The organism is Promicromonospora iranensis, assembly GCF_028994775.1.
In the GTDB taxonomy this organism is placed as follows: Bacteria; Actinomycetota; Actinomycetes; order Actinomycetales; family Cellulomonadaceae; genus Promicromonospora; species Promicromonospora iranensis_A.
Genome location: NZ_JAJQMN010000013.1, coordinates 1 through 56,914 on the forward strand (window position 1 = coordinate 1; position 56,914 = coordinate 56,914).

Below are 56,914 nucleotides of genomic sequence, written 5' to 3' on the forward strand. Positions count from 1 at the left end.
CCCCCGTCCCACCCCCGCTGCCCGGCCGGTACTCGGCCAGAGCGTGCGGGACCGCAGCGTGCGCACCGCACTGCGCCATCTCTCCACCGAGCTGAGCTCCGCCCAGGTCGGCATCACCTTGACCACGATCCTGCTGGGCTACACCGCCCAGCCGGCGCTGAACTCCCTCCTGTCGGCCGGGTTCGGCCAGGCGTCCGTGCCGACCGCCGTCTCCGCGGGCCTCGCGGGGGTCCTCGCCATCGTGCTGGTGAACGTGTTCTCCATGGTGTGCGGCGAGCTGATCCCCAAGAACTTCGCGCTCTCGACGCCCCTGGCCACCGCGCGTCTCGTCGTGCCGGTGCAGCGGGTGTTCACCATCACCTTCAAGCCGCTCATCACGGTGCTGAACGGCTCCGCCAACGCCCTGCTGCGCCGCATGGGCGTGGAGCCGCGCGAGGAGCTGTCCGGGGCCCGGTCCGCGTCCGAGCTGGCCTCGCTGGTGCGCCGCTCGGCCGAGGAGGGCACGCTCGAGGAGTCCGTCGCGACGCTCCTGACCAACTCGATCGAGCTGGACACGCTCAGCGCGCGTGACGTCATGACCGACCGTCTGCGCATGTCGGTGCTGGACCGGGACGCGACGGCGGCCGACGTCGTGTCGCTCGCCCGCCGCACCGGGCACTCGCGGTTCCCGGTGATCGGGGAGGACCGGGACGACGTCGTCGGCCTGGTGCACCTGCGGCGCGCTGTGGGTGTGCCGCACGATCGCCGGGGCGAGGTGCCGGCGGCCGCCCTCATGGTGGACGCACCGCGCGTCCCCGAGACGGTGCGCCTGGGCCCGCTGCTCGTGGAGCTGCGCGGGTTCGGCCTGCAGATGGCGGTGGTCGTCGACGAGTACGGCGGCACCTCCGGCGTGGTCACCCTGGAGGACGTCGTCGAGGAGCTGGTGGGCGACGTCGCGGACGAGCACGACCCCCGGCGGGCGGGCGCGGCCCGGGCTGCCGACGGCTCGTGGATAGTGCCGGGCGTGCTGCGCCCGGACGAGCTCGACGAGTACACGGGTATCGAGGTTCCGGAGGGAGCCGCGTACGAGACGCTCGGTGGCCTCCTGATGGCCGAGCTCGGCCGCATGCCCGCCGTCGGCGACGAGGTCACCGTGGGCAACGCGCTGGCCCGCGTGACCCTCCGGGTGGAGGCCATGGACGGCCGCCGCGTCGAGCGGGTCCGGGTCCGCCCGCTGCCACACGACGACCCGCCCGGCGACGACAGGCTCCGTACCGACCGGCTCCGGAGCGACCGTGTCCGGGCCGACCGTCCGCGCAGCGAGAACCGTCCGCGCAGCGAGAAGGGAGCGAGCCGATGAGCACCACCACCGCACTCGTCATCGGCCTGGTGCTGCTGGCGGGCAACGCGTTCTTCGTCGGCGCCGAGTTCGCCGTCATCTCCGCGCGGCGCAGCGCCATCGAGCCGCTCGCCGCGGCGGGGGACCGGCGGGCCGTCACGGTCCTGTGGGCGATGGAGCACGTGTCGCTCATGCTGGCCTGCGCCCAGCTGGGCGTGACCGTCTGCTCCACCGGCCTCGGCATCGTGGCGGAACCCGCGCTCGCGCACCTCCTCGAGGGGCCGCTGCACAGCATCGGCGTGAGCGACGAGCTCACCCATCCGATAGCGCTGGTCATCGCACTGTCCCTGGTCGTGTACCTGCACGTGGTGCTCGGCGAGATGGTGCCGAAGAACCTCGCGGTATCCGGCCCGGACAAGGCGGTCCTGTGGTTCGGGCCGCCGCTGGTGGTCCTCGGCCGGGTGCTCCGTCCGCTCATCGGTGCCCTGAACTGGATCGCGAACCACGCCGTGCGCCTCGCGGGTGTCGAGCCCAAGGACGAGGTCGCCTCGGCGTTCACCGCCGAGGAGGTGCAGTCCATCGTGGAGCACTCACAGGCCGAGGGGGTGCTGCGCGACGAGCAGGGCCTCCTGACGGGGGCCATCGAGTTCTCCAACCGCACCGCGCGAGAGGTCATGGTGCCGGTCGACGGCCTGGTGGCCGTCGACGAGACCAGCACGCCCGACGACGTCGAGCGGCTGGTGTCCAAGCACGGCTTCAGCCGGTTCCCCATGGTGACCCGCGGTGAGGACGGCGACGAGCTGGTCGGGTACCTGCACCTCAAGGACGTGCTGTACGCGACCGGCCCGGACCGGTTCGAGCCCGTGGCCGTCTGGCGGGTCCGGGCGCTGGCCGCCGTCGCGCCGGAGGACGAGGTCGAGGACGCGCTGCGGGTCATGCAGCGTTCCGGATCGCACCTCGCGCGGGTCGAGGGAGCGGAGGGTCAGGTCCTCGGCGTCGTGTTCCTCGAGGACATCCTGGAGGAGCTCGTCGGCGAGGTGCGCGACGCCATGCAGCGCCGTTGAGGCCATCGAGGCTGTTCAGGAGGCATGAACAGGTAGTGATCACGCCATGCGGAGGTCGTGCGATTCACCAGTGGGGGTTGGCAGGCGGGCCGGGCCCGGTTAATGTCACGTGCGACATGCACACCGCGAGGGGCCGCGGACACTCGACGACGGAGGACCAGTGGAGTCCACGGCTGTGACGAGCCTGCAGCCTGCGCCCATGACGCGCCGTGCCCGGCGCGAGGCGGAGCAGCAGGCCCAGGCCCTTCGTACGCACGGAACGCGGGCTCAGGCAGCACGGGCCCAGGGAACGCGGCCGCAGGGCGTGCGAACCCGGCCGGCGCCGGCCCAGGCGACCCGTCCCGTGGCGACGCGGAGCTCCACCTCGTTCGACCAGGTGGTCACCGGCGCCATCGCCCGGCCCGCGAGGGCGACGTCCTCCGTCCCGGCCGGGCAGCGCTTCATCTCCAGGGCGACGGTGATCGGCACGCTCGCCGCCGCGACCATCGCGGCGCCGTTCGTGCAGGGCACCGCGCAGTCCGGTGAGTCCCCGTTCGACGTCGAGGCGCCGCACACCGGCCCGAACGTGCTGGACCTCGTGACGCAGCCCGTAGAACGTCCGGAGACCTCCCACTCCGTGGTGCGCGCCGAGGCGATCACCCGTCCGGTGTCGGCCGCCAGCCGCTCGCTCGACCGGAGCCCGCTGCCGAGCTGCGACGTCAACGCGCCCGTGGAGGGCACCAACGGTGCGCTCGCCGACCACTCGCTGTGCGAGCTGTGGCAGGCCGGGGAGTACCTGCGGCCCGACGCCGCGATGTCGCTCAGCGCGCTCAACGAGGCGTTCCGCGCGTCGTTCGGGCGGGAGATGTGCCTCGTGGCGAGCTACCGCGACCTGGCCACGCAGTACGAGCTCAAGGCCTCCCGCGGGTACTTCGCCGCGTCGCCCGGCACGTCGATGCACGGGTGGGGCCTCGCGATCGACCTCTGCTCGAAGGAGACGGGCGACAGCGAGGTCTTCTCGTGGCTCTGGGCCAACGCGCCGTCCTACGGCTGGCAGAACCCCTCGTGGGCGCAGCTCGGCGGCAGCAAGTACGAGCCGTGGCACTGGGAGTTCGTGTCCGGCGTCGTCGAGAAGGGTGAGTGGCACGGCTAGCACCCTGCTGGGGCCCCGGGGCGGGCCCCCAGCGCGGGTCCGCGTGCGTCAGAAGCGCAGGTGCGTGTTCGGGCCGAAGTCCTGGCGGAACACCGGCCCGTCGCTCGCGAGCTCGGCGGCGAACGACGGCGCCCACGCGCTGTAGGGCTCCATGGCGAGCGACTCGTTCGAGAACCGGCGGTCGTCGGTGATCTCGGTGACGCAGAAGTCCGGGATCTGCAGGCCCGTGACCGGCCCGGAGCGTTCGCACTCGGCCACCACGAGCGGGTGGTTGGCGCCCCCGAAGACGTCGATCGACCAGCCGTCCGCCCCGAGCCACACGGCGTAGCGGACCTTGACGATCGGTGCGCCACCGCGCCGGACCAGCTCGACGCCGACGCTCGGGTCCAGCTCCCGCTCCGCCTCGTACCGGGTGCCGCCGACCGCCGGCCCCTTCACGGTGACCGCGGCGAAGTCGATGTCCGCGGTGTGCGCCCGGAGGACCTCCGCCGGGTCGGTGTCGGCGGTCAGATAGACGTCGACGTCACCGGCCTGGACGCGGACCCGGAGGGCGTATCCGTCGTCGGCCAGGAAGTACGACTGGACGATGAGGGCCGGCGCGTCCCGGAGCTCGGCCGGGAGGTCGCGCACGAAGAACCGGCGCTCGAACTCGAAGTCGGCGTAGCCGCGGTCGGAGTCGGCCGGGGCAGGCTGGTCGAAGCGATCGTCGCTCATGTGAGGTCCCTCGCGATGCTCGGCAGCTGATGCTCGGTAGGTGCTTCTCGTACGTGCCGTTCCGCAGACGCTTGTCCGCGGATGATTCAAGAAGTCTACGCAACCGGCTCGGCGTGAGGGGCGCGGCCGGCGACGAACTCGCTCAGGGCCGCCGTGATCTCCTCGGGGCGGCCGGCGATGCCTGCCGGCTTCAGCACGACGGGTGTGCCGACCAGTGCGATGTTGGCCGAGGCGGCGATGCGCCGGACGAACGTCCGCTGGCGCGTGACCACCGCCCGCGGGTCGGTGACGTCCACGGCGAGCACCTGCCGGAAGACCAGGCGCGCCTTGCGGACGCCGGTGACCTCCGACCAGAGCACCTGCTCGACGCCGAGGTTGGGCAGCCAGTCGGTGAGGCCGTCGCCGTCGAGCGTGAGCACCGGCCAGGTGGGCAGCAGCAGGCGGCGCACCACGAGGAGCCCCAGGCCGGTGAAGACCAGCACGCCGATGGCGCTCGTCGACACGACGACGAGAGCGGCCGGTGAGCCGCTGGTCTGCGCGACGTCGAAGCCGAGGCGTGCGCCGACCGCGCACATGACCACGAGTGCGAGCGCCGTCAGGATGAGCGTGAGGACGTGCGCACGGGACGGGTAGAAGTCCACGGACTCATCAGGCATACCGGGACACTATCGGCACGAGATAACGAATCGGTAGCCGATGCTGACGGCGTCGGCGGGCTCGACGCCGGGCTCTACCGTTTCGATTCGCTACACCCACGTATCGTTTCGGGGTGAGGACCGAACAGCGCCGGCCGCCGGGAAGACCGCGCAACGTGGAAGCGGACAACGCCGTGCTGACGGCCGCACTCGACCTGATCGCCGAGTCGGGCGTCGAGGGCGTGAGCATCGAGCAGGCGGCGAAGCGCGCGGGGGTGGCGCGCACCACCGTCTACCGCCGGTACGCGACCCGTGACGAGCTCGCGGTCGCCGCACTCGTGGCGAACGAAGCAGCGGTGCTCGTCTCCTTCCAGGTCCCCGACCGGCCGAGCCCCGCCGACCTGGTTGCCACGTGGTCGGCCGGTCTGAGCGAGCCCCGGGCGCGCACCCTGCTGCGCCGCATGATGTCGGTGCCGCGCGAGCACCCGAAGCTGTGGGCGGCCTTCCGTGAGGCGAGCGACGGCTCGCGCGACCAGAGCGTCCACGATCTGGTGGTCCGGGCTCGGGAAAACGGTCAGCTGCCTGCGGACGCCGACGTCGAGATGGTCCAGGCCCTGCTCACGGGTGCGGTGGCGGTCCACCTCACGAACTACCCCGACGACGTGACGTTCGAGGAGGTCTCCGAGTACTTCTGGCGGGTGCTTCGCACACTGGGGTTCCGGGTCGGCGGCAGCTGACTCCCGGCCACGGCCACCAGCAGTGCGACGGCGGCGATTCCCGCCGTCACCCAGAAGAGGAACTGGGGACCGGTCCTGTCGTAGACCTGGCCACCGGTGAACGCGCCGAGGGCGATGCTCGCGTTGAAGGCGCTGACCCACAGGGCGGAGGCTGCCTCCCGCTGAGCGGGCACGGCGTGCGCGAACCAGGTCTGGGTGCTGACGGACACGCCCCCGTACAACAGCCCCCAGACGGCCATGAGGACTGCGGCGGCAGCCGCTGTGGTCGCCACGGAGGGCATCAGGGCGAGCGCCGCCGCTATCCCCAGCGACAGGATGCCGACCACGACTGTCGGGGCGTGCGTCGCCGTCAAGCCGGCGACGAAGTTGCCGACGATGCCGAGGACGCCGTAGAGCAGGAGGATCGCCGCGATCCGCGAGGCGTTCAGCCCGGCGAAGGACTCGAGGGCGGGCCTGACATAGGTGTAGGCGGCGAAGTGCGCGGTCACCAGGAACGCGGTGATCGCCAGCCCGCCCAGGACCCTCGGGTGACCGACGGCGCTCGCGAGGACGCGCAGCGGGAGGGGCGCGGCGGGCGGCATGCTGGGGAGGACGGCGGTCATCGCCAGGGCCACTCCGGTCGCGGCCACGGCGAGCGACCAGAAGGCGGCGGGCCACCCCGCGATCGCGCCGACGTAGGTGCCGACCGGCACGCCGATCACCGAGGCGACAGCGATTCCACTGAAGACGATGGCCGTTGCCGTCGGGACGGATCTGGCGGTCACCAGGCGTGGCGCCAGGCTCGCGGCGAGTGCCCAGACGCCACCCATGCTGACGCCGAGCAGCACGCGGCCCGCTGACATGACGGCAAAGCTCGTCGCGACGGCCGTGAGGACGTTGGACGCCCCCACCAAGAACATCAGGACGACGAGAGCCGTGCGCCTGTCGATCCTTCCGGTGAGGACCGGGACGAACGGGGCGGTGACCGCGGCCACCAATCCGGTGATGGTCAGTGAGAGGCCGATGGTCCCCTCGCTCTCGGCCAGGGAGGTACCGATCGGTGTGAGGAGACCGACGGGCATCATTTCGGCGGCGACGACGATGAAGACGGCCAGTGCGATCAGGGTGACGGCGCCCCAGCGGTTCGTGTCCGGCGAGCCCGGCGGTGGTGCGGGGTGTGGGCGGGCAGGGGTCACAGGTGCGACGGAGGGCATGTGCCCAGCGAAGTGTCCGGTGGGCGTGCGATCAACGGTGAACTCGGCATCGCACCATTAGCCAGATTTATCGATGGGCTACGCTCGGCCTGCTGGTTCATGCTCACGGTGCGGAGGTAGGCATGTCAGACCTTCCGGCGCGGGAGATCGAGTGTTTCCTCGTGCTGGCGGAGGAGCTGCACTTCGGTCGGACCGGGGAACGGCTGTTCATCTCGCAGAGCCGGGTCAGCCAGCTGCTCAAGGCGCTGGAGCGGCGTATCGGAGCGAGCCTCGTCGCACGCACGAGCCGCCGGGTGCGCCTTACGGAGTTCGGTGCCGAGTTCCTCGCGTCGCTGGCGCCGGCCCACCGAGCACTCGTCGACGTCATCGAGGAGGCGCAGGCGCGGGCCGGCACGATGCCGACGCCGATCCGGGTGGGGTTCCAGGGCGCCGTCTACGACTCGATAGCGAGAGCGATCGCTCAGTTCCAGCTTGAGCATCCGAGCGTGTCCGTGCAGCTCAAGGAACTGCCTCTCGGCGACCCGTTCAGCGACGTGCTGGCTCGGCGGATCGACGCCGCGGTGGTCCTGCTGCCCGTCGAGGAGCCCGAGCTGACGACGGGGCTGGTGTTCTCCAGGCAGCCTCAGACACTGGCGGTCTCGGCGGACCATTCGTTCGCGTCCCTCGACACGATCTCCGCGGAGCGACTGGCAGAGGTCACGCTCGTGCCTGTGCTTGGGCCGGCGCCCAGGTACTGGCGTCGCGTGCACTCGCTGCGGGCGACACCCGGCGGGGCCGAGATTCGGACGAGAGGCGGGGCGAGCACCGTCCAGGAAGGGCTCTCGCAGGTCGCTTCCAGCCAGGCGGGAATGATCGTCTGTGCCGCGATGGCCGTGTACAACCAGCGGTCCGACATCCGGTTCGTCCCGGTTGACGGCCTGCCCGACTCGGCGCTGGGGCTCGTCTGGCGAGCCGACCGCGAGAGCTCGCGGATCCGCCAGTTCGCGGACGCGGTCGAGGCCGCAGTGGTCACGACGGTGTGAGCGCGCGCTCGAGTTAGCCGGCCGTGACCGGGGGCACCCGGACAACAGAAAGCCCACAACCGGGCTGTGCCTGGTTGTGGGCTATCGGTGCGCCTGAAGGGATTCGAACCCCCGACCTTCTGCTCCGGAGGCAGATGCTCTATCCACTGAGCTACAGGCGCATGGCCGACGTCGAGGAACTGATGCCCACCGTATCGGCCGAAACGAGACTACCAGGTACCGGGCCAGGGGCGTGCATCGATATCCGTGACGAGCATCGCCTGCGCTCACCAGGCAACCTTCCTTCGGTCGCGTGCGTCTGTGTGCCGTGAATCGACGAAGAGTCCGACCCGTCCGGCGTGCGGACGTGTCCGCAGGTGACGAGGAACAGGGGTGGGCACGTGAGTGACGACGCGACAGTCCTGGACGAACCGCGTGCGGTCGTGGTGACCACGGGGAGCCCGGCCGACCGGTTCACGAGCTTCGCCAAGGAGCGGTCACCCGAGCTGTCCCGCATCGCCTACCTGTTGTGCGGCGACGTGCATCGGGCCGCCGACCTGGTGCAGCTCGCGCTGGAGCGGACGTACCGGGCCTGGAACCGGGTGGGCGACGGCGACCCGTTCGCCTACGCCCGGCGGGTGATCGCCACGGCGCGAATCGACTCCTGGCGCCGGACCAGGAGAGACGTCCTGGTAGACCCGGCCGATCTTCGCCCTGGTGCCGCGCCGGACGGCACACAGCACCTCGTCGACCGCGACGAGCTGGTGGCGGCGCTGCGGCAGCTCCCGGCAGGGCAGCGGCGTGTCGTCGTCCTGCGCTACCTGCTGGACCGCACCGAGAAGCAGACGGCCGAGGACCTCGGGATCTCCGTGGGCGCCGTGAAGTCGGGTGCGTCACGGGGCCTCGACCGGCTGCGGCGGGTTCTCGGCACGGGACACCCACGAGCGGTGCCGGCGACGAGCGAGGCCATCTCGCGGGACGCCTCGGGCAACACATCGCGGAAGGAGGCGAAGTGATGACGGAGCAGAACGACACCCTGGTGAAGCTGATCCACGACGCCGCGGGCCGGGTCGGGCCCGTGGACGGGATCGATGGTGAGGTGATGGCACGGCGTGCGATCCGCCGCGAGCGCACGCGTCGAGGCGTGATCGGGGGCGCTGTGGGCGTTGCGGTGGTGGCCCTGGGCGCGGTGGGGACGATCTGGTTCGTCGAGCGGCCGGCGCTTCCGGCATTCCTGCCGTGGGTGCACTCGCCGGACGGGGCCGAGGTCCGCTCGGACGGCCTGGTCTTCGAGGTGCCGGACGGCTACGAGGAGTTCACCACCACGGGAGACCCGATGTGGGGGATCGACCCGGTGATCCCGGACGACGAGGACACGAGCCAGAACGCGTACGCGCCGTCGTGGGTCGCCGTGGCGCCTGCCGAGGACGCGCCGCTCGCCGGTGAGCAGATCGGGAACCCGGTGTCCGAGGTCGACGTACCCGGAGCCGTGACCGCTCGCTGGTCCTGGTACCTGGCGGGGGACGTCGCCGTACCGGGGTTCTGGGAGCGGGGGACGGGAGACGGCGACTTCGTGGGTGAGCTTGACGTCGAGCGCGGCGACGGAACGGTGGTTCGCCTGACCATGAGCCTGACGGAGGACGCCACGCCGCAGGACACCTTCGAACGGCTCGTTCGCACGGTGAGCGTGGACGAGGAGTTCGCCGAGCCGGACAACCCGTCGCAGACCGTCCAGGAGAACCTGCCGCCCATCGAGTCGGCCGACGTGCCGCAGAGCTGGGAGCAGGCCGAGTTCCACGGCCTGACGTACGCGGCACCCGAGGACTGGACGGCGGTCGGTGGGCAGGACGCGGAGCATCCGGCGGACACGCTGCTCCTGCAACGGCCGGACGGCAGCGCGGAGGTACAGCTCTCCGTGACCGACAGGCTGGAGAACCACGAGTCGGGCGGTGATCTCGAGCTCCCCGACTTCTATCGCTTCGAGCTGGCGGACGCCGACGTGTCGACCGTCCTGATCGAGCGCTTCGACGGCGAGTACCGGGCCTACATCGAGGTGCGCCGCGCGGGTGGCCGGAGCTACATGGTGAACCTGTTCGGTTACCCCGGTGCGGGCGACCTCGACGACCACCTTGCAGCGACCCTCGGCAGCCTCGGCTTCACCACGGCGTCGAAGGCGGGTGCCACTGCCTACGACGACCTGGACCCTGTGGGCCCGCTGCTGCCGGACCCGCCGCCGGGCTGGGAGCCGGTCACGTTCGAGGGCCTGCACCTGAGGCTGCCGGAGGAGCTGAAGAGCGAGGACGGGACGTGGGGGATCTGGAACAGCAGCTCCGCGGACTCCTGGGAGGAGCTGTCGATCTCCCTCTGGGACCTGGAGGCGCACGACCAGCCCGTCGACCTCGATGAGAACGGGTACCGGTACGAGCCGCCCGGTACGGCACGGGGGACCGTGGCCGTGGAGACCAGCACCGAGACCGGTGAACCGACCGTCCTGGGGCGCGCCACCTTCCACCTGACGGCCGACGGGCGCAAGGCGTTCGAGGTCCGGTACGAGGGCCCGGGGGCGACCGAGGAAAGGTGGTGGCAGATCGTCGCGTCGCTGGACGCGGCCGGTCTGACCTCGCCCTGACCTCGTCCTGATCCTGCCCGACGCCGGCCCGTGCACCCCAGGTGCACCGGTCGGCGTCGGACCGCCCGTTCCCGGCCTGTGGAAAGCGCGGGCCCGGTGCCTCCGCTCGCCCGTAGAATCGATGCGTGACACCTACCCAGCTCTCCGAAGCACTCAGTGCTGCCCTTGCCGCGGCCGTTGCCGACGGCACACTCGCCCTGCCCGCCGACGCCGTCCCGGCGTCGGTCCACGTGGAGCGACCCCGGCAGCGAGAGCACGGAGACTGGGCCACCAACGTGGCTCTGCAGCTCGCGAAGAAGGCGGGCACGACGCCGCGGGCGCTCGCCGAGGACCTGGCCGCTCGCCTGGGGGCGACACCGGGCATCAAGTCCGTGGGCGTCGCAGGCCCCGGGTTCCTCAACATCACGCTCGACGCCGCGACGGCCGGTGAGCTGGCGCGCACCATCGTCGAGGCCGGCGAGGCGTACGGCCGCGGCGAGGCCCTGGCCGGCCAGGTGATCAACCTGGAGTACATCAGCGCCAACCCGACCGGTCCGCTGCACATCGGCCACACCCGCTGGGCCGCTCTGGGCGACTCGCTGGGGCGCATCCTGCGCGCGGCGGGCGCCGAGGTGGCCGCCGAGTACTACATCAACGACGCCGGCGCGCAGATGGACCGCTTCGGCGAGTCCATCCTGGCGCGCGCGACGGGCACCGAGGTGCCCGAGGGTGGTTACCGCGGCGAGTACGTCAACGAGCTGGCCGCCAAGGTGCTCGCCGACCGGCCGGACCTGCCGGAGCTGCCGCGCGACGAGGCGATCGCGGTCGCCCGCGAGGCGGGCTACAAGCACCAGCTCGCGGAGATCCGCGAGGTGCTGGCGAACTTCGGCGTGCACTTCGACGTCTGGTTCTCGGAGCGCGAGCTGCACGACTCGGGTGCCGTCGAGAAGGCGGTGTCCCGGCTGCGCGAGCAGGGGCACGTGTTCGACAAGGAGGGCGCGGTCTGGCTGCGCACCACGGACTTCACGGACGACAAGGACCGCGTGATGATCCGGGCGAACGGCGAGCCCACGTACTTCGCCGCCGATGCCGCGTACTACCTGTCCAAGAAGGACCGCGGGTTCCCCGGCAAGATCTACCTGCTGGGTGCCGACCACCACGGGTACGTCAACCGTCTCAAGGCCATCGCGGCCTGCGCGGGGGACGACCCGGAGTCGAACATCGAGGTGCTGATCGGGCAGCTCGTCAACGTCGGCGGGGCCAAGTTGTCCAAGCGCGCCGGCAACATCATTGAGCTGCGTGACCTGGTCGACTGGATCGGCAAGGACGCCGTGCGCTACTCACTGGCCCGCTACCCCGCGGACTCGCCGCTGGAGCTGCAGGGCGAGGACATGATCAAGCAGTCCAACGACAACCCCGTCTTCTACGTGCAGTACGCGCACAGCCGTACGGTCCAGATCGGGATCAAGGCCGTCGAGCGCGGCGTGCGCCGCGTGGACGGGTTCGACCCCGCGCAGCTGTCGCACGCCTCGGAGACGGCGCTGATCGGGCGGCTCACCGAGTTCCCGCGGATCGTGGCGCAGGCCGCCGAGCTGCGCGAGCCGCACCGCGTGGCCCGCTACCTCGAGGCCCTGGCCGGTGACTTCCACGCCTGGTACAACGACGACGAGAAGCTGCGCGTCACCCCGTACCCGGACGAGGAGGTCACGGACGCGCACCGCGCACGCCTGTGGCTGAACGACGCGGTCCGTACCGTCCTCGCCAACGGCCTGGACCTGCTGGGCGTGAGCGCACCGGAGCGGATGTGACGGGCGCACCCTGGCCGTCCGGCACCGGGCGGCAGACGGACGGCGCACTGGTCGTCGGCGGTGTGGACGTCCGGGACCTCGCCGCCGAGCACGGCACGCCCGCGTACGTCCTGGACGAGGCCGACTTCCGCATGCGTGCCCGCGCGTACCGCACGGCGTTCGAGGCGGCGTTCGGTGCCGTCGGAGCCGGCGTGGACGTGTACTACGCGGGGAAGGCGCTGCTCACCGTGGCCGTCGCCCGCTGGGCCCGCGAGGAGGGGCTGCGGGTCGACACGGCGTCGGGCGGCGAGCTCGCGATCGCGCTGCGTGCCGAGGTGCCGGGCGCGGAGATCGGCCTGCACGGCAACAACAAGTCGGACGCCGAGATCCGGCGGGCTCTCGACGCCGGCGTCGGCCGCATCATCGTGGACTCGCTGGTCGAGATCGAGCGGGTGGCGCGCCTCGCGGCGGAACGCGGAGTCGTGGCGCCGGTGATGGTCCGCGTGACCACCGGAGTGCACGCGGGCGGGCACGAGTACATCGCGACGGCTCACGAGGACCAGAAGTTCGGGCTCTCGGTGAACCCCGCGAGGGAGGGTGCCGAGAGCCCCGCGATGGCGGCGCTGCTGGCGGTGCTGAAGCACCCCGAGCTGAAGCTGCTGGGCATCCACTCGCACATCGGCTCGCAGATCATCGATCCCGACGGGTTCGAGGCCGCCGCACGCGTGGTGCTGCGGCTGCGGGCCGACCTGGCGGAGCGGTCCGGCCTCCTGGTCGACGAGGTCGATCTCGGCGGTGGCTACGGCATCGCCTACCTGCCGGGTGACGTCGCGCTCGACCCGGAGCGGGTCGCGAAGGACATCGCGCAGTCGGTGAGCGCGGTGTGCCAGGAGCTGGGTACCGGCCTGCCGCGATTCTCCATCGAGCCCGGCCGGGCGATCGTCGGCCCTGCCGGCGTCACGCTCTACACGGTCGGCACGGTCAAGCCGGTCACGGTGTCGAGCGACGGCGGCGCGGACTTCACACGAACCTACGTGTCCGTCGACGGCGGCATGAGCGACAACATCCGCCCGGCCCTGTACGGGGCGGCGTATCACGCGGAGATCGTCGGACGGTCATCCTCGGCCGAGAGCATGCTGGCGCGCGTGGTGGGCAAGCACTGCGAGTCGGGTGACATCGTCGTGCACGAGGTGCAGCTCCCCGCGGACGTGCGGGCCGGTGACCTGCTCGCGGTCGCCGCGACGGGTGCCTACGGCCGCTCCATGGCGTCGAACTACAACATGCTGCCGCGCCCGCCGGTCGTCGCGGTGTCCGACGGCGCCTCGCGCGTGCTCGTCCGTCGCGAGACCGAGGACGATCTGCTGGGTCTCGACCTGGGCTGACACGTCCGGCTCCGGGCCTCTGCCCGGAGCCGGACGCGTTGGGTCGAGCCCGACGCGGTCAGCAGGTGCTCCGGGTCAGACGTTCTGCGCGTCGTCGACGTGGCAGCCCTCGGCGGAGTCGCCGTAGGCGTCGATGTGCTTCTCGATCTCAGCGGACAGGTCCTCGATCTGCACGGTGAGCTTGTCCATCTCCGCGCCGATCGTCTCGACCGCCGCGACGTCGCGCGCGTTGACCGCGGCGATGAAGTCGTTCAGCCCGGCGACGTAGGTGACGGTCTTGTCGTCCAGCTTCGCGGAGACGTCGAGCATCGCGTCCGCGTCGTCGATCGCACCGACACAGGCGGTAGCGGTGGCCTCGGCGCGGGACCGGGCAGTCTCCAGGTCGTCGATCGCCGCCTCGGCGTCGGCGAGGCTCTTCTCGGTGCTCGTCAGCTCGGCCGAGAGCGACGTGGCGCGCGACTCCCAGTCGCCCGCCGAGACCGTGCCGAGCACTCCCCAGACGATGGCGCCGACGAGCAGCACCGCGAGCACGATCACCGCGACGTTGGCCCTGACGAAGGCCGCGGCCTTGCCGGGTTCCTTCACAGGTGCCGGGGCCGAGGCTGGGGCTGGGGCCGGTGCCGGCACGGGCTCCGGCTCCGGTGCAGGTGCTGCTGCCGTCGCAGCGGTGGGTGCGGCCTCGGTCTCGGCCGGTAGTACGCCCACCGGCGCGGCGGGCGCCGGGTCGGGCTCGGGGGACGGGTTCAGCTCAGCGGCGGGACGCGCGCGCTCGTCGTCGGACATGCGGGCAACGTACTGGCAGAAAACCGGTGAAAAGCCCGAAAAAGTACTGATTGCAGAAAGTTCACCCCGGTGCGTACCGCGGCCCTCGCCGCTCGCCCATGGAGAGCGACCGGCGAGGGCCGGGACCACGGGGTGACGGTGGCCGACGCGCCCTACCGAGCAGCGCCGACCACCGGACCGCTACGGCCGGTCGATGGTGATCGTCGGTGAGGTCCAGGTCTCCCAGTGGTCGGAGTTCCAGGGCTCACCGTCGGCCTTCAGTGCCTTGAGCGAGAGCACGTAGTCGCCGTCGGGCACGCGCTTCGTGTCACCGCGGAGCGTCGTGTACGAGCCGTCCCACGCGTAGGCGGTGAACCCGCCTGCTGTCTCGTTCCGCTCCGCGCCCGTCACATCGACGGCGTACGCGCCGCGGCGGTCCACCGGGCGGCCCGTCCTGGCGTCGAGCACCGTGACCTGCAGCTTCTCGACCTGGTGCTGGAAGTGGACCAGCGTGTACGGGACGTCGGGCAGCCCGTTCACGGTGCCGAGGGTGTACGTGGCGCCGTCGGGCACCAGCTCGTAGTCGCCCTGCGGGTCGATGCAGTCGAGGTTGATGAACTCGGCGCATGCGGTGATGCTCGCGACCGACGGCAGATCGGCCACCACCTCACCGCCGGACATGACCGGCGTGATCGGGTCGATGGCCTGGTAGTCGCCGGCGTACCCGGCGTACGGCACCGAGTAGGAGGTGCCGTCGTCGGCCGTGACCACGACGTAGCCGCCGTAGATGAGCTGGTCGGCGTCCGTCGCCTCGGGCGCGGTGACCGTGACGCCCACCGTGGCGGAGCGGCCGGGCCGCAGCGTCACCGACTCGCGGCTGAACGTGACGTCCGCGTACGTGTCGGCGAACGACGGTGCGAAGGTGTCGCCGAACGTCGCGAGCGCGGGGGCGTGCGACACGGTGTACGTGACCGTCTCACGGGTCGTGTTGCGCACCGTCACCCACCTGGACGTGGCGCCGGTCCTGGTGTCGCTCTCGCCGAGGGAGAGCTTCGCGGGCCGCACGGTGGCACCGGCCTGCACGACGCCCGGGATGTCCAGCATGCCCGCGCCCTGCCGGTGCGCGTTGTCGAGGTACCCGGCTGCCGGGGCGCCGGACCACGTGGCGGGGTCGGCGCTGTTCTGCAGGACGTCCCGGACCTGCGACGCGCGCAGGCGTGGGTTCGACTCGAGCAGCAGGGCGACCGCTCCGGCGACGTGCGGCGATGCCATCGACGTGCCGGAGTTGACCCCATGGCCCCCTTGCTCGAGCGGCAGGGTCGAGTTGATGTTGCCGCCGGGTGCGCCGATGTCGGGCTTGAGAGCCAGGTCGGGCGACAGGCCGTACGAGCTGAACGAGCTGATCAGGCCGCCGGTCGGGCTCGGCGTGGACACCTCCTCGGCGGTCCACGTGAGCGTCACCTCGGTGCCTGCGGCGAGCTCGGCCGCGAGTGCCTTGCCCTCCGCCTGCGGGATGCCGATACCCGGGACGTCGCGGTCCACCACACCGCCGCCGGAGAACAGTCCAGGGCTCGAGTTGTAGATCACGACGGCGGTGGCACCTGCTTCGACCACCGTCGCGTACTTCTCCTCGAAGGAGCACGAACCGCGTGCGATGAGCGCGGTCCTGCCCGCGACGTCGGCCTCCAGCGGGATGCCGACGCTGGGGCAGACGGTTCCGGCGTCGACCAGCGGGTCGGTGGTGCCCTCGGTGGGCGGGTCGGCCACGTTGCCCAGTCCCAGGTACGGCACGGCCGTGCCCGAAGGGTTCGCGACGACGGAGCGCGCGGTGACGTGCGTGTTGTCGAACGACGCGACCCCGATGACCTTCTCGCCGAGGCCGGGGGCGCCGGCCGAGTACAGGCCCGACGCACCCGAGTTGCCGATCGAGGCGACGACGACCATACCGCGGTCGACGAGCCGGTCGCTCGCGGTGGCGGTCGGGTACGAGGGCCACGAGAAGGCCGAGCCGATGGACATGTTCAGCACGTCCATGTCGTCGGCCAGGGCGCGCTCCATGGCCGCGATCATGATGTCCGCGTCGGTGGAGCCCTCACAGCCGAACACGCGGTACGCCCCGAGGGAGACGCCGGGTGCCACGCCCGTGACCCCGTCGTCCCGGCCCTCGGCGTCCGCGCCGACGATGCCGGCCACGTGGGTGCCATGGCCCTGGCAGTCGTCCGGCACGGCGTCGGGACGCGGGACCCGCCGGTCCGGGTCGCTCGAACCGGCGTTGTAGTCGTCACCGACCAGGTCGTAGCCCGCGATCACGCGGTCGTTCGGGAAGCCGGGGCCGCCCAGGTCCGGGTGGTCGATGTCGATACCCGAGTCCATGACGGCGACCTTCACGCCCTCGCCCGTCAGGCCGAGCTCGTTCTGCGCGATGTCCGCACCCGTCATGCCGAGCGCCGTGGCGAGGTCCGGTTCGTTGCCGGCGCGCGTCTCCGGGATCTCGACCTGCGTCATGGGGTAGATCGCCTTGACGCCCTCGGTGCGCTGCAGCCGCCCGAGCTGGGTCGAGTCCATGTCGATGGAGTAGCCGTTGAACAGGGTGTGGAACGTGCGCCGGACCGAGTAGTCGACGCCTGCGTCCTTCGCGGCCGCGCGGAAGTCCTCGCGTTCGGCGGTCAGGGTCTTGGCGTCCGTGCCGGCCGACGCCGGCTCGCTCTCCAGCTCGACGAACCACGAGCCCTTGGTCTCGTTGACCAGCGTGGTGTCGACGGAGCTCGGGATCTCGTGCACCGGCGCTACCGGGTCGATGGCGCTGATTCCTTCGGCCGGTGCTCCCTGGGCGGCAACGCCCTGGGCGGTGACACCTCCGGCCGTCAGTGCGAGCGCGGCGAGCGCTCCGAGGTACCTGTTGCGATTCATCCGTGTTCCCCGTTCCGGAGGCCACCACGACCCGGGCGACCCCTTATGTGAAGAAAGTGTGACTCGCCAGACTGTAGAGGAGCACTTCCGTGCGGGGAAGAGACGGACGGGCAGCCGGGGTGATTTCTTGGCGTCCCGCGAACCTCGTGCTGACGTGCGGCGCCCGCTCAGCCGGCTCCGAGCAGGCCGCCGACCACACCGCCGAGCGTTCCGTCCACCAGCTCGACGGTGCCCTCTACCACCGCTCCGACCACGCCGGTGTCGGGGTCGACCGGGGCACCGGGCTCCTCCGTCGGTGGGTCCGACGGCGCGGGCTTCGAGGGCGCCGGCCGCGCGGGAGGGGGCGGGTCGGTCGGCTTCGGAGCCGAGCTGTCTCCCGAGGCGGGGGCGCGGCCGCTGCCGCCCGCTCCGTCGCGCGGCGCGTCACCGCCGTCCGCGGGGACGTCCGCGCGGCCGGACGGCGCGTTCCCCGCGCCCGGGGTGCGTGCGGAGGCGGGGAGGGCGGCCGGGCGGTCGGCGTCGTCCGGCGAGGCTGGCGCAGCGGACACCCACGTCCCGACGTCGGACGGGTCGATCGCCCGGTTCGGGATCGAGCCCGCTGCGAAGAACTCGAAGTGCCACGGCTCAGGCTTCGCGCCGCCCAGCCTGGCCCACGAGGGGTTGTCCCAGCCGTAGTCGGGAGCGTGGAGCCGGAGCCAGACGTACTCCGGGGAGCTGCCGCCGGCGAGGGGGTCGCCGAGGTCGATCGCGAGGCCCCAGCCGTGGTTTGACGTACCGGGGATGGCCGCGAGGTGGGGCTTGGTGCCCCTGACCGCTACCTGCGTCGCATAGGAGCGGTACGAGTCCGTGAGCGGGATCGGGTACCCGAACTCCCTCTCGAACCGTTCGTCGAGCGCGATGAGCCGCTCGGCCGCGTCGCAGCGCAGCAGGTGTCCGGCTGCGAACGGCAGCGGGCACAGCACGTCGGCCGGGATGCGGCCGTTCGCGTAGCCGGCGGTGGAGTCGCCATAGGCCGCCACCGTCTCCAGGAGGCTCCGGCGCAGCGACGGTTCGGTGCTCGGCAGCGTCTCGACGAGTGCGGTGGGCGACGTCGGATCGAGCATGTTGGCGAGCCGCATCGCGGCGACGGCCACCTCGTCGAAGGTGACGTAGCCGGACGCTTGCCCTCCGCCGTGGGTATGCGCAGGCGCGTCACCAGGACCGTGCCCAGGCTCTTCGGTCACTACCCGCGACACCCGGGTGGCCGACGCCGCGCCGTCGTCCGGCGCCGGAGCACGTACCTTCCCCGCGGTGGGGGCGGTCTCGACCCGCAGCGGCTCGTCGGCTTCGGCGAGCGCGAGCTGCTGGGCCTGGTACGTCGTGTAGAGCATGCCGAGCTCGGCCGCGGCCTGCGCCACGTGCGGGCGGACCGCCGAGCTCTGCCGCAGCTGCCGCTCGGCGCGGTCCAGCACGGCCAGCACCTGGCCGACGGTGACGCCCGCGGTGCCGGTCTCGCTTTCGTCCTGGCTCGAGCCGCTCGCCCGGGCAGGGGAGTGTCCGGCGTCCGACGCCGTCGTGCCGGCCGCGCTGGACGAAGCAGGTCCGGACGTCGTCGTGTCCGACGTCGGCACGCTCGCCGACGCGCTGACCAGCACCCCACCGGTCACTGCCAGGGCGACGGCGCCGGTCCAGGCGTTCCGTGCGTACCGGCTTCTCGCGGCCCGGCGGAGCCGGACACCCTGGTCGCGGAGGAATGCCGCACCCGGCCGGTGCCCGTCCGTCGGCTGTGTGCTCTGCCCTTCGGTCACTGTTCGACGCCCCCTTGCGCAGCGGAAAGAACGCCCAGGGTAGCGATACTGACGCGACTTGCAACAGCCGGTTTTGTGCGTGTTCGGGCGTTCGGCGCCACAGGCCCCGGCTATCGCACGTCGATGTAGATCGGGTTCGTGTAGAGCCAGGTGTCCGCCCACGGATCGCCGTCGTTGTCGGCGTGGGGCAGGGGACCCGCCGGGTCGATCGAGGCTCCGAGATACCCGGCACCGTGGCGGTTGCCGTCGCTGCCCCGCAGACGGATGTAGCAGGACTCGGTGACGCGCCCGAGCGGGACGCGCAGGGTGTACGTGCCGGACCGGTTGCTCGTGTCGATCTGTTCGACCACGCGTGTCTCGGGCGCCCGCCAGCTGTCCCGGTCGGTCGCGCGTCCGGTGACGGCGCCCCGGATCACGTCGAGGTGCGCGAGCCGGGGGAGCACCCCGTGCGGGTTGGGCCGGTGGGCGCTGCGTACCTTGATGATCAGTTCCACCGAGGTCCCGCGCTCCACGCTGAGCCTGCCGCCGAGCGTCGTGCCGGTGCCGCGACCTCCCCGGGCGCCGACCAGCCGGACGTCGAGGCCGTCGACGAGGTGCCCGTGGTCCACCCAGACCCGGCCGCGGCGCAGGCCGTCCATGACGTCGAGGTAGCCGTGCCGCGTCACCCCGACGTGCGTGCGGCTGAACTCACCGGGCCAGAAGTCGCTCCCCGGCTGGGGCGTCCCGGTGTCGACGGGGGACGGCTTCCAGCCCAGGGAGTCGAAGCTCTCCCCGGGCGGCATGTCGCCGTCGCGCCACGTGTCCCAGATGGTGCGGTGGTTGTCGGAGTTGGAGGTGATCGAGAACAGGGTGCCCTCGGCCAGGATCGCGTCCCACAGGCCGCCTACGGTGGCGGTCATCCAGTCGTAGCCGCCGAAGGTCCGGTACGACTCGACCGGGTAGCCGGAGAAAGAGTCCGGACGTGGGGCGTTGTTGTACTCGCCCCGTTGTGCCCGGGTGCTGCCGCGGTAGGCGACCCAGGCGGGATCCGCGTCCCCCTGGGCGCCCGGCGCACCCTCCATGCCGATGAGGACGCCGCGCGCGGCGTCGCGCCATGCCCGGATCTCGTGCGGGGAGTCGATGCCGAGCCGGGACGGGTGGTTGGCCAGCACCAGGACGTCGTCGACGTAGCCGTTCGCCTTCTGCGCGGCGAGCCACCGCAGCGCCTCCACCGCGCGCTGTTCGTTCTCGGGCAGGTCGGCGTCCCAGCCGTTGAGCTTGGCGTCCCACCGGCGCTCGAACTCGCGCAGCAGCTCGACCTCGTACGGGCCCGGTGCGGCGAACACGGTGCCGTGCTCGGCGGCAGGGATGTACCACTCCAGGCCCTGGAAGATCAGCTGGCGCGGGTTGCGTGCCCGCGCGGCCATGATCTCCGCGTGCTCGGCCGCGGCTCCCTTGGCGCGGTGACCGTGGTTGCTGTGCTCGGTGAACACCATCCAGTCCAGGCCGAGTTCCGCGCCCTTCCTGGCGAGCTGGTCGAAGTCGTACTTGGCGTCGTGGCTGTAGCGCGAGTGCACGTGGTGGTCGCCGACGAGCCACGCGAGGCGCGGGTCCCCGGGACGGCCCGCGGCGGCGGTGGTGGCGCTGGCGGTGGTGGCGCGCGCGGCGGTGCCGGCGTTGGTGCCGGCGGCGAGGGCCAGCCCGCCTGCCATGCCGAGACGCAGGAAGGTGCGGCGTGACGCGCCTTGCGGGTCCAGCGACGAGGCGGGGACTGACGGGTCCGCCCAGGCAGGCAGATCAGTGGCGCGGAACGGGTGGGACATGGTTCCTCCTGCGGCAGAGCATGGTGACGCCACAGGGTCGCGCCGTTCGGAGGCGCGCGGATGAACGCGGGACGTCCGGCACCTGTCGGCCGTCCGTCGAGTCCCTGGCTCCCGCTGACGCCAGATCCCCCTCTTTCGAGGTCTAAGTTCCTCCGTTCTGAAACGGTTCAGAACGGAGGAACCTTGACCTCGAAGAGAAGTGGACCGCTCAAGACCAAGGACAACACCCGACGCCGGCCGGTAGGACCCCTGGGGTGGTGGGGCCGGAGAGAGAGAACGGCAACCGGCGCGGCGTCGGGCAGCTGGGTGGGCGGACTGAGGGAGGAACTCAGACCTGGTCGGCCGGCGAGTCGACCAGGTACGCCTGGTAGGCGGGGCTCGTCAGGAACGCCGGGAAGTCGTCCTGGAGGGCGACCTGGCGGAAGATCGCCGCCGCGTCCTCGAGCCGGCTGCCGGGTTCGGACGGCAGCGAGGCGACGACGTCGAGCAGGATCGTCTCGACCCGTTCCCGCGTCACCGGGAGCCGGTCGTCGTGGGTCACGGTGCCCGAGGCGATCCACTGCCACACCTGCGACCGGGAGATCTCGGCCGTGGCGGCGTCCTCCATCAGGTTGTCGAGCGCCGCGGCTCCGGTACCGCGCAGCCAGGCGTCGATGTAGCGGACGGCCACCGAGACGTTCGACCGCAGTCCGGCCGAGGTCACCGTCGCCCCGGCACGGCGCGCGGAGGCGACGTCGAGCAGCTCGTGCTGGCCCACGGCGACGTCGGGTCGCTGGCGGGAGACCTGGTTGGGCGCGTCACCCAGCACCGCGTCGAACTCGGCCTCGGCCACCGGGATCAGGTCGGGGTGGGCCACCCAGGTGCCGTCGAAGCCGTCCCCGGCCTCACGCTTCTTGTCCGCGGCGACCTGCTGGAAGGCCTGGCGGGTGACCTCCGGGTTACGGCGGTCCGGGATGAACGCGCTCATGCCGCCGATGGCGTGCGCCCCGCGCTTGTGGCACGTGGCGACGAGCAGCTCGGTGTAGGCGCGCATGAAGGGTGCGGTCATGGTGACCTGTGCGCGGTCCGGCAGCACGTACGAGTCACCGCGGGTGCGGAAGCACTTGATCACCGAGAACAGGTAGTCCCAGCGACCGGCGTTGAGCCCGGCGCAGTGATCACGCAGCTCGTAGAGGATCTCCTCCATCTCGAACGCCGCGGGCAGCGTCTCGATGAGCACGGTGGCGCGGATCGTCCCGCGGGGGATACCGAGCGCGTCCTGCGCGACCTCGAACACCTCGTTCCACAGCCGCGCCTCCTTGTAGCCCTCCAGCTTGGGCAGGTAGAAGTACGGGCCCCTGCCACGGGCGATCAGCTCGGCGGCGTTGTGGAAGAAGTAGAGCCCGAAGTCCACGAGGCTGCCCAGGGCGCTGCTCGTGATCCCGTTCGCGTCCGTGTACCGCAGGTGCGCCTCGTCGAGGTGCCAGCCGCGCGGACGGAACACGATCGTCGGGAGGTCGACGATGTCCGCGGACCGCAGCGTGTACTCCTTGCCCGCCTCGTTGGTGAAGCTGAGCGAGCCGCGGATGGCGTCGTGCAGCGCGAGCTGCCCCTCCACCACGTTGGGCCACGTCGGGCTGGACGCGTCCTCGGCGTCGGCCAGCCAGCACCGGGCGCCGGAGTTGAGCGCGTTGATGGTCATCTTCGGGTCGGTCGGACCCGTGATCTCCACGCGGCGGTCCTCCAGGCCGGGTGCCCGGCGAGATCCGGCGACCCGCCAGTGCGGGTCGTCGCGCACCGGCCGGGTCGAGGCCCGGAAGTCGGGGTCGCTGCCGTCCGCGATGTCCTGACGGCGCAGCTGGCGCTGCGCGATCAGCTCATCGCGGGCGGCGTCGAACCGGTCATGGAGCATGGCGAGGAACTGGAGCGCGTCAGTGCTCAGGATCTCGCCGTACCGCGGGCCGACGGAGCCGGTCACGGTGATGACGCCGCGGCGGGCACCGGTCCGCGAGGCGCCCACCCCGCCGTTCGGCAGGGAGCTCGGTGCGGAACGGCGGGCCCGCTGTTCGGACGGCGTCGGGACGGACGGCGTCGGGGCGGACGGCCGCGGCACGGCGCCCGTCGGGGCGGTGGAAGCCGCGCGTGACGCTGGTGGAGTGCCGATCCCGGCGAGCCCGGCGTCCGGGTCGAAGGGGTTGGCGCCCTGCGGGCGGGTGTCGATGGTCGCGGTCATCAGAACTGCGCCGCCTCGGTGGAACCGGCCAGGGCGGTGGTGGCGGAGTCCGGGTTGAGCGCCGTCGCCACGCGGTCGAAGTAGCCGGTGCCGACCTCGCGCTGGTGCTTGGTGGCGGTGTAGCCACGCGACTCGGCGGCGAACTCCTTCTCCTGCAGCTCCACGTACGCGGTCATCTGCTCGCGGGCGTAGCCGTGGGCCAGGTCGAACATCGAGTAGTTCAGCGCGTGGAAGCCGGCCAGGGTGATGAACTGGAACTTGAAGCCCATGGCGCCCAGCTCGCGCTGGAACTTCGCGATCGTGTCGTCGTCCAGGTGCTTCTTCCAGTTGAACGACGGCGAGCAGTTGTAGCTCAGCATCTGGTCGGGGAAGTCGGCCTTGACGGCCTCGGCGAACTTGCGGGCGAGCTCGAGGTCGGGCGTCCCGGTCTCCATCCAGATCAGGTCGGAGTAGGGCGCGTAGGCCTTGGCCCGCGCGATGCACGGCTCGATGCCGTTCGTCACCTTGTAGAAGCCCTCGTTGGTGCGCTCGCCGGTGATGAACGGGAGGTCGCGCTCGTCGACGTCGGACGTGATCAGGGTCGCGGCCTCGGCGTCGGTCCGGGCGATCACGATGGACGGCACGTCGGCGACGTCGGCCGCGAGGCGGGCCGCGTTCAGCGTGCGCACGTGCTGCTGCGTCGGGACGAGCACCTTGCCACCGAGGTGGCCGCACTTCTTCTCCGAGGCGAGCTGGTCCTCCCAGTGCACGCCGGCGGCACCCGACTGGATCATCGACTTCATCAGCTCGTACGCGTTGAGGGGGCCGCCGAAGCCGGCCTCGGCGTCGGCCACGATCGGGGCCAGCCAGTCGCGGGTCGGGGTGCCGTTCTCCGACACGTCGATCTGGTCGGCGCGCAGGAGCGCGTTGTTGATGCGACGGACCACCGCGGGCACCGAGTTGGCCGGGTACAGCGACTGGTCGGGGTAGGTCTGGCCCGAGAGGTTCGCGTCACCGGCGACCTGCCAGCCGGACAGGTAGATGGCCTGCAGGCCGGCCTTGACCTGCTGCACCGCCTGGTTCCCGGTCAGCGCCCCGAGGGCGTTGATGTAGTCCTCCTCGTGCAGCTGGCGCCAGAGGCGCTCGGCGCCGCGGCGGGCGAGCGTGCTCTCCTCGCCGACCGAGCCGCGCAGGGCGACGACGTCCTCGGCGGTGTAGCTGCGCTCGATGCCGGCCCAGCGAGGGTCGGACTCCCAGGACTGCTGCAGCTCGGCGGCCGTCTGCACCTGGTCGCCGGTGCGCACGGGCCTCGACGCGGTCGTCGCGGACACAGCTGCCTCAGACGTGGAATCGATGGTGGGTGCGCTCATGGCGGGTCTCCTTCTCGGTGGAACGTCGTCACCGGGCCCTCCGGGTGACGTGTTACGACCTTCTGCCCTGCGCAACCCTCTTCTCAAGGAGATCTGAGTAGAAGAATTCGAGTTCTTCTGTTGAACGGAAGCATCTCCGTATGTCACCCTCAGGCATGGCAGGAACCACTGGCGATCGCAGAACCGCGCGAAACGCGACTTCTTCGCGTCCTACGCAGAACGGCGCAGCCCGGACAACGGGCAGGCCCCGCGGCCGGGTGCCCGGTCAGGCGCTCGGCCAGGTCCCGGGTCAGCCGGACGCATCGGCGGACGGCGGGCCAGAGGCCGAGCCGGATGCCCTCACCATCGGTCGGCGGATCCGGCACCTGCGCACCAGCAGGGGCATGACGCTCGACGACCTCGCCTCGGCGATAGACCGGGCGCCGTCGCAGGTCAGCACGCTGGAGAACGGCAAGCGGGAACCCAAGTTCTCGCAGCTGCAGGCCATCGCGCGGGCGCTCGGGGTCGGCGTGGACGACCTGCTCTCGGCGGAGGCGCTGTCGGAGCGCGACGCGCTCGAGATCGAGCTGGAGCGCGTGCAGCGCGGCCCGCTGTTCGCCTCGCTCGGGATCGAGGGCGTGCGGATCGGCAAGTCACTGCCTCACGACGCGCTCTCGACCATCCTGGCGCTGCACCGTGAGCTCGAACGGCTGCACACCGAGCGCGCGGCCACGCCGGAGGAGGCGCGCCGGGCGAACGGTGAGCTCCGCTACGACATGCGCACCAAGGACAACTACCTGCCGGAGCTGGAGCAGGTCGCGAAAGAGCTGCTCGCGGACGTCGGGCACACGTCCGGCCCGCTGCCGCAGCGCATGGCGGCCGAGATCGCCGCGCACCTCGGCTTCACGCTGCACTACGTGAGCGACCTGCCGCACTCCACGCGTTCCGTGATCGACACGCGGAACCGGCGTCTCTACCTGCCGTCCAAGGGTTTCCGCGGTCGCTCCAACACCCGGTCGGCGCTGCTCCAGGCGCTCGCCTCCCACGTGCTCGACCACACCGAGCCGGCCGACTACGGCGAGTTCCTGCGCCAGCGCGTTGAGGCGAACTACTTGGCGGCAGCCCTCATGGTCCCGGAGAAGCCGGGCGTGAAGTTCCTGCGGGACGCCAAGGACGAGCGCGCCATCGCCATCGAGGACCTGCGCGATGCCTTCGGGGTGTCGTTCGAGACCGCGGCGCACCGGTTCACGAACCTCGCGACCCGGCACCTCGGCATCCCCGTGCACTTCATGAAGGTCCACGAGTCGGGGATCCTCCACAAGGCGTACGAGAACGACGGCGTGCGGTTCCCCTCGGACGCGCTGGGTGCCGTCGAGGGGCAGCACGTCTGCAAGCAGTGGACGGCGCGGCGCGTGTTCGACGTCGAGGACCGGTTCAACCCGTACGCGCAGTACACCGACACGACGTCCGGCACGTACTGGTGCACGTCGCGCGTGGAGAACACGTCCGACGGCGCGTTCTCGGTGTCGGTCGGCGTGCCGTTCGCCGACGTCAAGTGGTTCGAGGGCCGCGAGACGACGGTCCGTACGGCGTCGCGGTGCCCCGACGAGTCGTGCTGCCGACGTCCGCCGGAGGAGCTGTCGGCGAAGTGGGGCGACTTCGCCTGGCCCTCCGCGCGGCCTCACGCGTCCATGCTGGCAGCGATGCCCTCGGGCGCGTACCCCGGGGTGGAGACGACCGAGGTCTACCGGTTCCTGGAGCGGCACGCGCCCGAGGGCTGAGTGCGGCACGCGCCCGAGGACTGAGTGCGGCACGCGCCCGAGGGCTGAGTGCGGCACGCGCCCGAGGACTCACCGCCCCAGCATCCGCTCCCGCTGGTGCCCCATCTCCTCCGCGAGCGCCTGCACGACGGCGGCCACGGCGGGCCGGCGCCAGGACTCACTGCGGATCACGGCGGTGTAGGGCAGGCGCTCGGTCACCTCGTCGGGCAGGAGCCGCACCAGATCCTCGTGCCGGTCGGCCATGAAGCAGGGCAGGAATCCGAGCCCCGCCCCGGCGCGGGTGGCCTCGACGTGCACGAACACGTTGGTGGAGGCGAGCGCGTCCTGCATGCCGGGCACGAGGCGGCGCGGCGCGTCGAGGTCGTTGACCTGGAGCATGGAGTCGACGAAGTAGACGAGGCCGTGCCGGGACATCTCGTCGACAGTGGTGGGCGTGCCGTGCCGCGCCAGGTAGTCGCGCGAGCCGTACATGCCGAGCACGTACTCGCCGAGGCGCACGGCCCGGGCCCGCTGGACGCTCGGGCTGCCGACGACGACGTCGATGTCGACCCCCGAGCGGTGGTGGGTCGCCACCCGGGTGACCGTGACGAGCTCGACGGACAGCTCGGGGTGCGCGGCCCGCAGCCGGGCGATGGCGGGGGAGGCGACGTAGGCGCTGAACCCGTCGGTGGCCGTCATCCGCACGACGCCGGTGACAGGGTCGATCTCGGCGCTGTGCGCCACGAGCCGGTCGACGGCGTCCGACACCGCCTCGCCGGCCCGCGCGGCGCGTCGGCCGAGCGTCGTCAGCTCCCAGCCGTCCGCCCCACGGACCAGGAGGCGGCCGCCCAGCGCTCGCTCCAGCGCGGCGATGTTGCGGCCCACCGTGGTGTGGTTGACGCCGAGCGCCTTCGCCGCCGTCGTGTACCGACCGGTGCGGGCCACCTCCAGGAGCACCAGGAGCTGGTCGGCCACCTGGCCGGCCGGCGGGTCGTTGCGGGCTGACATGCCGTGACGGTACCAAGTGTGCATCCGTGCACACCGCGTCTGCCGACTTCGTCATTGCCTGCACAGCGGTTCGCGGGAACACTCGGGCGGGTCACAGGTGGCAGGCCGTGCTGACCGCACCGGCAGACCACTATCCGTGTCAGAGTCGACACCTAGGAGCAGCAGCATGTCTGCAGGGCAGAGTGCACAGCAGGGCACCGAAGCGCCGGGCGACCGGTCACTGATCAAGCGCATCGTCGGCGCCTCGATGGCCGGCACGGTCGTCGAGTGGTACGACTTCTTCCTCTACGCGACCGCCTCCGCGCTCGTGTTCAACAAGGTCCTCATGCCCGAGACGGGCAACGAGTACGACGCGATCATCGCGGCGTTCGTGACCTACGCGGTGGGCTTCCTGGCGCGGCCGCTCGGCGGCGTCATCTTCGGCCACATCGGCGACAAGGTGGGGCGTAAGCACACGCTCCAGCTCACGATCCTGCTCATCGGTGTCGCGACGGTGCTGATGGGCTGCATCCCGACGTTCCAGCAGATCGGCTTCCTCGCGCCTGCTCTCCTCGTGGTGCTGCGCTTCGTGCAGGGTGTCGCGCTCGGCGGCGAGTGGGGCGGCGCCGTCCTGCTCGTGGCCGAGCACAGCCGGGACGACGAGCGGGCCCGCTGGACCGCGTGGCCGCAGGCAGGCGTGCCCGTCGGCAACCTGCTCGCCACGGTCGTGCTCTACACGATGTCCGCCACCCTGACCGATGCCGCGTTCCTCTCCTGGGGCTGGCGCGTCGCGTTCTGGCTGTCCGCCGTGGTCATCGTGATCGGCTACTACGTGCGCACCCGGGTCTCGGACGCCCCGATCTACGAGGAGGTCAAGGCCGAGATCGACCAGGGCGCCAAGGGCTACGGCGTCTTCGAGGTGGTCCGGCGGTACCCGCGCGGCGTGCTGACCGGCATGGGCCTGCGGTTCGCGGAGAACATCCTCTACTACCTCGTGGTGAGCTTCTCGATCGTCTATCTCGGCACCGCGCTCGGCATGGACACCACCCGGATCCTCGGTGTCGTCGCGGCGGCGCACGCGTTCCACTTCGTGGTGATCCTGGTCGTGGGACGACTGGCCGACAGCATCGGCCGCAGGCCGCTGTACATCGCGGGCGCGATCCTCGGCGCGACCTGGTGCTGGTTCGCCTTCCCGGCGATGAACACCCGGAACTCGCTGGTGATCCTCGCCGTCCTCATGGCCGGCCTGCTCTTCCACGCCATGATGTATGCGGTCCAGCCCGCGATCATGTCCGAGATGTTCCCGACCCGGATGCGGTACTCCGGCGTCTCGATCAGCTACCAGGTCACGTCAATCGTGGCGGGCTCCCTCGCTCCGATCCTGGCCGTCACCTGGCTCAAGAACACCGGTTCCTGGTGGCCCACGGCCGTCTACATGCTGGTGGCGTCGGCCATCACCCTGGTAGCGGCGCTCGCGCTGCGCGAGACTCGGGGTGCCTCCCTGCACGACCTCGACGCCGAGGACCAGGCGCGCGAGCGGGCGCTCGCCGCGCAGGACGACTGAGTACGCGACCGGCCGCGGGACGAGCGGCCGCAGGACGACCGAGGAGAAGGATCGACGATGAACCCGACCCCTGACGGCGCCCGGCTCGAGGGCCGCCGGGCACTCGTGACCGGCGGCGCGAGCGGCATCGGCGCGGCGTGCGTCCGGGAGCTCGCTGCACGTGGCGCACACGTGACGGTGGCCGACGTGGACGGCGACGGCGCCAAGGCCGTCGCCGAGGAGGTGGGCGGCGAGGCGTGGGTGGTGGACCTGTCCGACACCCACGCGCTCGACGACCTCCGGCTGGACACGGACGTGCTCGTGAACAACGCGGGCATCCAGCGGGTCAACGCCATCCAGGACTTCGTGCCGGACGACTTCCGGCTGGTCCAGCGCATCATGCTGGAGGCGCCGTTCCTGCTCGTCCGGGCGGCGCTGCCCGGCATGTACGAGCGGGGCTGGGGGCGGGTCATCAACATCTCGTCGGTGCACGGGCTGGTGGCGTCGCCGTTCAAGGTGGCGTACGTGTCGGCCAAGCACGGGCTGGAAGGGCTGTCGAAGGTGACGGCGCTGGAGGGCGGCGCGCACGGCGTCACAAGCGTGTGCGTGAACCCCGGCTACGTCCGCACACCGCTGGTCGAGCAGCAGGTCGCCCAGCAGGCGAAGGTCCACGGGATCCCGGAGTCGGAGGTGCTCACCAAGGTCATGCTCGCGGAGGCCGCCGTGAAACGGCTGGTGGAACCCGAGGAGGTGGCCACCCTGGTCGGGTGGCTCACCGGCCCGGACGCGGCGATGGTGTCCGGCGCCTCGTGGACCATCGACGGCGGTTGGAGCGCGCGATGACGAAGGACGACACGAGCCAGACCAAGACCTCCCGGAACCCGTTCGCCCGCGGGATGCGGCCGGTGAACGCCGTCGTGGAGCGGTTCATCCCGAGCGCGCTGGTGTTCGCGGTCCTGCTGACCTTCGTCGTGGCGGCGCTCGCGCTCCTGCTGACCGACGCCGGCCCCACCGCAGTGCTCACCGGCTGGGGCGACGGGCTGTCCGGGCTGCTCGAGTTCATGACCCAGATGGCGCTCGTCCTGCTGCTGGGCCACATGCTCGCCAACACGCGCCCGGTGCGCCGCGGGCTGGCCCGGCTCGCCTCGCTGCCCCGCGGCCCGGTGCAGGCGTACGTGTTCGTGGCCGTCCTCGCCTCCCTGCTGTCGCTGGTGCAGTGGGGGCTCGGCCTGGTGGCGGGCGGCCTGCTGGCCCGCGAGGTGGCGGCCCAGATGCGGGCCAAGGGTGTACGGGTGCACTTCCCGCTGCTGGTCGCCGCCGGGTTCTCCGGCTTCGTCGTCTGGCACATGGGGTACACGGGTTCCGGCCCGCTGACGGCGGCGACCCCGGACTCCTTCGTCGTCGAACAGCTGGGCGAGACGATCCCGGTCTCCGAGACCACCTTCGCGCCCTGGAACCTGATCGCCGCGGTGATCACGGTGGTGGTGGTCGCCGGTGCGCTGGCCCTGGTCGCACCGCGGGGAAACGACCGCGTGGTGGAGCTCGAGGTGGACGCCCGGGAGGCCGAGGTGGTGGTCGAGCAGCCGGTGACCCCGGCGGACCGCCTCGACGCCAGCCGGGTGCTGACGACCCTCACGGGCCTGGGGCTCGTGGCCTACCTGGCCGTGTACTTCGCCGACGGCGGCACGCCGACCCTCGACATCGTGAACTGGACGTTCCTCGCGCTGGTGCTCCTGCTCGTGCGCAGCCCGTTCGAGGTGGCGGCCCTGGTCAAGAACGCGGCGACCAACGTGGGCGACATCCTGCTGCAGTTCCCGCTGTACGCGGGCATCCTCGGGATCATGACGGCGACCGGCCTCATCCAGATCTTCAGCGACGCGATCGTGAGCGTGTCGACGCCGCAGACGTTCGGGGCGCTCGCGTTCCTCGCGGCGGGCGTCGTGAACTTCTTCGTGCCGTCGGGCGGCGGCCAGTTCGCCGTCCAGGCGCCGATCCTGCTCGACGCCGCGACCCAGCTCGGCGTCGACCCCGCGGTCGCGATCATGGCCGTGGCGTACGGCGACCAGTGGACCAACATGATCCAGCCGTTCTGGGCGCTCCCGCTGCTGGCTATCGCAGGCCTGAAGGTGCGCGACATCCTGGGATACACCACGGTGACACTGCTGGCCTCGGGGATCGTCTTCGCGGCGACCCTGCTGATCGTCGGGCCCGGGGCCTGACCGAATCCTGATCGGAATGGAGTCAAAGATGACCGGAGCGACAAGCAGCGGGTTCGACAAGGTGGTCGCGAGCGCGGCCGAGGCGGTCGCCGACATACCTGACGGTGCGTCCCTGGCGGTGGGCGGCTTCGGCCTGTGCGGCAACCCGATTGCGCTGATCGAGGCGCTCCTCGCCCAGGGCACGTCCGGGCTGTCGGTGGTGAGCAACAACTGCGGCGTCGACGACTGGGGGCTCGGCGTGCTGCTGAACGCCCAGCGCATCGCGAAGATGACCAGCTCGTACGTCGGCGAGAACAAGGAGTTCGAGCGTCAGTTCCTCTCGGGGGAGCTGGAGCTGGAGCTCACCCCGCAGGGCACGCTCGCCGAGAAGCTCCGGGCCGGCGGCGCGGGCATCGCCGCCTTCTTCACGCGTGCGGGCGTGGGCACACAGGTGGCCGACGGCGGCCTCCCGCGCAAGTACGACGGCGCCGGCGGCATCGCCGTCGCCTCGCCGGCCAAGGAGGTGCGCACGTTCGGCACCGGTGACGCGGCGGCCGAGTACGTCCTCGAGGAGGCGATCAGCACCGACTTCGCGCTGGTCCACGCCCTGCGCGGCGACCGGCACGGGAACCTGGTGTTCAACAAGTCGGCCCGCAACTTCTCGCCGCTGGCGGCGATGGCGGGCCGCGTGTGCATCGCCCAGGTCGAGGAGCTCGTCGAACCGGGGGAGATCGACCCGGACACCGTGCACCTGCCCGGGGTGTACGTGCACCGCGTGGTGCACGTCGGCACCGACATCGAGAAGCGGATCGAGCGGCGCACGGTGACCGCGCCGTCGTCCGCCACGCCGGACACGAAGGGGGCCTGAACCATGGCACTGACCCGACAGGAGATGGCCGCGCGCGCCGCGCGCGAGCTGACCGACGGCATGTACGTGAACCTGGGCATCGGGCTCCCGACGCTCGTGCCCAACTACGTCCCGGAGGGCCGGCACCTGGTGCTGCAGTCCGAGAACGGGATTCTCGGCGTGGGCCCGTACCCGACCGAGGACGCGGTGGACCCCGACCTCATCAACGCGGGCAAGGAGACGGTGACGCTGCTGCCCGGCTCCTCGATCTTCGACTCCGCGACATCGTTCGGGATGATCCGCGGCGGCAAGATCGACGCGGCGATCCTGGGCGGCATGCAGGTGTCGGCGACGGGCGACCTGGCCAACTGGATGATCCCCGGCAAGATGGTCAAGGGTATGGGCGGCGCGATGGACCTGGTGCACGGCGCCGCCCGCGTGATCGTCCTCATGGAGCACGTCGCGCGCGACGGATCGCCGAAGATCCTGCGCTCCTGCAGCCTGCCGCTGACCGGCAAGGGCGTGGTGAACCGGATCATCACGGACCTGGCGGTGCTGGACGTGACGCCGTCCGGGCTCGTGCTCCGGGAGCTGGCTCCCGGGGTCACCGCCGACGAGGTGGTTGAGAAGACGGAGCCGGAGCTCACCGTGGAGCTCGTCGAGCCGATGGTGTGAGGGGCTACGAGGCGCACGGCGCCGGGGGATACGCTGAAGTACGACGGCCAAAGGAGGTCTCATGACTGACCCGATGACCACTCCGGGGAGCGCCACAAGCGCCGCTCCGGGTGCGGAGAACAGCGCTGACAAGACCAGCGCGCAGGAACGCAGGACTGACGACGTGGTGATCGTCTCGGCGGCGCGGACGCCGCAGGGGCGGCTGAAGGGCTCGCTGGCCACGCTGAACGCCGTCGAGCTCGGCGCGGTGGCGGCGCGGCGTGCCCTGGAGGGCGCGGGGGCGCTGGCCGCCGACGTCGACAAGGTGATCTTCGGCCAGGTGATCCAGGCGGGCGCGGGGCAGAACCCGGCCCGGCAGACGGCGGTCGCCGCCGGTGTCTCCTGGGACGTGCAGGCGGTCACCGTCAACAAGGTCTGCCTCTCGGGGCTGACCGCGATCATCGACGGCGCGCGCCTGCTGCGGACCGGCGAGGCGACGGTGGTACTGGTGGGCGGGCAGGAGTCGATGACGAATGCCCCGCACCTGTTGCCGGGCTCCCGGTTCGGGTTCGGCTACGGTCCCGCCGAGCTGCTGGACGCCACCGCGCACGACGCCCTGACGGACGCGTTCGACGGCGTCTCGATGGGCATCTCGACCGAGGACCACAACTCCGGTGACGTCTTCGTGTCCCGGCAGGAGCAGGACGCGATCGCCGCTGCCTCGCACCAGCGGGCCGCGGCGGCGGCGAAGGACGGCGTGTTCGAGGTGGAGCTCGCTCCGGTCTCCGTGCCGCAGCGGCGTGGCGAGCCGGTCGAGGTGCGCACCGACGAGGGCGTTCGCCCCGACACCACGCCCGAGTCACTGGCGAGGCTCCGTCCGGCGTTCGCCGGCGAGGGCACGCTCACCGCCGGGAACTCGTCGCAGATCTCCGACGGTGCCGCCGCGCTCGTGCTCACCACCCGCGGGCGCGCGGACGCGGCAGGGGTGCCGGTGCTGGCGACGGTGCGCGCGCACGGTCAGGTGGCCGGCCCGGACAACTCGCTGCACTCGCAGCCGGCGCGGGCGATCGCCCAGGCGCTGGAGCGGCAGGGCTGGACGGCCGACGACCTCGACGTCGTCGAGATCAACGAGGCGTTCGCCGTGGTGGTCGGGGTGTCGGCGAAGGCGCTCGGGGTCCCGCTGGACCGTGTCAACGTGCACGGCGGCGGGATCGCGCTGGGCCACCCCGTGGGGGCGTCCGGGGCCCGCATCGCGGTGCATGCGGCGCACGAGCTGGCACGGCGCGGGGGCGGCCGGGCCGCCGTCGGCCTGTGCGGTGGCGGCGGGCAGGGCGAGGCGCTCCTCCTGGAGTACTGACGCCGTAGCGGAAGCCCCCGCCTCCGTCGGTCGAGCTTGTCGAGACCGGTCTCGACAAGCTCGACCGACGGACGGGGACGCTCAGTGGGACTCGCGGTCCTTGGCATCACCGATGTACTCGCGGACGTCGTCCGCTCGGCCGTCGAGGTTCATGTCCGACGAGCGGGCCCGCCGGGCGTCCCAGCGCAGCGAGATCGCGCCGAGGATCGCGGCGAGCACCGAGGCGCTCAGGATCGCGATCTTGGCCCCGTCGGTGTGCTCCGAGTCGCCGAAGGACAGCTCGCTGATCAGCAGCGACACGGTGAACCCGATACCGGCCAGGAAGCCGACGGGCAGCAGGTCGCGTACGCCGATGCCGTCGGGCAGGCGCAGGGGCGTGAGCCGGACGACCAGCGCGGTGGTCCCGAGCACGCCGAGGAGCTTGCCCAGGATGAGACCCGCCGTGATCGCCGCGACGACCGGCTGGCCGATCACGGCCGCCGGGCCTTCGCCGTCGAGCAGCGAGACGCCCGCGGCGAAGAACGCGAACACGGGCAGCGCGATGGCGGACGACAGCGGCTTGATGCTGTGCTCGTACTGGTGGGTACGCGAGGAGGCCTCGCCGTGCACGGCCAGCGCGGGGACGGAGAAGCCGAGCAGCACACCCGCGACCGTCGCGTGGACCCCGGACTCGTGCATCAGGATCCAGGCGATCAGCGCGAGCGGCAGCAGGATGAACCAGTGGGGCTTGCGCGACCGGACGTGCCAGGCGAACAGCGCGACGGCGACGAACGTGCCGACCAGCGACATCCAGTGGATCTCGCTGGTGTAGAAGATCGCGATGACGATGATCGCGAGGAGGTCGTCCACGACGGCGAGCGTGAGCAGGAAGGTCCGGATCGCGATCGGCAGCCCGCGGCCGAAGATCGCGAGGACACCCAGGGCGAACGCGATGTCGGTGGCGCTCGGGATGGCCCAGCCGTGCAGGGCGCTCGGGTCGCCGAGGGCCAGGACCACGCCGACGTAGACCAGGGCGGGGACGGCCATGCCGCCGACCGCCGCGATCATCGGGACGCCGGCTTCCTTGGGATTGCGCAGGCTGCCGGCGACGAACTCGTGCTTGAGCTCGACACCCACGACGAAGAAGAAGATCGCGAGCAGCCCGTCGGCGGCCCAGGTGCTGAGCGACAGGTCGAGGTGGATCGGCAGCGGCCCGAGCGAGGACGGCCCGACCACCGTCTGGGTCAGGGTCTGGTAGGCGTCCCGCCAGGGCGAGTTCGCCCACAGGAGGGCGAGGAAGGCGGCTCCGATCAGGAGCGCGCCGCCCGTGGTCTCACGGGCCGCCCAGGTCTGGAGACGCTGGAGGCGGGTCGGTACGGTGGCGTCAGGGATCAACGCGTGTCCTCTCGGCTTTGCGGGTCATCAGAGAAGGACCGGTCGACCCGGTCCACGCCGACCAGACTTCCCGGCACACCTGAGTTTTACCTTACCTGCCATGGCACCCTGCCACGGCCTTGCCTGATCCGCCCCAGGGGGTGCGGGAGGTGAGACGTGGGTCACGATCGGCCCTGCCGGATGTCCGGACGGGGCTATCTCGAGGCGAGCCCGGCGCAGGCCGCGCGCAGCTTGGTGATCGTGTTCCAGTTCCGGGCGGTGGTCGGCGCGCCGACGGCCGTGTCGATGACCTTCGGCGTGAGCTTCGACCGGCCGATCCCGTCCACGTAGTGCACGTACAGCACCCCTGCGCCGGTCCCGAGCATCTCCCGCCCCGCGTTGGACAGGTCGAGCCGGGCGATGCCCGCCTCGTTCAGGTCGCCGAACGGGACGTGCACCTGGAGCTGCGAGGGATGGTCGCGGGCGGCGGCCGAGAACGGGTTGGCGCGGGCTATCGCCTCCAGGTGCTCGGTACTGAGCCCGACGGCGGCCACGTCCTGCCCCAGCCGCTCGCCGAGACAGTCCTGGACGAGCCGGGCGACGTCGGCGGGCCGCGTGGCTCCGGAGGTTCCTGCCGTGACGACGAGGTTGCCACTGTTCAGGAGGGTGCGGGCGTCGCCGAGCGCGGCGTCTTCGGCGGCGCCGACCAGGTCGGCGGACGTCACGCGCAGGCCTGGTCCGACGTTCACGGCGCGGAGAAGGACAGCGAAGGAAGCCATGCGCCCATCCTGCCGTGTCGGCGAGCCTCCCAGCGAGTTTTGCCATTTCTTGGCGCTAAGGTCAAGTTATTACCAGCATGTGAACAGTTCGTGACAACTTGCGACCCGCCGGGCGGGACTCTGGTCACGGGATGGCAGTGGGGCGTAGTTTCCATTTCAGGGACGGCACCCAGTCGCCCCTTCGGGAGGCCAACCTATGGAGTGCTCGCTCCGTGGAGAAGGGCCGGTCCCGGCTCTGCGCCACGACGCGGCGCACCGAGTCGGTCGCCCGGCCCATCCACCAGCCCCGGCTCGTCCGGGTCGGTTCCGCCGACAGGCGGTACCCGCCAGGCGGTGACGAGGCTGTCACGGCGTTTCGGCGCCGGAGGGAGAACCGCAGTGAGCCATTCCGCACACACCACCCGCCCGTCCGACCAGAGTGCCGACGCCGCTCCCGGCGCGGCAGGTGACGAACGCAGGACCTTCGTCATCGACACGTCTGTGCTGTTGAGTGATCCCAAGGCGATGTTGCGGTTCGCGGAGCACGATGTCGTACTCCCCATCGTCGTGATCACGGAGCTGGAGGCCAAGCGTCATCACGCCGAGCTCGGGTACTTCGCCCGGAGCGCCCTGCGGATGCTGGACGGGCTGCGGGTGAAGCACGGCCGCCTCGACTCACCGGTCCCCGTGGGGGACGCGGACGGCACGCTGCGGGTGGAGCTCAACCACGTGGACCCGACGGTCCTGCCCGCCGGGTTCCGGCTGGGGGACAACGACACCCGGATCCTCGCGGTGGCCGCCAACCTCGCGGCGGAGGGCAACAGGGTCACGGTCGTCTCCAAGGACCTGCCGATGCGGGTGAAGGCGTCCGCCGTCGGCCTGCAGGCCGAGGAGTACAAGGCGGAGCTCGCGGTGGACTCGGGCTGGACCGGGATGCGCGAGATCGACCTGTCCGACGAGCAGATGGGGTCGCTCTGGGAGAACGACTCGGTGGACATCGCGTCCCTGGACCCGGCGACCGTCGAGGCGGCCTCGCCGCTGCTGGTCCACACCGGGATGGTGGTGCACTCGCCGGGCGGTTCCGCGCTCGGCCGCGTGACGGCGGACAAGCGGGTCCAGCTGGTCCGGGGCGACCAGGAGGTGTTCGGGGTACACGGCCGCTCGGCGGAGCAGAGGGTGGCCATCGACCTGCTGCTCGACCCGGAGATCGGCATCGTCTCGCTCGGCGGGCGGGCCGGTACGGGCAAGTCGGCACTCGCGCTGTGCGCCGGCCTGGAGTCCGTGCTGGAGCGCCAGCAGCACCGCAAGGTGGTCGTCTTCCGGCCGCTGTACGCGGTGGGCGGGCAGGAGCTGGGCTACCTGCCCGGCTCCGAGTCCGAGAAGATGAACCCCTGGGCGCAGGCCGTCTATGACACGCTCGGCGCCCTGGTCTCACCCGCCGTGGTGGAGGAGGTCATCGCGCGCGACATGCTCGAGGTGCTGCCGCTCACGCACATCCGCGGGCGGTCCCTGCACGACTCGTTCGTCATCGTGGACGAGGCGCAGTCCCTGGAGCGGAACGTCCTGCTGACGGTGCTGTCGCGGATCGGCCAGAGCTCGCGCGTCGTGCTCACCCACGACGTCGCTCAGCGCGACAACCTGCGGGTAGGTCGGCACGACGGTGTCGCGGCGGTCATCGAGGCGCTCAAGGGGCACCCGCTCTTCGCGCACATCACGCTCACCCGGTCGGAGCGTTCCCGGGTGGCGGCGCTGGTGACCGAGATGCTGGAGCGCCTGGAGGTCTGACCCACCGGTCGCTCCTACCGGGAACGCAGCGGGCGCTCAGGCCAACTTGGTGGCCTGAGCGCCTGCTGCGTGCTGAACCTCTGGCACGGAAGAGGCGTGCCGCCGGACGGAACCCCCCAGCCCCGCAGTCCGGCGGTACGCCTCTTCGAGTGCATGAGCGACAGTAGCAGAATTAGGTAAGGCTAACCAAAGGACGGGGCATCTGACGTCGACGCTCGTCTCAATACGGGCGTTGTCTCCCTTGTCGGATATAGCATCGGCCCATGCTTATTGCCGAAGACTTCCTGCTGCTCGCCGTCGACGACGAGACGGGCAAGACCGCCAACGTCGACAACCTGGGTGTGCGCCTCGCGGGCGCGCTCCTGGCCGACCTCGCCGCCGCCAACAAGACCCTCATGCGGGGCGCGCCGGAGGCCGGCGCTACCAAGGAGGAGCGCGAGAAGGCCGGAGACACCACGCTGCTCGTCACCGACAACACGCCCACCGGTCACGTGGCGCTGGACGCAGCCCTGCAGGCCGTGCTCGCGACGCCCGAGGCGCCGGCGCGGAAGGTCGTCGAGGCCATCTCCAAGGACGCCGAGGAGAACCTGCTGGCCGCGCTCGTCGAGCGCGGGATCCTGGAGAAGGAGGAGACCAAGCTCTTCCGCATGCTCCCGATCACTCGCTGGCCCGCCGCCGACTCGAGCCACGAGACCGCGCTGCGCGCCAACCTCACGAAGATCCTCGTCGAGGGCGCGGAGCCCGACGAGCGGACCGCCACCCTGATCTCCCTGCTGCACGGGTCCGGCCTCATCGGCGGCCTGGTCGGCAAGGAGCAGCGCAAGGCCGCCCAGGAGCGCGCCGAGGAGATCGCCGGGAGCGAGTGGGGCGTCGCCACGGTCGCGACCCAGGTCGCCATCGCGGCGACGGTCGCCACGGTCGCCACCGTTGGGGCCGCCGCGGCGGCGTACATCCTCCTGTCGAACGACGCCGACAAGGGCGCCGCGCCGGCCGAGACCACCGCTGCTCCCGAGGCCGCCGAGGCGCCCGCGGTCTGAGGCGACCACCCGGCCGGCGGCAGTCGCTAGCTGGCAGTCGCTGGTCGGCAGTCGCTGGTCGAGCTTGTCGAGACCCTGGGTCTCGGCAAGCTCGACCAGTGTGACCGGCCGCCTGCGCCGTCAGGCGCCCAGAGGCAGGGGTGTCAGGCCTGCGGCGGCCGCGTCATCGACAGCACGTCGAGTGCGGTGTCCAGCTGCGCCTCGGTGAGCTCGCCGCGCTCGACGAAACCGAGGTCGATCACGGCCTGACGCACCGTGATGCCCTCCTTGACGGCGGTCTTGGCGACCTTGGCCGCGGCCTCGTAGCCGATCACGCGGTTCAGGGGCGTCACGATCGACGGCGACGACTCGGCGAGCGCACGGGCGCGCTCGACGTTCGCGGTGATCCCCACGATGGTCTTGTCCGCGAGCACGCGCGAGGAGTTCGAGAGCAGGCGGATCGACTCGAGCACCCCCTGCGCGATCACGGGGATCTGCACGTTGAGCTCGAACGAGCCGGACGCACCGGCCCAGGCCACCGTCGCGTCGTTGCCGATGACGCGTGCGCACACCATGAGCACGGCCTCGGGGATGACGGGGTTGACCTTGCCCGGCATGATCGACGAGCCCGGCTGCAGGTCGGGCAGCGCGATCTCGCCCAGGCCGGTGTTCGGGCCGGAGCCCATCCAGCGCAGGTCGTTGCAGATCTTCGTCACGGAGACCGCGATGGTACGCAGCACACCCGACAGCTCGACCAGGCCGTCCCGCGCCGACTGCGCCTCGAAGTGGTCGCGGGCCTCGGTCAGCGGCAGGCCGGTGTCCTCCGCGAGCAGGGCGATGACCCGCTGCGGGAAGCCGGCCGGGGTGTTGATGCCCGTGCCGACCGCGGTACCGCCCAGCGGCACCTCGGCGGCCCGCGGCAGCGCGGCCTGCAGGCGCTCCACGCCGTAGCGGACGGCGGCGGCGTAGCCGCCGAACTCCTGGCCCAGCGTGACCGGGGTGGCGTCCATGAGGTGCGTGCGGCCGGACTTCACGACCTCCGCGTACTCCACGGACTTCGCCTGGAGCGCGTCCGCCAGGTGGGTCAGCGCGGGGATCAGGTCGTTGACGACACCCGAGGTCGCCGCGACGTGCACCGAGGTCGGGAACACGTCGTTCGACGACTGCGACGCGTTGACATGGTCGTTCGGGTGCACGTCCTTGCCGAGCGCAGCGGTGGCGAGCGTCGCGAGGACCTCGTTGGTGTTCATGTTCGACGACGTGCCCGAGCCGGTCTGGAAGACGTCGACCGGGAAGTGGCTGTCGTGCTTGCCGGAGGCGACCTCGTCCGCGGCGGCGACGATAGCGTCGGCGATGTCCTTGTCGAGCACGCCGAGCTCCGCGTTCGCGGTGGCGGCGGCCTTCTTCACGCGGGCGAGGGCCTCGATGTGCCCACGTTCGAGGGGGGTGCCGGAGATCGGGAAGTTCTCGACGGCACGCTGGGTCTGGGCGCGGTACAGCGCGTTCTTCGGAACGCGCACCTCACCCATGGTGTCGTGCTCGATTCGGAACTCGGTGTCGCCGGACGGGACGACGGTGTCAGCAGTCATGGTTCTATCGTGCCGCAGCCGCGCCCGGGCAACGCACCTGAGCGCGTGACTCGTGTCACCCCGGCACCCCTCGCGCCCTCGTCACCCGGCCTGCGGCACGGCTGCGGGCTGCTCCCCGACGTCGCCGATCACGTTCACCATCCGTGCGCTGCCCTCGGCGAGGTCGTACTCGAGGCCGACCACGGCGCACCGGCCCTCCTCGACGGCCCGCGCCAGGCCCGCCGAATAGCTGTGCAGCATCCCGACGGTGTGCTTCACGTGCTCGCGACGCAGCACGTCCTGGTCGGCCAGTGCCGCCATGACCGTGGCAGGGTCGCCCGAGGTGATGTTGACGATCGACGGGATCACGCGGTCCACCACGGCACGCACGAACCCACCGGGCTGCTCACCCGAGGCGAGCGTGTGCGCCGCGGCGGCCACCGCGCCGCACGAGTCGTGGCCCAGCACGACGACGAGCGAGGCCCCGAGCACGTCGACCCCGTACTCGATGGAGCCGATCACCGTCGTGTCCACGACGTGTCCGGCGGTGCGGACCACGAACACGTCGCCCAGACCCTGGTCGAAGATGATCTCGGCGGCGACGCGGGAGTCCGAGCAGCCGAAGATCACCGTGTGCGGGTGCTGCGCGGCCTGCAGCTCCCGGCGGCGGTCCGCGTTCTGCGACGGGTGGGCCGGGGCGTCCGCGACGAAGCGGTCGTTGCCGGAGCGCAGCAGCGCCCAGGCATCGCGCGGGCTGATTCGTTCCGGGTTCTGGTTCAGGCTCATGATCCGACCTCCTCGCGACGCGGCGGGTTGGCTCCCGCCCGGGACACCGTGATGGCTGCGACGGCGCAGCAGCGGTCCAGGACCTGCTGCACGGTCGCCGGGTCGATGGCGTTGAGCGCGTTCCGCCGGTCGGCACCCAGCAGGTCTCGTTCCCACAAGCCGTCGATGAGGGCGCCCATGAACGAGTCGCCGGCACCCACGGTGTCGACCACCTCGACCTGCGGGGCGACCGCCTCGACCACACCCGCGTCGGACACGGCGACCGCGCCCTTGCCGCCGAACGTGACCACGACCAGCGCGGGCGTGCCGCGCTGCCAGTCGTGCGCCACGGCCACCGGGTCGGACCCGGGGTACAGCCAGCCCAGGTCCTCGTCGCTCACCTTCACCACGTCCGAGAGCTGCACGAGCGCCTCGACGCGCGGGCGCACCTCCTCGGGGTCGCCCATGATCGCGGGCCGCGCGTTCGGGTCGTACGTGGTGGTCGACGTCGTCCGCGCCGCCTCGAGAACCTGTCGCACCTCCGTGGCGCCCGGCTCGAGGATCGCCGCGATGGAGCCGGTGTGGACGGCGACGGCGTCGGTGCCGCCCACCTGGGCGCTGGGCTCCCTGCTGGTGTCCGCACCCGGCATCGCCTCGGCGGGGACACGCCAGGCCAGGTCGAAGTCGTACGTGGCGGAGCCGCTCTCGTCGAGCGTGGCCACCGCGACGCTGGTGCGCTCCGCGCCGTCGCTACCCGGCACCAGGGCGACACCGGAGTCGGCCAGCCACGCACGCACCAGGTCACCCCGGGCGTCGGCTCCGAGCCACGTCGCGAGCCGGACCTCCCGGCTCAGGCGACCCAGCGTGAGCGCGACGTTGGCGATGCTTCCCCCGGGATGCTCGGCGGAGGAACCGTCCGGCCGGTGCACCTCGTCCACGAGGGCCTCGCCCACGGCGAGGACGTACCGGCTCACTCGGCGTCCTCCGGCGACCCGGCCGACGAGAGCGACCCGCTCTGCGCGGCGGCGAGGCGCTCGCGGGCGCCGTCCAGCCACTCCTGGCAGCGGGCCGCCAGGGCCTCACCACGCTCCCAGAGGGCGAGCGACGCCTCCAGCGGCTCCCCGCCGGTCTCCAGGCGGCCGACCACCTGCACGAGCTCGTCGCGTGCCTGCTCATAGCTGAGGGAGGCGACGTCGGGTGCGTCGCTCACCGCATCGGTTCCAGTCACAGCATCTGTACTCACGGGGAACAGTCAACAGCACGCCACCGACATCTGCGGAGTCCGTCCACAGGAAAGAGTTTGGTCCTGACCGGTCCGACGTCGGACCATGGTGACCCATGGGCCATCTCGAAGTAGCGCACGTCGAATACCACCTGCCGGATGGCCGGACCCTCCTGGGGGACGTGTCGTTCCGCGTGGGCGAGGGCAGTGCGACGGCGATCGTCGGCCCGAACGGCGCGGGCAAGACCACGCTGCTGCGCATCATCACCGGCGAGCTCGCGCCCCACGCCGGATCCGTGGCCGTGAGCGGCGGGCTCGGCGTCATGCGCCAGTTCGTCGGGTCGGTGCGCGACGAGACCACGGTGCGCGACCTGCTGGTGTCCGTGTCCGCACCCCGCCTGCGCGAGGTGGCGCGCGCCGTCGACGAGGCCGAGCACCGGATGCTGACGGTCGACGACGAGGCCGCCCAGATGGCGTACGCCCAGGCGCTCTCGGACTGGGCGGAGGTGCGCGGGTACGAGGCCGAGACGCTGTGGGACGTCTGCACGATGGCCGCGCTCGGCATCCCGTACGACCGGGCGCAGTTCCGCGAGGTGCGGACGATGTCGGGCGGCGAGCAGAAGCGGCTCGTGCTGGAGGCGCTGCTGCGCGGTACCGACGAGGTCCTGCTGCTCGACGAGCCCGACAACTACCTGGACGTGCCCGGCAAGCGCTGGCTGGAGGCGCAGCTCAAGGCCACCCGGAAGACGGTCCTGTTCGTGTCCCACGACCGGGAGCTGCTGTCGCAGGCCGCCGACCGGATCGTGTCCCTGGAGCCGAGCCCCGCGGGTGCGGACGCCTGGGTGCACGGCGGCGGCTTCGCCACGTTCCACGACGCACGCCGTGAGCGGTTCGCGCGGTTCGAGGAGCTGCGGCGCCGCTGGGACGAGAAGCACACCCAGCTCAAGAAGCTGGTCCTGACGCTGCGCAACCAGGCGGCGAGCAGCCCCGACATGGCGTCGCGCTACCGCGCGGCGCAGACGCGGCTGAAGAAGTTCGAGGAGGCAGGCCCCCCGCCGGAGCCGCCGCGCGAGCAGGACATCACCATGAAGCTGCGCGGCGGGCGCACGGGCCTGCGCGCCGTGACGTGCGAGGGGCTCGAGCTCACCGGGCTGATGAAGCCGTTCGACCTGGAGGTCTTCTACGGCGAGCGGGTAGCGGTGCTGGGCTCGAACGGCTCCGGCAAGTCCCACTTCCTGCGGCTGCTCGCCGGCGGCGACGTCGCCCACACGGGCTCGTGGAAGCTCGGGGCGCGGGTCGTCGCCGGCCACTTCGCGCAGACGCACGCGCACCCGGAGCTGTTCGGCCGCGCGCTGCTCGACATCCTGTGGGAGGACCACGCGCAGGACAAGGGCAAGGCGATGGCGCGGCTGCGACGCTACGAGCTCACCGAGGCCGCGGACCGGCCCTTCGACCGCCTGTCCGGCGGGCAGCAGGCTCGGTTCCAGATCCTGCTGCTCGAGCTCGACGGATCGACGGCGCTGCTCCTCGACGAGCCCACCGACAACCTCGACCTCGAGTCCGCGGAAGCGCTGCAGGAGGGCCTGGAGTCGTTCGACGGGACGGTGCTGGCCGTGACGCACGACCGCTGGTTCGCGCGGTCCTTCGACCGCTATCTCGTCTTCGGTGCCGACGGCGTGGTGCGCGAGACGTCTGAACCCGTGTGGGACGAGCGCCGGGTGGAGCGCGAGCGGTAGGCGGCTCCCGGTGCGCGGCTCAGGCGCCGCGCACCGCGGGCGCGACGCCGTGGACCGCGAGCTGCTCCAGCAGGACGTCGTGCCCTTCCTGGAGCCGCCAGTGCACGGCGGCCATGCCCGTGGACCGGGCGCCCTCGACGTTGGGGGAGTGGTCGTCGATGAACAGGACCTCGGCGGGCGGGGCGCCGATCCGGGTCGCCGCCTTGAGGAAGAACGCGGGGTCCGGCTTCGCCACGCCCAGGTCGCAGGAGTAGAGGCTGACGTCGAACAGGTCGTCGTACGGCAGCGTGGCCTTCATGTGGTCGGCCCGACGCCGGATCTGGTTGGTCCCCAGGTGTACCCCGTAGCCGGCCTCGCGCAGCTCCCGAACCAGGTCGAGCGAAGCCGGCGCGGGCTCGATGTTCTGCCACACCGCCGCATACAGGTCGGCGGCCGGCACCTCGACGCCGTACTCCCGGAGAACGCCGGCGAGGACCGGCAGGAAGTCGTCGTTGCCCGCGAGGAGCAGGTGCTCCCGCTCGGACGCGAGGGTCAGGATCTCGCGGGTCTGCTCGCCGAGGAGCTGCTCGGCGGCGTGGTAGAAGCCGTTGGGGAACCCCTGGAGCACGCCGTCGGCGTCGAACAGGATGTGTCGGATGGTCGTCACGGACGAACCGTAACCGGCCCGGTGATCCACCCGGCACAAAAAACCCGGTCACAGATCCCGGGTGCTCCCGGTCGAACTCATGACGGCCGATCGGGCCGTCGCGACAACGTCGCGGACATGAATGGGAGCACATCATGAAGATCGTGGTCATCGGAGGCACCGGCCTCGTCGGCAGCCAGGTCGTGAACAACCTGCGGGAGCACGGGCACGAAGCGGTCGCCGCCGCGCCGCAGACCGGCGTGAACACGCTGACGGGCGAGGGCCTGCCCGAGGTGCTCGAGGGCGCGCAGGCGGTCGTCGACCTCAGCAACTCGCCCTCGTTCGCGGAGGAGGACGTCACGAGCTTCTTCCGGACCTCGACGACGAACCTGCTCGAGGCCGAGGCGAAGGCGGGGGTGCAGCACCATGTGATCCTCTCGATCGTGGGAGCCGAGGGCATCGACTCGGGCTACATGCGCGCCAAGGTCGTGCAGGAGGAAATCGTGAAGGCCTCCGGCTCCGGCTGGTCGATCGTGCGGTCCACGCAGTTCCTCGAGTTCCTCGGCTCGATCGCTGACACGGCGACGGTCGACGGTGTCGTCCACATCGCACCGGTCCGGTTCCAGCCGATCGCCTCCGCGGACGTCGCCCGCTTCGTGGCCAGGACGGCGGCCGGCACCCCGCTGGGAGCGACCATCGAGATCGCCGGGCCGGAGGTCTTCGGCTTCGACGAGATCGTGCGCACCTACCTCGCCTCGAAGGACGACCCGCGCGAGGTCCGCGCCGACCCGAGCGCCACGTACTTCGGTGCGCCGCTCCAGGACGGTGAGCTCGTGCCGCACGGGGAGGCGCAGCTGGGCGAGATCAGCTACGAGCAGTGGCGGAGTTCCCAGGCGTAGCCGATCAGTCCGAGCCTTCCGGCGTGGCCCGGGCCTCCAGGCCCCGCCGGAAGGGGGCGACCTTGTCCGGGTTGAGCTGCCAGTTGAGCTCGTGCAGGCCGTCGCCCGAGGCGACGACGGTCAGGACGCCGATCAGCTCGCCGTCCCGCTCCATCGCCATCCCCTCCTCGCCGTTGACGACGATCGGCCGCGTGGTGATACCGGCCCAGAAGATGTCGGCGAACGAGGACAGGACCCGCGCCACCTTGTGGCGACCCATGACCGCGACGCGCGCGACATGCTTCGCGGTCCCGTTGCTGTCGGCCCGGCTGACGACGTTCTCCGCGAGCAGCTGCTCCAGCCGCTCGACGTCGCCCACGCGGGCGGCGGCGAGGAACGCGTCCAGGAGCGCGCGACGCTCCGGGCCGCTCACCGTGTTCCGCGGCTCCGCGACGAGGTGCTTGCGCGCCCGGCTCACGAGCTGGCGCGTGGCGGTGGGTGATACCCCGACGATCCGCGCGATGTCCGGGTACGCGTAGTCGAACGCCTCGCGCAGTACATACGCGGCCCGCTCGGTCGGCGTCAGGCGCTCGAGCAGCATCAGCAGGGCCACGTCCAGCGCCTCCGCCCGCTCGGCGCCGAGCGTCGGGTCGGCGCTGGTGTCGACCGGCTCGGGCAGCCAGGGCCCGACATACGTCTCCCGGCGCGACCGCGCGCTCTGCAGCACGTTGATCGCCAGCCGGGTCGCCGTCGTGGTCAGGAAGGCCTGCGGGTTCACGACCACCGACCGGTCCGTGGTCTGCCACCGCACCCACGTCTCCTGCACCACGTCCTCGGCCTCGGCGGTCGAGCCAAGCATCCGGTACGCGATGCCGAACAGCCGCCGTCGTGCGGTGTCGAACACCGCTGCCGCGTCGTCCAGCGTGCTGTCCACGTCGCCTGTCATCGTGCTCTCCCTCGGGTGCCGCATCGACCGTACGCGACGAAATGTTCTTTGGTCCGGTCCTGCGGCGGGTGAACATGGTGTCATGACCACACCCGACCCGATCTTCGTGGACCCCCGTCTCGCGCGGCTCTACGACGCCTTCGACGACGATCGCGGCGACCTCGACCTGTACGTCGGGATCGCCGAGCGGTTCGGCGCACTCAACGTGCTCGACGTCGGCTGCGGGACGGGGGTGCTCGCCCTCCTGCTGGCCGGGCACGGCCTGCACGTCACCGGCGTGGACCCGGCCCAGGCCTCGCTCGAGGTCGCCCGGGCCAAGCCCGGCGCGGAAGCCGTCACCTGGATCGAGGGCGGAGCCGAAGCGGTCGCCGACCGGGGTCTCGACGCGGACCTGGCGACGATGACCGGCAACGTCGCCCAGGTCTTCCGCACCGACGCGGAGTGGGCGCAGGCGCTCGCAGCGGTGCACGACGCCCTGCGGGCCGGCGGGCGCTTCGTGTTCGAGACCCGGGTGCCGGCGCGGCAGGCCTGGCTCGGCTGGACCCGTGAGCATCGGTCGGCGCATCGTGAGATCGCCGGCGTCGGACCGGTCGAGATGTGGACCGACCTCCTGGAGGTCGCGCTCCCGTTCGTCACCTTCCAGCAGTCCTATCGCTTCCCGCCCGGCGTGCTGCCCGACGGCGACGTGGTCACCTCGGTCTCGACCCTGCGGTTCCGCGAGCGGGACGAGATCGAGGCGTCACTGAGCGCCGCCGGGTTCGAGGTCGACGAGGTGCTGGACGCGCCGGACCGGCCGGGCCTGGAGTGGGTGTTCGTGGCTCGCCGGCGCTGACCTCGGTCAGCCCAGGCTGCGGAAGAACGACCGGATGTCGTCGGCCAGCAGCCTCGGCTCCTCCATCGCGGGGAAGTGGCCGCCCTCGGTGAACTCGCTCCAGTGGCCGATGGCCTTCCACGGGTCCATGGCCCGGCGCATGAGCGGGTGGGTGTCGAACACCGCCCATGCGGCGGGCACGCCCGGGGATCCGGCCCAGTCGAGTCCCGCATGCTCGGCCTCGTAGTAGAACTGCGCGCTCGACGCACCGCTGCGGGTGAACCAGTACAGGCTCACGTTGGTGAGCAGCTGGTCGCGGTCGACCGCTTCCTCGGGCGTCGCGTGCGCACCGTTGGTCCACGTCTGGAACTTCTCGGCGATCCAGGCGAGCTGACCTACCGGCGAGTCGGTGAGCGCGGCACCGATCGTGTCGGGACGGTGGTTCTGCATCTCGAAGTAGCCGCGCTCGGCGACGTCCTCGGTGCGGATCGCCTCGATCTGGGCGATCTCGTCCTCGGTCAGCCCGTCGGGGTAGGGGAACTTGTCGCCGACCATCCCGAGCATGCGGCCGTCGCTGGCGGCGTGGGTACCGATGACGCGCTCCGGGTACAGCGCGCCGAGCCGGCCGGCGGTACCCGCGCCGATGTCGCTGCCGTGCGTGGCGAACCGCTCGTAGCCGAGGCGCGTCATGATCTCGGCATACGCCTCGGTGGTCCGCGCCACCTCCCAACCGGTCCCTGACAGCGGGGTCGAGAACCCGAAGCCGGGCAGCGACGGGATGACGAGGTGGAACTCCTCGGTCAGGAGGGGGACGAGGCGCTGGTACTCGACGAAAGAGCCCGGCCAGCCGTGGTTCAGGATGAGCGGGACAGCTTCGGGATCGGCCGAGCGCACGTGCACGACATGGAACGTCTGGCCGTCGACCACGGTGGTGAACTGCTCGTGCTCGTTGAGCTTCGCTTCCTGGGCGCGCCAGTCGAACCCGTCGCGCCAGTACTCGGCGAGCTCGGTCAGATAGGCCTGCGGGATGCCGCGGCTGAAGTCCGTCCGGTCGTCCCGGCCGGGCACCGGGAGCGGCCGCCGGGTGCGGGTGAGCCGGTCGTGCAGGTCGTCGACGTCAGCCTGCGGGATGTTGATACGGAACGGCGTGAGTGCGTTGTCCTCGGTCATGACACCCAGCGTGCCAGGTGAGGCGGACAGGTTCTGTCCTCTACTCGGACTCGTTCGACATCGGCGAATGCTGGATGCGCCGGACCAGCCGGGACCCGAGCAGGTCTTCGTGGCCCGGCCGGTCTGGCGCAGGGTCAGGAGATACCGCGGAAGAAGGTGCGGAGGTCGTCCGCGAGCAATTTCGGCTCCTGCATCGCGGGGAAGTGGCCGCCCTCGGTGAACTCGCTCCAGTGGCCGATCGCCTTCCACGGGTCCATCGCCCGGCGCATGAGCGGATGGGTGTCGAACACGGCCCATCCGGAGGGCACCCCCGGGGCCATGGACATGCCGGCTCCGGAGTGCTCGGACTCGTAGTAGAACTGCCCGAGCGACGCGCCGCTGCGGGTGAACCAGTACAGGCTGACGTTCGTGAGGAGCTGGTCGCGGTCGACGTCCGGCGTCCCGTAGCCGTCACTGGTCCTGGTCTTGAACTTCTCGGCGATCCACGCGAGCTGGCCGACCGGCGAGTCGGTGAGTGCCGCGCCGATCGTGTCGGGCCGGTGGTTGTGCATCCCGAGATACCCGCGCTCGGCCACGCGCTCGGTGCGCAGTGCCTCGATCTGAGCGGTCTCGTCGTCGGACAGGCCGTCGGGGTAGGGGAACTTGTCCCCGATCAACCCGAGCCACCAGCGGTCGCTGCCCAGGTGCGTGCCGATGACGCGCTCGGGATAGACCGCCGCGAGGCGCCCGGTGGTGCCCGCGCCGATGTCGGTGCCGTGGGCCGCGAACCTCTCGTAGCCGAGGCGCGTCATGATCTCGGCGTAGGCGTCCGCCGTCCGTGCCAGGTCCCAGCCCGTCCCGGACAGCGGGTTCGAGAACCCGAGGCCGGGCAGCGACGGGATGACCACGTGGAACTCGTCGGTCAGCAGCGGGACGAGGCGCTGGTACTCGACGAACGAGCCCGGCCAGCCGTTGCTCAGGATCAGCGGGGTGGCCTCCGGGTTCGCCGATCGCGCGTGGACGACGTGGAACGTCTGGCCGTCGACGACCGTCGTGAGCTGTTCGTGCTCGTTGAGCCTCGCCTCCTGGGCACGCCAGTCGAACCTGTCGTGCCAGTACTCGGCCAGCTCCTTCAGGTAGCCCAGGGGGATACCGCGGCTGAAGTCGGTGGGCTCGTCCCGACCCGGCACGAGGTTTGGCCAGCGCGTGTGCGCCAGCCGGTCACGCAGGTCGTCGACGTCGGCCTGGGGGATGTCGATGCGGAACGGTGTGGGGGTGTTGTTCTCGGTCATGACGTCCACGTTCCCGCCTAATGCGGCAGGTTAGCTTCCGCGATTGCTGGAATGATCGAGAACATGTTGGAGACCTCGGCCCGCCTGCTCGAACTGCTGTCCCTGCTCCAGCTCAAGCGCGACTGGACGAGCTCCGAGCTCGCCGGCCGGCTCGAGGTGAGCACGCGGACCGTTCGCGCCGACATCGGCAAGCTGCGGTCGCTCGGCTACCCGGTGGACGCACGCCCCGGTGTGGCGGGCGGGTACCGGCTGGTCGCCGGGACGGCGATGCCCCCGCTGCTGCTCGACGACGACGAGGCGGTCGCCGTCGCGGTCGGGCTGGGTTCGGTCGCGACCCGGGGACTCGGCGTCGAGGAGACCTCGCTCACGGCGCTCGCGAAGCTGGAGCAGGTGCTGCCCTCACGCCTGCGGCGGCGCGTCGAGACGGTGCGGGAGGCGACCAGCGCCGTTTCCGGGGCCGAACCACCGCTCGATCTCTCGGTGCTCGGCACCGTGGCCGCCGCGATCCGTGGCCACGAACGGCTCCGGTTCGGCTACACGAAGCCCGGGGGCAGTGAAGCTCCGCGCCACACCGAGCCGCAACGGCTGGTGAGCTGGGGGCCGCTCTGGTACCTGCTCGCATGGGATCTCGATCGTGACGACTGGCGGGTCTTCCGTGTCGACCGCATGGCGCCGCACGCACCGACGGGTGCGCGGTTCCGGCCGCGCGTGATTCCGGAGGACAAGGTCGTCGGGTACGTCGTCGGGCGCGTCAGCAAAGGGGCCTCGATGTACCGCGCACGGGTGCTCGTGCACGCTCCCGCCGTCGAGGTTGCCGCGAGGTTCGCGGTCCCGGTCGATATCGAGGTGGTCGACGAGTTCACGTGCCGTGTCGAGCTGGGTGCGGACGACCCGGACCGGATCGCGCTGTGGATGGCGCAGCTGGAGGTGGACATCGAGGTGATCGAGGGCGACGAGGTCGCGGCGGCCTTCCATCGCCTCGCGACGAGGTTCCGCCGCGCGGCGGGTGGCGTGTCCAGTGCTACGAGGCCGTCGCGGTGACCTCGGCATCCAGAGCGCCCTCCGCGAGGCGGACGTGCACGCCCGCGCCGACCGTGACGTCGTCGGGCCGCCGCACCACGTGGCCGTCCGCACGCTGCACGACGGCATAGCCGCGTTCCAGCGTCGAGGCCGGGGACAACGCCCGGACCTGGGCGCCGAGCCGCCCGATCTCGCCGCTCGCGCGCAGCAGCAGCGTGTTCAGGGCGTGGCGACTGTGCCGGAGCGACTGGATGATGTCGCGCTCGCGCGACTCGAGCATCGTGTGCGGCACGGCGAGGACCGGCCGCGAGCGGACGCCGTCGAGCCCGTGCTGCTCACGATCGATCATGGCCGCGACAGCGCCGCGCATCCGGTTGCGCGCCTGGGTGAGGCGGTGCCGCTCCTCGGAGACGTCGGGGACGATCCGCTTGGCGGCGTCGGTGGGCGTGGACGCCCGGTAGTCGGCGACGAGGTCGAGCAGTGGCGCGTCGGTCTCATGGCCGATGGCGCTGACCAGGGGAGTGCGGGCCTGTGCGACGGCACGGACCAGCGACTCGTTGCTGAACGGCAGCAGGTCCTCGACCGAGCCGCCGCCGCGTGCGACGACGATGACGTCGACGTTCGGGTCCTGGTCCAGCTCGGCGATCGCCTGCGACACCTCACGCACCGCGTTGACGCCCTGGACCGCCACCTCGCGGATCTCGAACCGCACCTGGGGCCAGCGAGCGCGGGCGTTCACCACGACGTCATGCTCCGCCTTGGACTCGCGCCCGCACACGAGCCCCACGACGGCGGGCAGGAAGGGGAGCTTGCGCTTGCGTGAGATGTCGAACAGGCCCTCCGCCGCGAGCACCTTCTTGAGCGCTTCGATCCGGGCAAGCAGCTCGCCGACGCCGACGGCCTTGATCTCGTTGGCCTGCATCTGCAGCGTGCCGCGCTTGGTCCAGAACACCGGCTTGGCGTGGATGACTACATGGTCACCCTCGCCCGGCGGCTGCGGCAGCATGCCCAGTACCCGGGAGAAGATCGTCACAGGCAGGGAGGCATCGGCGTCGGTGTCACGGAGTGTGAGCCATTGCATCCCGGAACCCGGGCGCTGGTTGAACTGCACCACCTGCCCCTCCACCCAGACCGGTGGCATCTTGTCGATGTACCCCTTGATCTTCTCCGAGAGCACGCGCACCGGCCAGGGGTTGGTGGCCGTGGTGTCGAGCGCTTTGCGGGGGAGCTCCGTGGGGAGGGGCCGCTGGGTTGGTTCCGTCACGTGTCCAACCCTGCCACCCACCACCGACACAAGCCCTCCGCACGCCGCCCCTAGACTGCAGGTGTGAGCGTCACGAGCCCTGAGCGTCCTGCTGAGACCAAGACCAAGCGCGTCCTGCTGGCCGCGCCCCGCGGTTATTGTGCGGGCGTCGACCGCGCGGTCGTCGCCGTCGAGAAGGCACTGGAGACGTACGGCGCGCCGGTGTACGTCCGCAAGGAGATCGTGCACAACAAGCACGTGGTGGAGACGCTGCGGGAACGCGGCGCGATCTTCGTCAACGAGACCGACGAGGTGCCCGAGGGCAGCCGGCTCGTGTTCTCGGCGCACGGTGTCTCGCCCGCCGTCCGCGCTTCGGCCGTGGCGCGGAGCCTCGACACGATCGACGCGACCTGCCCTCTCGTCACCAAGGTGCACAAGGAAGCGGTGCGGTTCGCCAAGGACGACTACGACATCCTGCTGATCGGGCACACCGGTCACGAGGAGGTCGAGGGCACCGCCGGCGAGGCGCCGGACCACGTGCAGATCGTGAACTCGCCGGACGAGGTCGACAAGGTAGTGGTCCGCGACCCCGACAAGGTCGTGTGGATCTCGCAGACGACGCTGTCCGTGGACGAGACCATGGAGACCGTGCGCCGCCTGCGCGAGAAGTTCCCGTCGCTGCAGGACCCGCCCAGCGACGACATCTGCTACGCCACGCAGAACCGTCAGGTCGCGGTGAAGAAGCTCGCGCCGGAGTGCGACCTCGTCATCGTCGTGGGCTCGGCGAACTCGTCCAACTCGGTGCGGCTCGTCGAGGTGGCGCTCCAGGCAGGGGCCAAGGCCTCGTACCGTGTGGACCGCAAGACCGAGATCAAGGATGAGTGGCTCGAGGGTGTCACCACCGTCGGCGTGACCTCTGGTGCCTCGGTGCCGGAGATCCTGGTCGAGGACGTTCTTGCTCACCTCGCCGACCACGGCTTCGGCACCGTTGACGAGGTCCGGACCGCAACGGAGGACCTCATGTTCTCCCTGCCGCGCGAGCTGCGCGCCGGGCTCAAGGCCGCCGGCGAGGAGCCCAAGCGTCCGCGCCGCGAGGAGCGCAAGGAGCTCCCGCAGGCCTGAGATCCAGCAGGCGCGTGGTCGGTAGTACGTCAGGAGGTCGGCAGCTCGAGCTGCCGACCTCCTGACGTACTACCGACCACGCAAGGCGCGCTGCTCAGCCGGCGGCTGCGCTGCCCTTGTCGCTCTCCTCGACGGCTTCGAGGGCGCGCTTGTCGGTCACCGCGAGCTCGGTCACCTCGAGCTGCTGCACGAGGATGCCGTCCGTGTCCTGCGCGCGGTCGATGGCGACGACGCCGCCCTCCTCGGCCGCCAGCAGCTCGGGCTTGGTGATGGGGCGCGGCACCTCTTCGATGCCGCGGACCTCGTCGATCGAGTCCCGCTCGTCGACCACGTCGAGCTCCACCATCCGGCGAGCCGACGTGAGCACGTTGCGCTCCAGCGAACCGATCATCTGGTTGTAGCTCTTCGTCGCGGACTCCAGGGCGCGGCCCGTCTTGGTGACGTGACCGGTCATGGTGACCAGGCGCGCGTACAGCTCCTTGCCGACGGTGAGTACCTTCTGGGCGTTCTCCGCCAGCGCCTCCTGACGCCACGCGTACGCGACGGTGCGCAGCAGGGCGAGCATCGTGGTGGGGGTGGCAATGATGACGTTCTTCTGCGCCGCGTACTCCAGCAGCTCCGGCGCGCGTTCCAGCGCCGCAGAGAGGAACGCCTCGGCGGGCACGAACATCACGACGAACTCAGGTGCGGGCTCGAACTGGTTCCAGTACTTCTTGCCGGCCAGGTCGTCCACGTGCTTGCGCATGTGCCGGACGTGCGCGTCGAGGCGCTGCTCGCGGTAGGTGGCGTCGTCGGACTGCTGCGCCTCCAGGAAGCCCAGGAACGCGACCTTCGAGTCCACCACCACGCGCTTGCCGCCCGCGAGGTTGATGACCATGTCGGGGCGCAGCGTGCCGTCGTCGGTCGTGACCTGCGCCTGCTCGGTGAAGTCGACCCGGTTGATCATGCCCGCCGACTCCACGACCTTGCGCAGCTGCAGCTCGCCCCACGCACCGCGCGTCTGCGACGAGCGCAGTGCCGTGACGAGGTCCGCCGTGCCGTTGCGCAGTTCGGTCGACACCTCGGCGACGTTGCGCATCTGCTCCACGAGCGCGCCCTGCCCCTCGATGCGGGCCTTCTCCGCCTGGAGCACCTCGCTGCGCACCAGCTCAACAGCCTTGGTCAGCGGGTCCACCAGCGACTTCACGGCTTCCTCGCGCTTGGCCAGCGCCTGCTCGCCGTCCGACGCCGACCGCTTGAGCCGCTCCTCGGCGAGCTCGAGGAAACGCTTGCTGTTGGCGTCCAGCGCGTCACCGGCGAGCGCCTGGAACTGACGGCGGGCGTGCTCCTGTTCGGAACGTGCGGCGGCGATCTGTTCGGCGGCGCGTTCCCGCGCGGCGTCGATCTGCTCGTCCGCACGGGTCTGTGCGGCGGCGATGCGCTGCTCGGCGGACTCCGCCTGGGCGCGCAGCCGGACGACCTCCATGTCGGCGTCGCGGAGCGCCGGCGTAACGCGCTGCGCGTGACCGAGCCACCCCAGCAGCACGCCGACGACGAGTGCGCCGAGGGCCAGCAGAATCGTTGCGACGATGTCCATGGGCGACAGGCTGCCATGCGCCACTGACACTCCGGCACGGTGACACCCCGCGCGGTCGAAATCCTTCGGTATGCCCCGGGCTCGCAATTCTCCTCCCGACGACGGACGGCCTTCACCCGTCACTCATCCTCGCGTCGGATCCGACGTGTCGGGCAGCACCGCTACGTTGGGTGTCATGACGACCCCAGCCGATCCGAGCCCTCCAGGCATCCCCGGGGCACCGGCCCCGGAACCACGCCCGCACGACCCGTCCGCCGCGCTCAGCGTCCGTGGGCTCTGGAAGCGGTTCGGACAGAAGATCGCCGTCTCCGGAGTCGATCTCGATGTGCCCGCCGGCTCGTTCTACGGTCTGGTGGGCCCGAACGGAGCCGGAAAGACGACGATGCTGTCGATGGCCACGGGGCTGCTGCGACCGGACTTCGGCACCGCCTGGGTGCACGGCGTGGACCTGTGGGCGCAGCCTGACCAGGCGAAGGCGACACTCGGCGTGCTGCCTGACGGTGTGCGGCTGTTCGACCGGTTGACCGGACGCCAGCTGCTCACGTACGCCGGGATGCTGCGCGGCATGGACAAGGACACCGTCGTGGAACGGACGGACGACCTCCTGAAGGCGTTCGACCTGGTGGCGGACGCGGACAAGTTCGTCGTGGACTACTCGGCGGGCATGACCAAGAAGATCGCGCTGGGCAGCGCCATGATCCATGCGCCTCGCACGCTGGTCCTGGACGAGCCGTTCGAGGCCGTCGACCCGGTGAGCGCCGCGAACATCCGCGACATCCTCAAGAGCTATGTGGCGGGCGGCGGGACGGTGATCGTCTCCAGCCACGTGATGGACCTGGTGCAGCGCATGTGCGACCACGTGGCCGTGATGGCGGCGGGACACGTCCTCGCGGCGGGCACGGTGGACGAGGTGCGCGGCGAGCAGAGCCTGGAAGACCGGTTCGTCGACCTCGTCGGTGGCCGTCAGCACTCGGAAGGGCTCTCATGGTTGCGCGGTTCCTGACCCTCAAGCTGACGCTCATGGGGAACACGTTCCGCAAGAGCGTCTGGCAGACCATCGGCATGATCGTCGCTTCGCTGTACGCCCTGGGCGTCGTCGGAATGCTGCTCGCGGGTGTTCTGGGCCTGGGGTTCCTCGGCGACCCGGCCTGGGCCGGCCTGGCGATCACCCTGGGCGGAGCCCTGGCCGTCCTGGGTTGGTGGGTCATCCCGATTTTCGCCTTCGGCGTGGACGCCACTCTGGACCCGCAGCGGTTCACGACCTTCGCGATTCCCCGGCGCACCCTCCTGATGGGTCTCGCGGTGGCGGGGCTGGTCTCGGTGCCCGGCATCGCGACGGTCCTCCTCGCGCTCGGGGCCTCCTTCGCCTGGCTCCTGGAGCCGGGCGTGCTCCTCGTCTCGCTCGTCGGAGCGGTGCTCGGGATCGCCACGTGTGTCCTCGGCTCCCGGGCGATCACCACGGTGCTCGCTCCCGTCCTGGAGTCGCGGCGGTACCGCGAGGTCGTGGCGATCGTGGCCGTCGTGCTCGTCGTGATGATCGGCCCGCTCGTCAGCTGGCTCACGAACGGTGTCGAGGTGACGGTCGAGCCCAGCTCGGAGACGAGCACGGGGTCGCAGGTCCTGCCACTGTTCGAGCAGGTGGCCGGCGTCATCGGCTGGACGCCGTTCGGTGCGGCCTGGTCTCTCGGAAGCATGGCGCACGACGGCGACTGGGCAGGCCTTGTGGGACGGCTCGCCGTCGCCCTCGGCACCGTCGGGCTGGCCTGGCTGATCTGGGACCGGGCGCTGGCCCGCGCTCTGGTGAGCCCGCCCGTCGGCGGCGGTGGCGGGAGCAAGGCGAAGGGGCTGGGAGCGTTCGGCCGCGTCCCGGCCTCGCCCACCTGGGCCGTCGCCGCACGGACCGCGACCTACTGGCTGCGGGACCCGCGCTACTCCGGCTCGATCGCCGTCGTCCCGCTGCTGCCGGTCATCATGTACTTCGCGGGGCAGAGCACCGGTAGCTTCTTCATGCTGCTGGCGACCGGACCGTTCGTGGGCTGGATCCTCGGCTTCAGCATCTCCAACGACATCGGCTACGACAACACGGCGTTCGCCCTGCACGTCTCCTCGGGCGTCGACGGCCGCACGGACAGGTGGGGTCGCGCGATCCCGATGCTGGTCGCAGGGCCGCTGGTCACGGCCGCCACGGTGCTGGCCTCGGTGTGGGTCGCCGACTCCTGGCACCTGACGCTGCCACTGATGGGGCTGGGGCTCGGTTCCCTGCTGGTGAGCACAGGTGTGTCGTGCGCGGTCTCGGCACGTCTCGTCTATCCCGTCGCGAAGCCGGGGGAG

General features: G+C 71.2%; 47 protein-coding genes and 1 tRNA gene (1 of these 48 cut by a window edge). 25 read left to right on the plus strand and 23 right to left on the minus strand.

The features are described from left to right. From LUU90_RS21570 to LUU90_RS21580, 3 genes are all read left to right on the plus strand, one after another. Nucleotides 1-1,339: hemolysin family protein (locus LUU90_RS21570; protein ID WP_275006014.1), on the plus strand; the 1,339-nt coding region annotated here is incomplete at its 5' end. Further along, nucleotides 1,336-2,382: a hemolysin family protein gene (locus tag LUU90_RS21575; protein ID WP_275006015.1), complete on the plus strand. Its 1,047-nt coding sequence runs from the start codon at nucleotides 1,336-1,338 to the stop codon at nucleotides 2,380-2,382. The genes LUU90_RS21570 and LUU90_RS21575, both read left to right, overlap by 4 nt. A gap of 199 nt (nucleotides 2,383-2,581) precedes the next feature. Beyond that, a complete protein-coding gene (locus tag LUU90_RS21580; RefSeq protein WP_275006016.1) occupies nucleotides 2,582-3,514 on the plus strand; it encodes a M15 family metallopeptidase in 933 nt (310 codons plus the stop codon). Between the two features lie 48 nt (nucleotides 3,515-3,562). Here the strand turns inward: LUU90_RS21580 and LUU90_RS21585 are convergent, their stop codons facing one another. Continuing rightward, a complete protein-coding gene (locus LUU90_RS21585) occupies nucleotides 3,563-4,228 on the minus strand; it encodes a CYTH domain-containing protein (RefSeq protein WP_275006017.1) in 666 nt (221 codons plus the stop codon). A gap of 95 nt (nucleotides 4,229-4,323) precedes the next feature. Further along, nucleotides 4,324-4,884: an STM3941 family protein gene (locus LUU90_RS21590; RefSeq protein ID WP_275006018.1), complete on the minus strand. Its 561-nt coding sequence runs from the start codon at nucleotides 4,882-4,884 to the stop codon at nucleotides 4,324-4,326. 113 nt (nucleotides 4,885-4,997) lie between these two features. Between LUU90_RS21590 and LUU90_RS21595 the strand changes: the two genes are divergently transcribed. Then, nucleotides 4,998-5,600: a TetR/AcrR family transcriptional regulator gene (locus tag LUU90_RS21595; protein ID WP_275006019.1), complete on the plus strand. Its 603-nt coding sequence runs from the start codon at nucleotides 4,998-5,000 to the stop codon at nucleotides 5,598-5,600. Here LUU90_RS21595 and LUU90_RS21600 read toward each other — a convergent pair. Next, nucleotides 5,513-6,793 (minus strand): MFS transporter, encoded by a 1,281-nt coding sequence (locus LUU90_RS21600; protein ID WP_275006020.1) that lies wholly within the window; start codon nucleotides 6,791-6,793, stop codon nucleotides 5,513-5,515. The two genes, LUU90_RS21595 and LUU90_RS21600, sit on opposite strands and share 88 nt — an antisense overlap. A 122-nt stretch (nucleotides 6,794-6,915) precedes the next feature. Here LUU90_RS21600 and LUU90_RS21605 point away from each other — a divergent pair, with 122 nt between their 5' ends. Next, the gene (locus LUU90_RS21605) at nucleotides 6,916-7,815 is read left to right on the plus strand and encodes a LysR family transcriptional regulator (RefSeq protein ID WP_275006021.1); all 900 of its coding nucleotides are present in this window, start codon (nucleotides 6,916-6,918) and stop codon (nucleotides 7,813-7,815) included. 88 nt (nucleotides 7,816-7,903) lie between these two features. On the opposite strand, the gene LUU90_RS21610 is transcribed toward LUU90_RS21605, so the two are convergent. Then, nucleotides 7,904-7,976, minus strand: a tRNA-Arg gene (locus LUU90_RS21610). 219 nt (nucleotides 7,977-8,195) lie between these two features. Here LUU90_RS21610 and LUU90_RS21615 point away from each other — a divergent pair. The 4 genes from LUU90_RS21615 (at nucleotide 8,196) to lysA (ending at nucleotide 13,571) form a co-directional block, all read left to right on the plus strand. Then, on the plus strand, nucleotides 8,196-8,810 hold the full coding sequence (locus tag LUU90_RS21615; protein ID WP_275006022.1) for a SigE family RNA polymerase sigma factor: 615 nt from the start codon (nucleotides 8,196-8,198) through the stop codon (nucleotides 8,808-8,810). Further along, nucleotides 8,810-10,423, plus strand: a complete 1,614-nt coding sequence (locus LUU90_RS21620) for a hypothetical protein (RefSeq protein WP_275006023.1) — start codon at nucleotides 8,810-8,812, stop codon at nucleotides 10,421-10,423. Before LUU90_RS21615 ends, LUU90_RS21620 begins: the two co-directional genes overlap by 1 nt. A gap of 125 nt (nucleotides 10,424-10,548) precedes the next feature. Then, nucleotides 10,549-12,210, plus strand: a complete 1,662-nt coding sequence (gene argS, locus LUU90_RS21625; protein WP_275006024.1) for an arginine--tRNA ligase — start codon at nucleotides 10,549-10,551, stop codon at nucleotides 12,208-12,210. Beyond that, nucleotides 12,207-13,571 (plus strand): diaminopimelate decarboxylase, encoded by a 1,365-nt coding sequence (lysA, locus tag LUU90_RS21630; RefSeq protein ID WP_275006025.1) that lies wholly within the window; start codon nucleotides 12,207-12,209, stop codon nucleotides 13,569-13,571. Before argS ends, lysA begins: the two co-directional genes overlap by 4 nt. 75 nt (nucleotides 13,572-13,646) lie before the next feature. On the opposite strand, the gene LUU90_RS21635 is transcribed toward lysA, so the two are convergent. From LUU90_RS21635 to aceA, 6 genes are all read right to left on the minus strand, one after another. Beyond that, nucleotides 13,647-14,354: a hypothetical protein gene (locus LUU90_RS21635; protein ID WP_275006026.1), complete on the minus strand. Its 708-nt coding sequence runs from the start codon at nucleotides 14,352-14,354 to the stop codon at nucleotides 13,647-13,649. Nucleotides 14,355-14,534: 180 nt separating this feature from the next. Beyond that, nucleotides 14,535-17,243: a S8 family serine peptidase gene (locus LUU90_RS21640; RefSeq protein WP_275006027.1), complete on the minus strand. Its 2,709-nt coding sequence runs from the start codon at nucleotides 17,241-17,243 to the stop codon at nucleotides 14,535-14,537. A 167-nt stretch (nucleotides 17,244-17,410) separates the two neighbouring features. After that, a complete protein-coding gene (locus LUU90_RS21645) occupies nucleotides 17,411-19,030 on the minus strand; it encodes a M15 family metallopeptidase (protein WP_275006028.1) in 1,620 nt (539 codons plus the stop codon). A gap of 110 nt (nucleotides 19,031-19,140) precedes the next feature. Continuing rightward, entirely contained in the window at nucleotides 19,141-20,832 is a 1,692-nt protein-coding gene (locus LUU90_RS21650) for a PHP domain-containing protein (RefSeq protein WP_275006029.1), read from the minus strand. Between the two features lie 328 nt (nucleotides 20,833-21,160). Then, nucleotides 21,161-23,044, minus strand: a complete 1,884-nt coding sequence (aceB, locus tag LUU90_RS21655; protein WP_275006030.1) for a malate synthase A — start codon at nucleotides 23,042-23,044, stop codon at nucleotides 21,161-21,163. Then, nucleotides 23,044-24,393: an isocitrate lyase gene (gene aceA / locus LUU90_RS21660; RefSeq protein WP_275006031.1), complete on the minus strand. Its 1,350-nt coding sequence runs from the start codon at nucleotides 24,391-24,393 to the stop codon at nucleotides 23,044-23,046. Before aceA ends, aceB begins: the two co-directional genes overlap by 1 nt. Before the next feature lie 257 nt (nucleotides 24,394-24,650). Between aceA and LUU90_RS21665 the strand changes: the two genes are divergently transcribed. Further along, the gene (locus LUU90_RS21665) at nucleotides 24,651-26,153 is read left to right on the plus strand and encodes a helix-turn-helix domain-containing protein (protein WP_425596286.1); all 1,503 of its coding nucleotides are present in this window, start codon (nucleotides 24,651-24,653) and stop codon (nucleotides 26,151-26,153) included. Between the two features lie 69 nt (nucleotides 26,154-26,222). Here the strand turns inward: LUU90_RS21665 and LUU90_RS21670 are convergent, their stop codons facing one another. Continuing rightward, complete coding sequence (locus LUU90_RS21670; protein ID WP_275006032.1) at nucleotides 26,223-27,140, minus strand: LysR family transcriptional regulator; 918 nt, start codon at nucleotides 27,138-27,140, stop codon at nucleotides 26,223-26,225. A 166-nt stretch (nucleotides 27,141-27,306) separates the two neighbouring features. Between LUU90_RS21670 and LUU90_RS21675 the strand changes: the two genes are divergently transcribed. From LUU90_RS21675 to LUU90_RS21700, 6 genes are all read left to right on the plus strand, one after another. Next, entirely contained in the window at nucleotides 27,307-28,683 is a 1,377-nt protein-coding gene (locus LUU90_RS21675) for an MFS transporter (RefSeq protein ID WP_275006033.1), read from the plus strand. A 57-nt stretch (nucleotides 28,684-28,740) separates the two neighbouring features. Further along, on the plus strand, nucleotides 28,741-29,505 hold the full coding sequence (locus LUU90_RS21680) for a 3-hydroxybutyrate dehydrogenase (protein WP_275006034.1): 765 nt from the start codon (nucleotides 28,741-28,743) through the stop codon (nucleotides 29,503-29,505). After that, a complete protein-coding gene (locus LUU90_RS21685) occupies nucleotides 29,502-30,881 on the plus strand; it encodes a short-chain fatty acid transporter (protein WP_275006035.1) in 1,380 nt (459 codons plus the stop codon). Before LUU90_RS21680 ends, LUU90_RS21685 begins: the two co-directional genes overlap by 4 nt. A 28-nt stretch (nucleotides 30,882-30,909) precedes the next feature. Then, entirely contained in the window at nucleotides 30,910-31,728 is an 819-nt protein-coding gene (locus tag LUU90_RS21690) for a CoA transferase subunit A (protein ID WP_275006036.1), read from the plus strand. 3 nt (nucleotides 31,729-31,731) lie between these two features. After that, the gene (locus LUU90_RS21695) at nucleotides 31,732-32,382 is read left to right on the plus strand and encodes a CoA transferase subunit B (RefSeq protein ID WP_275006037.1); all 651 of its coding nucleotides are present in this window, start codon (nucleotides 31,732-31,734) and stop codon (nucleotides 32,380-32,382) included. Nucleotides 32,383-32,545: 163 nt separating this feature from the next. Beyond that, on the plus strand, nucleotides 32,546-33,718 hold the full coding sequence (locus LUU90_RS21700; RefSeq protein ID WP_425596288.1) for an acetyl-CoA C-acyltransferase: 1,173 nt from the start codon (nucleotides 32,546-32,548) through the stop codon (nucleotides 33,716-33,718). Between the two features lie 81 nt (nucleotides 33,719-33,799). Here the strand turns inward: LUU90_RS21700 and nhaA are convergent, their stop codons facing one another. Together nhaA and LUU90_RS21710 are read right to left on the minus strand one after the other, a co-directional pair. Then, nucleotides 33,800-35,092, minus strand: coding sequence for a Na+/H+ antiporter NhaA (gene nhaA, locus LUU90_RS21705; RefSeq protein WP_275006039.1), 1,293 nt, complete (start codon nucleotides 35,090-35,092; stop codon nucleotides 33,800-33,802). A gap of 194 nt (nucleotides 35,093-35,286) precedes the next feature. Then, entirely contained in the window at nucleotides 35,287-35,850 is a 564-nt protein-coding gene (locus LUU90_RS21710) for a DUF1697 domain-containing protein (RefSeq protein WP_275006040.1), read from the minus strand. A gap of 504 nt (nucleotides 35,851-36,354) precedes the next feature. Here LUU90_RS21710 and LUU90_RS21715 point away from each other — a divergent pair. After that, nucleotides 36,355-37,614: a PhoH family protein gene (locus tag LUU90_RS21715; protein WP_425596289.1), complete on the plus strand. Its 1,260-nt coding sequence runs from the start codon at nucleotides 36,355-36,357 to the stop codon at nucleotides 37,612-37,614. 263 nt (nucleotides 37,615-37,877) lie between these two features. Further along, entirely contained in the window at nucleotides 37,878-38,651 is a 774-nt protein-coding gene (locus LUU90_RS21720; protein ID WP_275006041.1) for a GOLPH3/VPS74 family protein, read from the plus strand. 143 nt (nucleotides 38,652-38,794) lie between these two features. Here the strand turns inward: LUU90_RS21720 and LUU90_RS21725 are convergent, their stop codons facing one another. The 4 genes from LUU90_RS21725 to LUU90_RS21740 form a co-directional block, all read right to left on the minus strand. Then, a complete protein-coding gene (locus tag LUU90_RS21725; RefSeq protein ID WP_275006042.1) occupies nucleotides 38,795-40,219 on the minus strand; it encodes a class II fumarate hydratase in 1,425 nt (474 codons plus the stop codon). Between the two features lie 81 nt (nucleotides 40,220-40,300). Beyond that, nucleotides 40,301-40,984: a carbonic anhydrase gene (locus LUU90_RS21730; protein WP_275006043.1), complete on the minus strand. Its 684-nt coding sequence runs from the start codon at nucleotides 40,982-40,984 to the stop codon at nucleotides 40,301-40,303. Then, nucleotides 40,981-41,937, minus strand: a complete 957-nt coding sequence (locus LUU90_RS21735) for a carbohydrate kinase family protein (RefSeq protein ID WP_275006044.1) — start codon at nucleotides 41,935-41,937, stop codon at nucleotides 40,981-40,983. Before LUU90_RS21735 ends, LUU90_RS21730 begins: the two co-directional genes overlap by 4 nt. Beyond that, on the minus strand, nucleotides 41,934-42,173 hold the full coding sequence (locus LUU90_RS21740; RefSeq protein WP_275006045.1) for an exodeoxyribonuclease VII small subunit: 240 nt from the start codon (nucleotides 42,171-42,173) through the stop codon (nucleotides 41,934-41,936). The genes LUU90_RS21735 and LUU90_RS21740 overlap by 4 nt, the downstream gene beginning before the upstream one ends. A gap of 128 nt (nucleotides 42,174-42,301) precedes the next feature. On the opposite strand from LUU90_RS21740, the gene LUU90_RS21745 reads away from it, so the two are divergent. Further along, complete coding sequence (locus LUU90_RS21745; RefSeq protein WP_275006046.1) at nucleotides 42,302-43,921, plus strand: ABC-F family ATP-binding cassette domain-containing protein; 1,620 nt, start codon at nucleotides 42,302-42,304, stop codon at nucleotides 43,919-43,921. A 19-nt stretch (nucleotides 43,922-43,940) separates the two neighbouring features. Here LUU90_RS21745 and LUU90_RS21750 read toward each other — a convergent pair whose 3' ends face one another. Continuing rightward, the gene (locus tag LUU90_RS21750; RefSeq protein WP_275006047.1) at nucleotides 43,941-44,567 is read right to left on the minus strand and encodes an HAD family hydrolase; all 627 of its coding nucleotides are present in this window, start codon (nucleotides 44,565-44,567) and stop codon (nucleotides 43,941-43,943) included. A 134-nt stretch (nucleotides 44,568-44,701) separates the two neighbouring features. Here LUU90_RS21750 and LUU90_RS21755 point away from each other — a divergent pair, with 134 nt between their 5' ends. Beyond that, nucleotides 44,702-45,445, plus strand: coding sequence for an SDR family oxidoreductase (locus LUU90_RS21755; RefSeq protein WP_275006048.1), 744 nt, complete (start codon nucleotides 44,702-44,704; stop codon nucleotides 45,443-45,445). Between the two features lie 4 nt (nucleotides 45,446-45,449). Here the strand turns inward: LUU90_RS21755 and sigJ are convergent, their stop codons facing one another. Next, complete coding sequence (sigJ, locus tag LUU90_RS21760) at nucleotides 45,450-46,370, minus strand: RNA polymerase sigma factor SigJ (protein WP_275006049.1); 921 nt, start codon at nucleotides 46,368-46,370, stop codon at nucleotides 45,450-45,452. Between the two features lie 82 nt (nucleotides 46,371-46,452). On the opposite strand from sigJ, the gene LUU90_RS21765 reads away from it, so the two are divergent. Further along, complete coding sequence (locus LUU90_RS21765) at nucleotides 46,453-47,202, plus strand: class I SAM-dependent DNA methyltransferase (protein ID WP_275006050.1); 750 nt, start codon at nucleotides 46,453-46,455, stop codon at nucleotides 47,200-47,202. Nucleotides 47,203-47,208: 6 nt separating this feature from the next. Here the strand turns inward: LUU90_RS21765 and LUU90_RS21770 are convergent, their stop codons facing one another. Both LUU90_RS21770 and LUU90_RS21775 read right to left on the minus strand, forming a co-directional pair. Then, a complete protein-coding gene (locus tag LUU90_RS21770) occupies nucleotides 47,209-48,351 on the minus strand; it encodes an epoxide hydrolase family protein (protein WP_275006051.1) in 1,143 nt (380 codons plus the stop codon). 134 nt (nucleotides 48,352-48,485) lie between these two features. Further along, nucleotides 48,486-49,622, minus strand: coding sequence for an epoxide hydrolase family protein (locus LUU90_RS21775; RefSeq protein ID WP_275006052.1), 1,137 nt, complete (start codon nucleotides 49,620-49,622; stop codon nucleotides 48,486-48,488). Nucleotides 49,623-49,685: 63 nt separating this feature from the next. Here LUU90_RS21775 and LUU90_RS21780 point away from each other — a divergent pair, with 63 nt between their 5' ends. After that, complete coding sequence (locus LUU90_RS21780) at nucleotides 49,686-50,663, plus strand: helix-turn-helix transcriptional regulator (protein WP_275006053.1); 978 nt, start codon at nucleotides 49,686-49,688, stop codon at nucleotides 50,661-50,663. Here LUU90_RS21780 and xseA read toward each other — a convergent pair. Beyond that, on the minus strand, nucleotides 50,644-51,906 hold the full coding sequence (gene xseA / locus LUU90_RS21785) for an exodeoxyribonuclease VII large subunit (RefSeq protein WP_275006054.1): 1,263 nt from the start codon (nucleotides 51,904-51,906) through the stop codon (nucleotides 50,644-50,646). The two genes, LUU90_RS21780 and xseA, sit on opposite strands and share 20 nt — an antisense overlap. A gap of 63 nt (nucleotides 51,907-51,969) precedes the next feature. On the opposite strand from xseA, the gene LUU90_RS21790 reads away from it, so the two are divergent. Then, complete coding sequence (locus LUU90_RS21790; RefSeq protein WP_275006055.1) at nucleotides 51,970-53,007, plus strand: 4-hydroxy-3-methylbut-2-enyl diphosphate reductase; 1,038 nt, start codon at nucleotides 51,970-51,972, stop codon at nucleotides 53,005-53,007. Between the two features lie 94 nt (nucleotides 53,008-53,101). On the opposite strand, the gene rmuC is transcribed toward LUU90_RS21790, so the two are convergent. Then, a complete protein-coding gene (gene rmuC / locus LUU90_RS21795; protein WP_275006056.1) occupies nucleotides 53,102-54,583 on the minus strand; it encodes a DNA recombination protein RmuC in 1,482 nt (493 codons plus the stop codon). A gap of 175 nt (nucleotides 54,584-54,758) precedes the next feature. On the opposite strand from rmuC, the gene LUU90_RS21800 reads away from it, so the two are divergent. Both LUU90_RS21800 and LUU90_RS21805 read left to right on the plus strand, forming a co-directional pair. Continuing rightward, nucleotides 54,759-55,586, plus strand: coding sequence for an ABC transporter ATP-binding protein (locus tag LUU90_RS21800; protein WP_275006057.1), 828 nt, complete (start codon nucleotides 54,759-54,761; stop codon nucleotides 55,584-55,586). Next, nucleotides 55,568-56,914, plus strand: partial view of a hypothetical protein gene (locus LUU90_RS21805; RefSeq protein WP_275006058.1) — the 5' portion only. Its footprint extends 267 nt past the window's final position; 1,347 of the gene's 1,614 nt are visible here — the first part of the coding sequence; the start codon lies at nucleotides 55,568-55,570; its stop codon lies beyond the right edge, outside the window. Before LUU90_RS21800 ends, LUU90_RS21805 begins: the two co-directional genes overlap by 19 nt.

What these genes read in the sequence shown, in the direction of transcription:
- LUU90_RS21575 (WP_275006015.1), top strand. Translation starts at nt 1,336, where the DNA reads ATGAGCACCACCACCGCACTCGTCATCGGCCTGGTGCTGCTGGCGGGC.
- LUU90_RS21580 (WP_275006016.1), top strand. Translation starts at nt 2,582, where the DNA reads ATGACGCGCCGTGCCCGGCGCGAGGCGGAGCAGCAGGCCCAGGCCCTT.
- LUU90_RS21585 (WP_275006017.1), bottom strand. Translation starts at nt 4,228, where the DNA reads ATGAGCGACGATCGCTTCGACCAGCCTGCCCCGGCCGACTCCGACCGC.
- LUU90_RS21590 (WP_275006018.1), bottom strand. Translation starts at nt 4,884, where the DNA reads ATGCCTGATGAGTCCGTGGACTTCTACCCGTCCCGTGCGCACGTCCTC.
- LUU90_RS21600 (WP_275006020.1), bottom strand. Translation starts at nt 6,793, where the DNA reads ATGCCCTCCGTCGCACCTGTGACCCCTGCCCGCCCACACCCCGCACCA.
- LUU90_RS21605 (WP_275006021.1), top strand. Translation starts at nt 6,916, where the DNA reads ATGTCAGACCTTCCGGCGCGGGAGATCGAGTGTTTCCTCGTGCTGGCG.
- LUU90_RS21620 (WP_275006023.1), top strand. Translation starts at nt 8,810, where the DNA reads ATGACGGAGCAGAACGACACCCTGGTGAAGCTGATCCACGACGCCGCG.
- LUU90_RS21635 (WP_275006026.1), bottom strand. Translation starts at nt 14,354, where the DNA reads ATGTCCGACGACGAGCGCGCGCGTCCCGCCGCTGAGCTGAACCCGTCC.
- LUU90_RS21640 (WP_275006027.1), bottom strand. Translation starts at nt 17,243, where the DNA reads ATGAATCGCAACAGGTACCTCGGAGCGCTCGCCGCGCTCGCACTGACG.
- LUU90_RS21650 (WP_275006029.1), bottom strand. Translation starts at nt 20,832, where the DNA reads ATGTCCCACCCGTTCCGCGCCACTGATCTGCCTGCCTGGGCGGACCCG.
- aceB (WP_275006030.1), bottom strand. Translation starts at nt 23,044, where the DNA reads ATGACCGCGACCATCGACACCCGCCCGCAGGGCGCCAACCCCTTCGAC.
- aceA (WP_275006031.1), bottom strand. Translation starts at nt 24,393, where the DNA reads ATGAGCGCACCCACCATCGATTCCACGTCTGAGGCAGCTGTGTCCGCG.
- LUU90_RS21670 (WP_275006032.1), bottom strand. Translation starts at nt 27,140, where the DNA reads ATGTCAGCCCGCAACGACCCGCCGGCCGGCCAGGTGGCCGACCAGCTC.
- LUU90_RS21675 (WP_275006033.1), top strand. Translation starts at nt 27,307, where the DNA reads ATGTCTGCAGGGCAGAGTGCACAGCAGGGCACCGAAGCGCCGGGCGAC.
- LUU90_RS21680 (WP_275006034.1), top strand. Translation starts at nt 28,741, where the DNA reads ATGAACCCGACCCCTGACGGCGCCCGGCTCGAGGGCCGCCGGGCACTC.
- LUU90_RS21685 (WP_275006035.1), top strand. Translation starts at nt 29,502, where the DNA reads ATGACGAAGGACGACACGAGCCAGACCAAGACCTCCCGGAACCCGTTC.
- LUU90_RS21690 (WP_275006036.1), top strand. Translation starts at nt 30,910, where the DNA reads ATGACCGGAGCGACAAGCAGCGGGTTCGACAAGGTGGTCGCGAGCGCG.
- LUU90_RS21695 (WP_275006037.1), top strand. Translation starts at nt 31,732, where the DNA reads ATGGCACTGACCCGACAGGAGATGGCCGCGCGCGCCGCGCGCGAGCTG.
- LUU90_RS21710 (WP_275006040.1), bottom strand. Translation starts at nt 35,850, where the DNA reads ATGGCTTCCTTCGCTGTCCTTCTCCGCGCCGTGAACGTCGGACCAGGC.
- LUU90_RS21715 (WP_425596289.1), top strand. Translation starts at nt 36,355, where the DNA reads ATGTTGCGGTTCGCGGAGCACGATGTCGTACTCCCCATCGTCGTGATC.
- LUU90_RS21720 (WP_275006041.1), top strand. Translation starts at nt 37,878, where the DNA reads ATGCTTATTGCCGAAGACTTCCTGCTGCTCGCCGTCGACGACGAGACG.
- LUU90_RS21725 (WP_275006042.1), bottom strand. Translation starts at nt 40,219, where the DNA reads ATGACTGCTGACACCGTCGTCCCGTCCGGCGACACCGAGTTCCGAATC.
- LUU90_RS21730 (WP_275006043.1), bottom strand. Translation starts at nt 40,984, where the DNA reads ATGAGCCTGAACCAGAACCCGGAACGAATCAGCCCGCGCGATGCCTGG.
- LUU90_RS21745 (WP_275006046.1), top strand. Translation starts at nt 42,302, where the DNA reads ATGGGCCATCTCGAAGTAGCGCACGTCGAATACCACCTGCCGGATGGC.
- LUU90_RS21755 (WP_275006048.1), top strand. Translation starts at nt 44,702, where the DNA reads ATGAAGATCGTGGTCATCGGAGGCACCGGCCTCGTCGGCAGCCAGGTC.
- sigJ (WP_275006049.1), bottom strand. Translation starts at nt 46,370, where the DNA reads ATGACAGGCGACGTGGACAGCACGCTGGACGACGCGGCAGCGGTGTTC.
- LUU90_RS21765 (WP_275006050.1), top strand. Translation starts at nt 46,453, where the DNA reads ATGACCACACCCGACCCGATCTTCGTGGACCCCCGTCTCGCGCGGCTC.
- LUU90_RS21770 (WP_275006051.1), bottom strand. Translation starts at nt 48,351, where the DNA reads ATGACCGAGGACAACGCACTCACGCCGTTCCGTATCAACATCCCGCAG.
- LUU90_RS21775 (WP_275006052.1), bottom strand. Translation starts at nt 49,622, where the DNA reads ATGACCGAGAACAACACCCCCACACCGTTCCGCATCGACATCCCCCAG.
- LUU90_RS21780 (WP_275006053.1), top strand. Translation starts at nt 49,686, where the DNA reads ATGTTGGAGACCTCGGCCCGCCTGCTCGAACTGCTGTCCCTGCTCCAG.
- rmuC (WP_275006056.1), bottom strand. Translation starts at nt 54,583, where the DNA reads ATGGACATCGTCGCAACGATTCTGCTGGCCCTCGGCGCACTCGTCGTC.
- LUU90_RS21800 (WP_275006057.1), top strand. Translation starts at nt 54,759, where the DNA reads ATGACGACCCCAGCCGATCCGAGCCCTCCAGGCATCCCCGGGGCACCG.